This is a genomic window from Nisaea acidiphila, from assembly GCF_024662015.1.
GTDB lineage: Bacteria > Pseudomonadota > Alphaproteobacteria > Thalassobaculales > Thalassobaculaceae > Nisaea > Nisaea acidiphila.
In genome coordinates, this window is record NZ_CP102480.1 from 1,817,518 (window position 1) to 1,875,188 (window position 57,671).

A 57,671-nucleotide genomic window follows, 5' to 3' on the forward strand; every position below is an offset into this window, starting at 1 on the left:
GAGACCGGCAATGTCGTGACCGGCCGCAAGGGCGCGTCCTTCTTCCAGTTCGAGATCACAGGCATTGCCGCCCATTCCGGCGGTCAGCCAGAGAAAGGCGTGAGCGCGATCGAGGAGATGGCGCGCAAGATCCAGGCCCTGCATGCGCTGACCGATTTCTCGACAGGCGTCACGGTGAATGTCGGTCTGGTCTCCGGCGGCAGTTCGGTCAACACCGTCGCGCCCTATTGCCAAGCGGATGTCGATGTCCGCTTCAAGACCATGGAGCAGCGCGACCGGGTCTGGAAGGATATCCAGGCGATCCTCGACACCACTCACCTGCCGGGCACAGAGACCCGGATCACGATGGAACGGGGCTTCCTGCCGCTCACCATGTCCGATGACAGCCAGGATATCTTCCAGCTCTATGTCGACGGGGCGGCGGAACTCGGGATCGAGATCGGCGGCGAGTATTCCGGCGGCAGCGCCGACAGCGGCTTCACCGCCCAGGTCGGCACGCCGACGCTCTGCTCGACCGGTCCCGTCGGCGGCGGTGCGCACAGCATCAAGGAATATTGCCGCCTCGACACCATGGTGCCGCGGGCCAAGGCGGTCGCGCTGGCGATCTCCCGCCTCAGCGCATGATGTATTCGCGCCATCGATCTCCCTGAGACATCTGGACATTTGTCTCGGACAAACGCATCTCTGTTAACGGGTTCGTTGCAGTTGGGGGATGCTCTGTCGATGGCGCGGGTTCTGGTTCTCTTTGCACATCCGAGAACCGACAGGTCGGTGGCCAACACCGCCCTGATCGCGGCTGCGCGTACCATGCCGGGGGTCGAACTCGTCGATCTTTACGGCGAGTATCCCGACTTCGACATCGATATCGACCGGGAACAACAGCGACTGGTCGATATCGACTGCCTCGTCATGCAGCACCCGGTCTACTGGTATTCGAGCCCGGCCCTGCTCAAGGAATGGCAAGATCTCGTGCTTGAACACGGCTTCGCTTACGGGGCCGACGGCCCAGCGCTCCAGGGCAAATCCTTGCTCCAGGTCGCGACATGCGGCACAGACCGGGATGCCTACCGAAAAAAAGGCAAATACGAGAACGATCTGCGCACCCTCTTCTCGCCATTCGAGCAAACCGCCAAATTCTGTGGGATGCGCTATCTCGCACCTTTCGGCATCTTTTCAGCCGAGGATGCGGAGAAAGATGGACGGCTTGATAAAATCGTCACCGATTACTCCCGTCTCCTCGGCGCGATCCGCGACGGTTCGCTGGACCTCGAAAAAGCCGCCAGCGCGCCGCTTCTGAACGACGTGCTCGACGACGCCATCGACGAAGAGGCGGCGGCCGGCTGATGGGTTTTTTTCAGGACGCGTTCATCTACCTGCTCGCCGCGGTCGTCGCGGTCACGGTCTCCCATCGTCTCGGTCTCGGATCGGTCCTCGGCTATCTCTTCGCCGGCATCGCGATCGGTCCCGTGCTCGGCTATGTCGGCGGCAGCGAGACCGAAACGGTGAAGCATTTCGCCGAGTTCGGCGTCGTGATCATGTTGTTCCTGATCGGCCTCGAGCTCGAACCGCACATGATCTGGCGAATGCGCTGGCAGCTTCTCGGTCTCGGCGGACTCCAGGTGGCGCTGACCACCATTGCACTGACGGCCGCGGTGATGGCCGTCGGTTTCGCTTGGCAGGCGGCGCTGGTGATCGGCATGACGCTGGCCCTCTCCTCGACCGCAATCGTGCTGCAGACGCTAAACGAAAAGGGCTGGATGCGCTCCCGCGGCGGGCAATCCGCCTTTTCGGTGCTGCTCTTTCAGGACATCGCGGTCATCCCGATGCTGGCCGTCCTGCCGCTGCTCGCGGTCGGTGCGCCGGTGCCGCTGGACGGCGGCGAAGGCGGGCATCATGGCAGCATTCTCGAAGGCTATCCCGGCTGGTTCCAGACGCTGGTCATCCTTGCCACCATCGCTGCGATCATTCTGGCGGGGCGCTTCCTCGTGCGGCCTGCCTTCCGCCTGATCGCCGCCGCGCAGATGCGGGAGCTCTTCACCGCCGCGGCGCTGCTGATCGTCGTCTCCACCGCCTTGCTGATGGATCTTGTCGGGGTCTCGGCCGCGCTCGGAGCCTTCCTCGCGGGCGTGGTGCTGTCCACCAGCGAGTACCGGCACGCCCTTGAGAGCGATATCGATCCGTTCAAGGGTCTGCTGCTGGGCCTGTTCTTCATCTCCGTCGGAGCCGGCATCGATTTCGGCCTGCTATTCTCCGAGTTCTTCCTGATCATCGGCATCGCGGTCGGGGTCATTCTGGTCAAGATGCTGATCCTGCTGGCGCTCGCCGGCATCTTCCGGATGCCCTGGCAGGATACCTGGATGTTCGGCCTCGGCCTTGCCCAGGCCGGCGAATTCGCCTTCGTGCTCTTCGGCTTCGCCAGCGCCAGCGGGGCGCTCGCCGGCAGCCTCGTCGAAATCCTGATCCTCTCCGTCGCGGTCACCATGCTACTGACACCCGCCCTCTTCATCCTGTTCGAGCGCTATGTCGCGCCGCGCACCGTCAGTTCCGCCGCCCGGCCCGCGGACGAGATCCCGGAGCCGGGTACCGTGGTGATCGCCGGGGTCGGCCGCGTCGGACAGATCATCGCCCGCCTGATGATGGCGGAGAACTACAAGATCGTCGTGCTCGATCACGATCCCAACCTTGTCGAGCGGATGCGGGAGACCGGCGTGCACAGCTATTACGGCGACGCCACCCGGCCCGACCTTCTGGAAGCGGCCGGACTGGGCGAGGCAGAGGTCTTCGTCGCCGCGCTCGACGATCAGGCCCAGCAGACCGCGCTGGTCCGCCATGTCGCCGAGCACTTCCCGAAATGCCGCATCGTCGCCCGCGCCTTCGACCGGCACCATCTCTACGAGCTGGAAAAAGCCGGCGCCCACGCCATCGAGCGCGAGGCCTTCGAGGGGGCGCTTGCGCTTGGCAAGCGGACCCTGAGGGAACTCGGCCTCCATCCCTACCAGGCGGAACAGAAAGTCCGCGCCTTCCGCCGTCACGACATCCAGACGGTCAGCATCCTGCGCGAGTACTGGACAGGCGGCATGGGCAAGAAATACGTCACCGCCGTACGCGAGCGGCTCGACGAGCTGATGCAGGTCATGCGCTCCGACCGGCTGGCCGGGAAAAACATGCCGGACAAGGATTTCAGCCCGTCCAGGAAGGAGGACCCGGAACGCTGAAAATGCAATTTGGCATGAGGTTTGCTTCGTTTTGAGCTACACTCCGGTTGAACGGACCGGAGATGCCTCAACCTGGCAACGAGGGGAAATCCCCATGAAGATCCTGATGGTCATCCCGCGCTACGTGCAAAATGCCGGCGCTTTCTATCACCTCCCCCTCGGACTTGGCTATGTCGCGGCCATCGCGGAGCAGGAAGGGCATGAAATCCAGGCGATCAACCTGAATGCGCATGGCTTGGACTATCTCGATGCGCTTCGTCTGAAGCTTCTGACCTTCAAGCCGGACCTTTGCAGCACCGGCGGCCTCTCCGCTTTTGTCGCGAAAGTTCAGGAAATCCTCGGTATCTGCAAGGAAATCTGCCCCGAGACCACGACGATCATCGGCGGCGGGATGCTGAGCGGCGACCCCGAACCGGCGATGCGCATGACCGGCGCGGATATTGGCGTGATCGGTGAGGGCGAGGACAGCTTCGGCGATTTTCTCCGGACCTTTTCCACCTCGGGCGACCTCGCACAAGTGGACGGGCTGATTTTCCGGAACGACAAAGGTGCGCTGGTGCGCAACAAGCCGCGGGCCGCGATCATGGGGCTCGACGACCTGCCCTGGCCGAACTACGACCTGCTCGGCTTTGCGGATATGATCGGCAGCCAGAGCTGCAACGATGTCTATTTCTTCCAGGGCCAGCCGAACTCAAACCCGCGCAGCATCGACATGATCACCAGCCGGTCCTGCCCGTTCAGCTGCACCTTCTGTTTCCACCCGGCAGGAAAAGTCTACCGGGAGCGGGATCTTGAGAAATTCTTCGAGGAAGTGTCCTTCTACAAGCAGAAGTACGACATCAACATGGTACAGATCGTGGACGAGTTGTTCTCGCTGCGCAAAGACCGTCTGCACGAATTCTGCGAGCGCATGGAGCCTCTTGGCCTGCAATGGCTGGTCCAGCTTCACGTCAATAGCACCGACCGCGAAACACTCAGGAAGATGGAGCGCTCCGGCTGCAGCTTTATCAGCTACGGCATCGAGAGCATGGATCCCACCGTCCTCGTCAGCATGAAGAAAAAGGCCAAGGTTGAACGCGTCGACAGCGCGCTTGCGCTGACCGCCGAGGAAAAAATCGGAATCCAAGGCAATCTGATTTTCGGCGACACAGTTGAAACGGTCGAAACCGCGAATAACTCGCTCAAATGGTGGTCGAAGAATATCGAGCACGGGGTCTACCTGAACATGTTGCAGGTATATCCGGGAAGCCCGGATTATATCGAGGCCGTTCGCGACGGCCTGATCTCCGACCGCGATCATTTCGTCAACGAGTTGCCGGTCAACGTGAATATCAGCCGGATGAACGAGGCTAACCGATCGATCCTCAGCCTCCTGATAAACACCTACAGCAACTCGCTATTCAATATCGGCAATCTCACCTCCTTCGAAATCGCGAAACGCCAGATCGAAGGGCGCTCGCTCGCCTACGATCTCACGTTCGAATGCCCGAGCTGCGGGTCGGAAAACCACTACGAGTCCGCAATCTTCGACCATCGCGAAAATTCCAGCTTCCGGGTCACCTGCCGCAGCTGCCGCGTGCGGTCCCACATTCCAAATCCGCTTCAGGAGACCAGCTCATACCGTGTCCGGAACCTGCAGCTGTCCCGGCTGGAGGAAGCCAAGTCCAAACTGGCCGAACAGGATTTCGCTACCGCCAAGGAAATTCTCAATTCCATCCTCGCACTTGAGGGAATCTCTCAGACCAAGGCTGCCGCTTACTACCTTACCGGACAGATCGAGCGGGCGCAGAGCAACGCCGGCGGAGCATTGTTGGGCCTGTCAAAAGCGGTCACATATGCTCCCTTCAACGCAGGGTATCATGTCGAATTTGCCCGACTGCTCAGGGATTTGAAGATCTACGGCGGAGCGGCGATGCACTATCGTCAGGCGCTGAAACTTCGGCCGGACGATCCCCAGGCAACGCAGGAACTTTCGCAGCTCGAAAACGATCCTGCGATCGGTGATAAGGAAGTGTTCACGGTATCTGTCTCGAACGACCCGCCGCCGCAACGCCGACCGCGCGAGAAGAAAACTACCCGCGTCCGGCATGCCGACAAACTCAAGCTCGGAACCGGTCGGTTCGACACGGAACCGGAATTTGCCCATCTCGAACCGGTGGCCTAGATCGCTCGCTTTGTCCTTTTCAGGTTGAACGGATTGAAATAGAACCAATTTAGTCTCTATTCGATCAAATCAACCCAAGGACAAATCGCGTGGAAGCCATCGACCTTCTGCTCACCCGCCGCTCCGTCGTTGCCAAGGACATGGTGGGGCCGGGTCCCGACGCCGCTGAGCTGGATAAGATCCTGACGGCCGGGATCCGCGTGCCGGACCACGGAAAGATCGGGCCCTGGCGGATCCAGGTGCTTCACGAGGACGGGCAAAAAGCTCTTGGCGAAATCTTCGCCGCACGTTTCGCAGAGATCTGGGGCGAGGATGCGACCGAGAACATGCTTGCCTTCGAACGCGCGCGTCCGTCCCGCGCGCCGGTGCTTCTGGTCGTCACCGCAAACCTTCATCCCGAGCACAAGGTGCCGCTGATCGAGCAGCAGATGTCCGGCGGCGCGGTTTGCATGAACCTTCTGAACGCCGCGCATGCGCTTGGCTATGTCGCCCAGTGGCTGACCGAGTGGCCGGCTTTCGACGAAGGCGTGAAGAAAGCGCTCGGGCATGCGCCGGAGACCGAGATCATCGGTTTCATCTATATCGGGAGCGCCGCTACGCCCCCGCAGGAACGCCCGCGTCCGGACCTCGCTACCGTGGTCTCGGAATGGACCAGAGCGTGAGCGGCCCGCTCATCCGGCCGGCGACCTCGGGAGATATCCCCCGCATCGCGGAAATCTTCGGCGCGTCCCGGCTGATCGCCTACCGGGGTCTGGTGCCCGACGCGGATATTCTCGCCAGCTCGGATCCCGACCGGCCGAAATGGCGCGAGCTCCTCGAGGCGGAAAACCAGGACTTCCTCGTGGCGGAACTGGACGGAACGGTCCAGGCCATGGCCGTGTTGGAAATCCCGAAGCTGCATTCCCTGCATGTTCACCCGGACGCGCAGGGAAGCGGCATCGGGCGGGCCCTGCTTGCCTATTGCCGAGAGAAATCGAGCCCCGCCGGCATGGAGCTTTACTGCCTGCTCGGCAACGACCGGGCCGCGGCTTTCTACGAGAAAGCGGGCATGCGTCGGACCGGCACCGTCGAGCAGGATATTTACGGCAAGATCTATCCCGCCGCCCGCTACGCGTTCGACGGCTAGCTCCTCAATCGAGGCCCTTCGAAAGGGCCTCGATATGGCTGCAACCGATCCCGCAACAGCCGCCGATGATGCTCGCGCCGTGCTCCCGCCATTGCCGCGCCAGAGCAAGATAGGCCGCCGGGTCCAGATCTTTCCGCATCGGCGTGATATCGCGTTTTGCGCCGCGCTGGCCAGCCGGCCGGGCAAATCCGTTGGCATAGACGCCGATCCGGACGCTCTCCGGCAGAATGCGGCGAGCCTCATCAATGGCCCGGGACATGATCTCCGGTGTACTGCAGTTGAACAGAACCGCATCGATGTCTTGGGATAGAGCCGCGGCACAGGCTTCTCTGACGCTCTCCCCCGAACGCAGGCGCGATCCGTCATCCTCCGCTGACCCGTCCTCAAGCGTGAGGGCGACCCATAACGGCTTCGGCGCGGCGACGGTGGCCGCGACTGCGGCCTCCATCTCCGCAATGCTGCTCGTTGTTTCCACGAGCCAAAGATCGGCAACCCCGGCGAGCCCGCCGACAATCTCGGCAAGGATCTTCGGCGCCCGTACCGGATCGAACTCTTTCGGCCGATAGGATCCGAAGACCGGAGGAACGCAGCCCGCGACACGGACTCCCTTCTTCCGGTCCGCGGCCGAGCGCGCCAGTTTGCCGGAAAGCTCGATCAGCCGCCGTCCCTCGTCGGCGAACCGTTTCTCCCCGATATGGTAAGGCACGACGGCGTAATTATTCGTGGTGATAACCTCCGCACCCGCTTCGATGAACTCCACATGTGCCTTCTCGACGATCTCCGGCGTTTCCATCAGCGCGAGCGCCGACCATTCGGGTTGCCGGAACGGCGCGCCGAGCCGTTCCAGCTCGCGCGACATCCCGCCATCGAGGATCACGATACCGTTGCCCATCCGAGGGTCCTCCGCATCATCCATTGTTGGAAGCATTGGCCGCTTTCCGCGCACTCGCGCGGCACGGCACTTATCCCGATAAGCCTATTGCTCCGGCGCGGCAAGACGCTTACCACTCGAGCTAAGTCTGCTGATCCTTGGGAGGAAAAAGTGACCAAATTCGGAAAATTGCTCTGCTCCGGCCTGCTGGCGGCGGCGATCGTCGCGCCGGCCGTCTTCGCGCCGGAAGCAACGGCCGAGACCCGCGTGACCTACAAATCCGCGAAATCGACCTCGTCCTACTACCAGATGGCCGTTCAGGTCGCCGAAGCGGTCAAGAAAGCGACCGGCGGCGCCATGGTGCTGACCGTCGAGGAAAGCCAGGGTTCGGTCCAGAACGTGAAGGAAGCCGCGCGCCGTCCCGGCAACTACGTCTTCACGACGCCCCCCGCGCTGGTGAAGCTCGCCTCAGGCAACAAGAAGATGTTCGAGGGCGAGGCCGATTATTCCGGCATCCGCGCACTCTTCCCGATCCCGTCTCTGACCATGCATTTCGTCGTCCGGGCCGATAGCGGCGTGAAGACTTTCGACGATCTCGCGGGCCGCAGCTTCATCATCGGCAAGGGCAGTTTCGGTGCCCGCGAAGCCGCCAAGAATTTCACCACCTTCGGCCTCGAAGGAAAGATCAAGCTGGTCGACGCGGAGCTCAACGCCGCCGTGCCGGCGCTGAAGAACCGCCAGGTCGACGGTTTCGCGACGGCGGGCTCCTATCCGGCGCCGAACGTGATCGAGGCGGCCGCCGGCACCGAAGTGCGGGTGCTCTCCATGTCGGACGAGCAGGTCAAGGCGACCAAGCGGACAAAGCTGGTGATACCCGCCGGGACCTATCCGGGCGTCGATTACGATGTCACCACCACGTCGCTGCCAGTCGTCGCCTACACCACCACCAACATGAGCGACGACGATGCCTACGCGCTGACCAAGGCCTATTGGGAAGCCAAGGCGGACATGGGCAAGACGGCGAAATGGTGGGACGGTGTGAAACCGGCGATGCTGGCCAACATGGCCGGTAAGCTGCATCCGGGTGCGGCCCGCTATTATGCCGAGGCCGGCATCGCGGTTCCGGCCGCGCTCAAGTAAAACCGGCAACCTGATGCGGCGGGCGCACGCGATGCGCCCGCCATTCCGATTTCCCGAACGGGTCACCCGCACATGTTCTCGCCCGCAGACGACCGGACCGCGCTGACGCGCATCGGCACCGGCCTCGTCACCCTGCTCGCCTTCCTCTCCGTCGGCTTTCACGTGACCCTGATCTTCACCGGCCTGTTGCCGAATCTGGTCGTGCGCCCGCTTCACCTTGCGCTCGCCCTGCCCTGGGTGTTCGTCATCGGCGCGCGCGGCAGCGCCTTCGGGCGTGCGAGCGGCTGGCTCTGCGCCGCGGCCGGGATCGCGATCTGCCTCTATATCGCGCTCCATGCGGACGCGCTCGGCGACCAGTACGGTTATACCGAGGGCTGGCTGCAGCGGATCGGCGGCATCCTGATCATCCTGATGGTGCTGGAAATGGCGCGCCGTGCGGTGAAGCTCGCGCTCCCGGCCCTCGCCGTGATCGCCCTCTTCTACGGTCTCTTCGGCGAATATCTGCCGGGAGAATTCGGGCATCCCGGACTGCCTTTCGACAGTTTATTGGGAACACTGACTATTGCCGAAGGCGGGCTCTGGGGACCGTTGACCGGGGTCTCGGTCAATGTCGTCGCGGTCTTCATCGTGCTCGGCGCCCTGGTCGGCGCCGGCCACGGAGGCACCGGTTTCATGAATGTTGCGACCCGGCTCGCCGGACGGCTGAAAGGTGGCGCGGCCAAGGTCTCGGTGCTCGCCTCCGCGCTCTTCGGCTCGATAAGCGGTTCCGCCTCGGCCAATGTGGCCTCGACCGGCGCCTTTACCATTCCGACCATGCGCCGTCTCGGTTACCCGGCACCGCTCGCCGCCGCGGTCGAGGCCGTCGCCTCCTCCGGCGGCCAGATCATGCCGCCGCTGATGGGTGCCGGCGCCTTTGTCATGGTCGAGCTGCTCTCGACCACCTACGACACCATCGTCGCCGCCGCCTTCCTGCCGGCGATCCTCTTCTTCCTCGCGGTCTGGTTCGGCATCGACTGGTTCGCCGCGCGCGACGGGCTGAGGCCGATGGACGCCGCCGAGATCCCAGACCGCCGCGCGGTGCTCACCACGCTGCCGTTCTTCGCGATCCCGTTCGGTGCACTGCTCATCGTGCTCTTCGGCACCGGTTACACGCCGCAATATGCCGCCGGCGTGGCGATCTTCGCCGCCGCCGCGATGCTGCCGTTCGACACCGACCGGTTCGCCGGGCTCCGGGTGACCTGGGAACGTTTCTCCGGCGCCGCGATCGACGCCGCACGGCAGATTGCGATGATTGCCTCGATCATCCTTTGCGCCGGTCTCATCATCGGCGTGCTGAACATGACCGGCCTCGGCGTAAAGGTGACCTCGGCCATCCTTTCCTTCTCCGGCGGCCAGCTCTGGGCCGCCCTGCTGCTCACGGCGCTCGCCTGCCTCATCCTCGGCATGGAGGTGCCGACCACGGCGGCCTACGTGATCTGCATTTCGGTCGCGGGCCCGGCCTTGCAGGAACTCGGCCTGCCTCCGCTGACCGCGCATCTCTTCGTTTTCTGGTACGCCCTGCTCTCGACCATCACACCGCCGGTTTGCGGCACGGTCTTCATTGCCGCCGGCATGGCCGACGCGCCGTGGCTCAAGGTCGCCGGAAACGCGATGCGGCTCGGGATCGGCCTCTATATCGTGCCGCTCGGCATCGTCGCGAACCCGGCGCTGATCGCGCTGACCGAGACGCCGGTCTATGCCTTCGGCGCCTTTCTGAAGCTCGGTCTCGGTCTCGCCCTGATGAGCTGGGGCCTCGTCAACCTGTCGTCCGGCCTGCGCGCGCTGGCCGCTTTCGCAGCCGGTGTGGCGGTGGTATTCGCCTTCGGTATCTGATCTAGTCTCGGCGCAAATTCGAAATGAGGGAGCCTCGCCCATGTCCACGATCGTCGTGAAATCCGGAATCTACGGCGACATGTTCGGGACCGCCGACATGCGCGGCCTCTTCGCCGACGACACCATTCTAGGCCTCTATCTCGACGTGGAGACCGCGCTCGCCCGGGCGCAGGCGAAGCTGGGCCTGATCCCGGAAGAAGCCGCGAAGGCGATCACCGATGCCGCCGATATCGACAAGCTCGATCTGGAGAAGCTTTCCACCCGCACCCAGATCGTCGGCTACCCGATCCTGCCGCTGGTGGAACAGCTCTCGAACTGGGCGCCGGACGGGCTCGGGCAATATTGTCACTGGGGCGCGACCACCCAGGACATCATGGATACCGCCGACGTTCTGCAGGTCCGTGCCGGTCTCGATATCGTCGAGGAGTATCTTGAGCGGATCGCAGCGGCGCTGGCAAAACTCGCCGAGGCGCATGCGGAAACCCCGATGGCCGGGCGTACCCACCTGCAACACGCCCTGCCGGTCAGTTTCGGCTTCAAGGCGGCGACCTGGCTCTCCGCCATCGACCGGCACCTGCAGCGGCTGAAGGAGCTGCGCCCCCGGGTCGAGGTGGTGCAGTTCTCCGGCGCCGCCGGCACACTCGCCTCACTTTCCGGCAACGGCCTCGCGACCCAGGCGGCACTCGCAGAGGAACTTGGCCTCGGCGTCCCGGACATCACCTGGCACACGATCCGGGACGGCTTCGCCGAAGCGACCGGGTTCCTCGCGCTCGTCACCGGCACCATCGGCAAGATCGGCTACGACATCATGCTGATGATGCAGACGGAGACGGGCGAGGTACTGGAGCCCTTCGTCGCCGGTCGCGGCGCCTCCTCGACCATGCCGCAGAAGCGCAATCCGATCTCTTCCGAGATGATGCTGGCCGCCTCCAAGATCGTGCGTGAGCAGCACAGCGCCATGCTCGATGCGATGGTGCAGGACCACGAGCGCGCGACCGGCCAGTGGCATGTCGAGTGGCACGCGCTGCCCACCGCCTTCGTGGTCGCCTCCGGCGGTCTCGCGGCCGCGGCCGAGGTGCTTGAAGGCCTGGAAGTCCGACCCGATGCAATGCGGAACGTGCTCGACACGACCAAGGGACTGATCGTCGCCGAGGCGGTGATGATGGGGCTCGCGCCACATATCGGCCGCCAGGTCGCCCATGACGTCGTCTACGACTGCTGCCGTAAGGCACTCGCCGGCGAGGCGACGTTCCTCGACGCCTTGATGGAAGAGGAAGCGATCTCCGGCACGCTGGACCGCGGCACGGTCGAGGCGCTGACGAAGCCGGAAAACTATCTCGGCGAGGCGCCGGAGATGGTGCGCCGCCTGCTGCTGAAACGGCGCGGCTGAGGCTCAGGCATCCTCGAAAAGATTCCGGCCCGTTCGGTCCACGCCGCGCATCAGGAAGAGCTTCTGCTTCGACTGGTCTCGGATCTTCTGCGTCTCCGCCTTCCGCTTCGCGAGGTCCCGGTCGAAATGGCTGGTGGTCGGCATGAAGCGCATGGTCATGCCGCGCCGGGGCTTGTCCGAATGGTTCGCCTCGGAGCCGTGGAGCAGATAGACGTCGTGCAGCGAGATCTGTCCCGGCTCCAGCACAAGGTCGACCGCCTCGTCCTCGTTATAGGCGGCGGGATCGAGCTCTTGGTTCAGCGTCACATCCGTCGCGTCGGTCCGGTTATGCGCCTTCAGCCGTTGGTCCTTATGCGAGCCGCGGATGAATTTGAGGCACCCGTTCTCCGGCGTCGCCGCATCGACGGCGAGCCAGACGGTGCAGGTCGCGAGCGGACGGATCGGCCAATACTCCCCGTCCTGGTGCCAGGGCGTCCGCTTGCCGCCATGTGCCGGCTTGGCGAAGAAGCTCATGTTCCAGAGTGCGAGATCGGAGCCGATCACCTGCGAGATCATGTCGAGAATCTCCGGGTCCTCGGCGAACTCCCGGAAGGCCGGCTCGTAATCGAGCAAGGCGTTGCAGTAATCCTTGAATTCGGGATGGCGCTCCAGCAGCGCGCCGTGCAGCTGTTTGATCCGCTCCAGCTTGTCCGTCGAAAGCCGAAAGTCCGGGATGACGTAGCCATCCTCGTGATAACGGGCGACCTGATCCTTGGTCAGCACGGCATCCTCCCCTGACACCAATTCTTTCAGTCAGCTTAGCGCCAACCGCCCCACTTGTCCCCGCGCGCGGAATGGTGGAGAGTTTCCGGGCTTCGAGTGGGGGACCTATTGTAATGACGGAAGATCGTGGCGAGGCGCTACGTGTGCGACTTTCGGCCCTGAAGGTTGTGCCGGTGATCCGGACGCCGACCGCCGACCTCGCGATCCGCGCCTGCGAGTGGCTGCTCGATGCGGGCATGCAGGCGCTTGAATTGACCTTCACGACCCCCGACGCACATCGCGTCATCGAGACTTTCACCCGGACCGCTCCTGACGCTCTGATCGGCGCCGGAACGGTGCGTACGGCAACGCAGGCGAAGGCCGCCGCCGATGCCGGGGCCGCCTTCCTCGTTTCGCCGGGCGCCGCCGCGGGAGTTGCCGAGGCCGCGAAAGCGGCCGGTCTGCCCTATCTCCCTGGCGCCGCCACGCCGAGCGAGGTCGAGGCGCGCTGGGCGGAAGGCGCGGCGGTGGTGAAGATCTTCCCGGCGCGGGAATGCGGCGGGCCCGGTTTCCTCAAGGCTGTAAAATCGGTCTATCCCGAGATCCCGCTGATGCCGACCGGCGGCGTCTCGCCCGAGACCGCGAAATCCTATCTCGATGCCGGTGCGCTCTGCCTCGGCATGGGCGGCGAGCTGGTGCCGATCGACGCCCTCAAGGCAAACGATCCCGCCCCGCTCCGCGACGCCGTCGCCCGCGCCTTCGCCGCGGTGGCCTCATGATCCGCTTCCCCGACCTGCTCTGCCTCGGCGAGCCGATGCTGGAATTCAACCAGCAGCCGGACGGCCGCTATCTCGCCGGTCATGGCGGGGACACCTCGAATGCCGCCATCGCAGCCGCGCGCCAGGGTGCTTCGGTCGGCTATCTCACCCGCATCGGACGCGATCCCTTCGGCGAAAGCTTCCAGGAACTCTGGGAGCGGGAAGGCGTGGACACGCGAGGGGTCGAAACCTGCGCCGACGGCCATACCGGGATCTATTTCGTTACCCATGGCGCGGACGGCCATCAGTTCAGCTATTTCCGCGCGGGCTCCGCCGCGAGCCGGATGACGCCGGGTTTCCTGCCGCGCGGCATGATCTCCGCCGCGAAGATCCTGCATATCTCCGGCATCAGCCAGGCGATTTCCGAAAGCGCCGCCGACACGGTCTTCGCCGCCATTGCGATGGCGAAGGATGCCGGGGTGAAGGTCTCCTTCGATCCGAACCTCCGCCTCAAGCTCTGGCCGCTGGACCGCGCACGGGCGATGATCCATGCGGCAATGGCGGAAGCCGACATCGCGCTTCCCGGCCTCGACGACGCGATACTGCTGACCGGCCTTGAAGATCCCGACTCCATAGCGGATTTCTATCTCGAGCTCGGCGCCGGGATCGTCGCGCTGACGCTCGGGGCCGACGGCTGCCTCGTCGCCACTCCGGACGAACGCCGCCGGGTCCCCGGTCGGAAAGCCGCGGCTAAGGACGCGACCGGGGCGGGCGACACATACGACGGCAGCTTCCTTGCCGAATACCTTGGGACGGGAGATCCGTTGAAGGCTGCCGAGTACGCGAACTGCGCGGCCGCGATCGCGACCGAAGGATTTGGCGCCGTGGAGCCGATGCCGGACCGCGCGACGGTGGAAGCAGCGCTGGACAAACAGTGAAATTTGTCTAGACGATTAGTCCTACACGGCCGAGCGAGAGTTCCGCTAATATCTGATCCAATCGTCACCGCTTCGCGTTTACCGGTTAACACGCGTCACGGATCTTGAATATGCCGAGCGACAGCGCAGCGTCCGGAAACCAGTTCGGACGCCTGCTTTTCCCTGGCGGGCCGAAACGGCCGCCCGTATTGCCGCCAGTCCAGCTCGCGCTGGTCTCGCTCGCGCTCGCCTGCGCAGCGGCACTGCTCGGGTACGTCAACGGTACGCCCGAAGACGCGGCTCTGGCCGCCTTCGTCGCTTTGCTCGGCGCCTATATGGCGGCCAATATCGGTGCCAACGACGTGGCGAATTCCGTGGCGCCGCTGGTCGGCGCCCGCGTTCTTCCGCTCGGCGCCGCCTTGCTGCTCGCGGCCGGCGCCGAAGTCGCCGGCGCTCTCTTCGCGGGCGATCAAATCGTCGGCCGCATCGCGTTCCGCATCGTCGATCCCGATCTGGTTCGCGATCCGGCCGGTTTCGTCTATGGCATGGCAGCCGCCCTGACCGGTGCCGCCCTTTGGGTCAACGCCGCGAACCTTCTCCGCGCGCCGATCTCCACCACCCACGCGATCATCGGCGGGATCGTCGGAGTCGGACTGTTCGCACTCGGCGCCAGCGCGATCAACTGGCCGGAGATCGCCGCGATCACGCTCGGGTGGTTCGTCTCGCCGGTCGCGAGCGCGCTCGCGGCAATCGCTATCCTCGCCTTCGTCAAGCGCGAGCTGCTCGGCGTACAGGACAAGCTCCGCGCAGCCCGGACATGGATACCGATCCTGATCGCCACCATGGCCGCGCTCTTCGTCCTCTTCCTGATCAAGAAGGGACTGGCGAATGTCTGGCAGCCAGCGATGCCCGTTCTGGTGACCACGGTCCTCGCGGCCTTCGCCGCCACCATGGCGCTTGCCGGTCCCTATATCCGCCGGACCTCGATGGGCCTCGCGAACAAGGGCCAGACCGTGCGGGTCCTGTTCCGCGTGCCCCTGATCGCGGCGGGCGGCTTTATCGCCTTCGCCCACGGCGCCAACGACATCGCCAATATCGCCGGCCCGGTGACCGCCATACTCCATGTGCAGGCGACGTCCGATCTCGATCTCGCACCCGGCATTCCGTTCTGGGTGTTTCTGCTCGGCGCGCTCGGCATCGCGGCTGGCCTGCTGCTGTTCGGCGGCGGCATGGTTCGCCTTGTCGCGACAAGGATCACCAAGATCAATCCGATCCGTGCCTATGCCGTCGCCATGGCCACGGCCGCGACGGTGACGGCCGCCTCCTGGATCGGCCTGCCCGTCAGCACCACGCAGATCGCCGTCGGCGCGATCTTCGGGATCGGAATCTATCGCGAACTGCGGGCCCAAAAGGACCGGGCGGCGAAAGCGATCCAGACGCAGAAACGCCCGCGGCGCCTTTTCCGGCGCGGCGACATGCTGCGCATTCTCATCGCCTGGACGATCACCTTCCCCGCCTCCGCTCTGATTTCCGGCCTGCTGTACTGGATTATCAGTCTATCGGAATGACGAAATCGCGAGGCGGCAGCCTGCCTCGTTATTGAGCAGCGCAACAGATGCGTGCCGAAAAATGCAGCGGAACAGGTATCGGGCGAAAACCTCCTCCTGACCGTTTTCCATTAAAATCAATCAGTTAAAAATCAGAAGCACTCTGGCACGTCCCGTGCAGCGTAACTTTTGTGCAGCGCGTCTAGGGTTCCGGCCGCAATTGCGGCGCTGGTCCGAGAGACGCACTCCGGCGAAATGGGAAATGCCGGAGACACGGCGGGGCAAAATCCCGGGAGATCACTGCACAGGTTTGCCGAGCGCAAATCTCTCCCGGTTATGCGCTCGGCGGCCAAGGCGACAGTGGCTCCTAGGGGGAGCCTTGACCAATCGCTTTTGAAAGGAGCCGTCGCATGTTTCGCCAAACGCTACTGAAAATCGCATCCGCCGCGTTCGCCGTCTCGGTCCTGCTGGCCGCGCCGGGCGCCGACGCCGCGCCGAAGAAAGAGTTCAAGGTCTGCTGGTCGATCTATGTCGGCTGGATGCCCTGGGGCGAGATCCAGAATTCCGGCCTGATGAAGAAATGGGCCGACAAGTACGGCATCTCCGTCGATATCGTGCAGATCAACGACTATATCGAGTCGATCAACCAGTACACGGCGGGCGAGTTCGATGGCTGCTCCATGACCAACATGGATGCGCTCTCGATCCCGTCCGGCGGCGGCGTCGACACCACCGCGCTGATCGTCGGCGACTATTCCAACGGCAATGACGGCATCGTCCTGAAAGGCAAGAAGGAGCTTGCCGGCATCAAGGGCCAGACCGTCAACCTGGTGGAGCTTTCGGTCTCCCATTACCTGCTGGTCCGCGCGCTCGACAGCATCGGCCTCGCGGAAAAGGATATCACCGTCGTCAACACCTCCGACGCCGACATGATCGCCGCCTACGGCACCCCGGACGTTTCCGCGGTCGTCACCTGGAACCCCCTGCTCTCCGAGATCGAAGGCATGCCCGAGAGCTACAAGGTGTTCGACAGCAGCCAGACCCCCGGCGAGATCATCGACATCATGATGGTCAATACCGAGACGCTGGCGGACAACCCGGATTTCGGCAAGGCGTTGGCCGGCGCCTGGTACGAGATGATGTCCATCATGTCGAAGGACGATTCCGCCGGCATGGACATGCGGACGGCGATGGCGAAGGCTTCCGGCACGGACCTCGCCGGCTATGATTCCCAGCTCGCCTCCACCGCGATGTTCTACGAGCCGGCCGAGGCGGTTTCCTTCACCAAGGACCCGGCGCTGATCACGACGATGGACTTCGTGCGCAAGTTCCTCTTCGACAAGGGCATCCTCGGCGAGGGGGCGACAAGCGTTGACTTCGTCGGCATCGCGTTCCCCGGCGGCAAGACCCTGGGCGACACGGGCAACATCAAGCTCCGCTTCGATCCGGCCTATATGGAAATGGCGGCGGCCGGAAAGCTCTAGGCCGCCCCGGTTCCCCGTCCCATGCGCCTGATCAACCAGAAGGTCTCGCGGCCGGCCGGCCTGTTGCTGGCCGCGATCCCCTTCATTGCGATCATCATCCTCTACGTCTCGGCAAGCGAGATGCGGCTGGCGGAAAATCCGCAGGACAAGCTGCTGCCCTCACTCGCGAGAATGGGGGAGACTTTCTGGCGCATGGCGACGGTCCCGGACCGCCGTTCCGGCGAACTGCTGCTCTGGAAGGATACGGCGGCGAGCCTCTCCCGGCTCGGTGCCGGGGTCGGGATTTCGGCCCTGCTCGCGCTCCTTCTCGGCGTGCCCATCGGCCTGATCCCGAAAGTGCGCGCGGTGCTCTCCTCCTTCATCGCCACCTTTTCCCTGATCCCCCCGATCACCGTGCTGCCGATCCTCTTCATCGCGGCCGGGCTTGGAGAGGTCTCGAAAGTGGCGCTGATCATCATCGGCACCGCCCCGGTGATGATCCGCGCCATCGCCCTCGCCGTCGCGGAACTGCCGGCGGAAATCCTCGTGAAGGCCCAGACGCTCGGCGCCTCGACATGGCAGATCATCCTGCGCGTGGTGCTGCCGCAGATCTGGCCGAAACTCGTCGTGGCGATCCGCCTCGGCCTGGTGCCGGCCTGGATCTTCCTGATCTCCGCCGAAGCCATCGCCTCGACCGAGGGGCTCGGCTACCGGATCTTCCTGGTCCGCCGCTATCTCGCGATGGACGTGATCCTGCCCTATGTCGCCTGGATCACCCTGATCGCCTTCCTGCTCGACCGGACCCTGCTGCAAAGCTCGAAAAAGCTCTTCCGCTGGGCACACCTTTCCGGGGAGTCCTTCTGATGCTCAGCGTGCAGGGCCTTACCAAGAGCTACGGAGACTTGCCCGTTCTGGAGAAGATCGATCTCGAGGTGGAAGAGGGTGCCTTTTGCGCCATCGTCGGCGCGTCCGGCTGCGGCAAGTCGACCTTCCTGCGCCTGCTGCTCGGCCAGGAAGTGCCGAGCAGCGGCGAGATCGCGCTCGACGGCAAGATCCTGCCGCCGGAGCCGACGCCCGAACGCGGGATCGTCTTCCAGCGCTATTCCGTCTTCCCGCATCTGACCGCGCGCGAGAACCTTTTGCTGGCGCACGATTTCGAGGGCAGTCCCTTGCTCGCGCGGGCTTTCGGCACCAGGCGCGCGGATGCGGAAGAGATGGCCGACGCCCTGCTGGAACGCACCGGACTTGCCAATGCCCGCGACCGCTTCCCGGCGCAGCTCTCCGGCGGCATGCAGCAGCGCCTCGCCATCGCCCAGACCCTGATGAAACGGCCGCGGCTCCTGCTTCTGGACGAGCCCTTCGGTGCGCTCGATCCCGGTGTGCGCCTCGAGATGCACGAGCTACTGCTCGAACTCTGGCGCGAGCACGGCATGACGATCTTCATGGTCACCCACGATCTCTCCGAAGCCTTCAAGCTCGGTACCCGCGTGCTGACCTTCGACAAGGTCCGCCACGACCCGCAATTTCCGAATGCCTATGGCGCCACGATCACCTACGACCTGGCCGCCGACGGTTCCGCCTTTCCCGACAACCTACCGAAGGAAGACCCCGATGCTGAGTCAGAGTGACGGACGCAGATCCACACGCCATGCCGGCGCATCGTCCCCGACCCGGAACGACCGGCGCTTTCACCATCCGGATTTTAACAAGCGCGAGATGCAGGGCTGGAAGGCGCTGGAAGCTGAAGCCGAGCTTTCAGCCGACGGCTGGCGCCGGGAGCAGAAATGGGCTCTCGACATGGGTCTGCCGGGCTCGGACAGCCTCACCGACAAGTCGATCCCGACCTTCGCGCGCGGCGAGCTGCCTCATTTTGCTGGCATCAACACCTTCCTGAAGGCCCCTTACGTAGAGAATGTCCGCGACGTGGCGAAATATGACGCGGCCGTCGTCGGCATTCCCTTCGACTCGGGCACCACCTACCGTCCGGGTACGCGCTTCGGCCCGCAGGGCATCCGGCGGATCTCCGCGCTCTACACGCCCTACAATTACGAGATGGGCGTCGATCTGCGCGAACAGATGACGCTCTGCGACGCGGGCGACGTCTTTACCATCCCGGCGAACCTGGAGAAGAGCTTCGACCAGATCACTCGGGGCGTCTCGCATATCTTCTCCTCCGGCGCCCTGCCGATCATGCTCGGCGGCGACCATTCCATCGGCTTCCCTTGTGTGCGCGGCATCGCGCAATGCACTTCCAAGCGGATCGGCATCATCCATTTCGACCGCCATATCGACATCCAGGAGAAGGATCTCGACGAGCGCATGCACACCACGCCCTGGTACTGGGCGACGGAGATGGACAATGTGCCGGCGACCAACCTGGTGCAGCTCGGCATCGGCGGCTGGCAGGTGCCGCGCCCCGGCGTGAAGCAGGCCTTCAAGAAAAACACCAACGTGCTGACGATCAACGATATCGAGCAGCTCGGCATCGAGCGCACGGCCGAGATCGCACTCGAACTCGCCTGGAAGGACGCGGACGCGGTCTATCTTTCCTTCGACATCGACAGCGTGGATTGCGGCTTCGTGCCCGGCACCGGCTGGCCGGAACCGGGCGGCTTCCTGCCGCGCGAGGCCTTGAAGCTGCTCGGGCTCATCGCCGCTGAAGGGATCTGCGGACTTGAGGTCGTGGAAGTCAGCCCGCCCTACGACACCTCGGACATCACCGCCTTGCTCGGCTGCCGGGTCGCAGTCGAGGCGATGGGCTCTCTCGTCGCGCACGGCAAGATGGGCGCCCACAAGGCGATCATCGACAAGCCGGTCTCGTATTGAGGAGAGCGTCCATGCACAAGCATCCGCACGGCCCGCATCACCATCATCATCCTCACGACCACCACCACGAGCATGATCACGGCCACGGGCATAACAGCCCGCCGCCAACCGCCTCCCAATGGCAGACGCCGCACCTGCCGCACGGCGCGCACGATCACGGGCACGGCGAGGAGATCAGCGACGAGTTGAAGGATCTCGATCTGGTCGAGAAGGCCTTCGCGGAGGGCTTCGCGGCGGCGAGCGATCCGACCAGCTTCCTGCGACTTGCGAACATTCCCTTCACCGGCAAGCGCGCGGACGGCACGCGGCTGCACCTGCTTCGCGTGGAACAGCATCAGGGCACCGATATCGGGACGGTGACGCCGCATCTCGGCGGCGGCAGCTTCCGCTACGCCCCGCTCCCGGCACGCATGACCTCGCGGCGGGATAGCCTCGATTTCATCTATCTGGAAGGCGACCGGACGGTGAAACTGTCGCTCGCCGACGCAAAGGCACTGACGCCGGACGAGGAGGAGCCGTCCGGCGGACATTGACGGGGAGAGAGCAATAGCGGGTCACTCCGCCGGCTGCTCGTCCGCTTCCGCGATATCCGGAATGTCACGGGCCTCTTCGAGCTCGCTCTCCAGCTTGCCAGCGGCGTCGGCGCGGGCGGCGGAGAGGCGGGCCAGCACGACATAGAGCACCGGTGTCAGATAGAGCGTGAAGACGGCGGCGAGCCCGAGCCCGCCGAACACGACCCAGCCGATGGCGGCGCGCGCCTCGGCTCCCGGCCCCGAACTCAGGATCAGCGGCAACCCGCCGAGCACGGTCGAGATCATGGTCATCGCGATCGGCCGCAGGCGGACCAGGGCAGCGCGTTCCGCCGCCTGCCGCACGCCGAAGCCGTGATCGCGGAGCTGATCCGCGAACTCGACGACGAGAATGCCGTTTTTCGCCATCAGTCCGATCATCATGACGAGACCGATCTGGCTGTAGATATTTACCGAGGTGCCGGTCAGCATCAGGGCATAAATCGCGGCGGCAATGCCGAACGGCACGGTCAGCACAACGATGGCCGCACTGGTCACGCTCTCGAACTGAGCCACGAGCACGAGGAACACGACGACGATCGCGATCAGATAGGTGATCGCCACCTCGTGCGAGGTCTCGTCCAGGGCTTCCGCTTCGCCGAGGAGGATCAGACTGACATCGTCGGGCAGGATTTCGGCGGCCAGTTCCTCGACCTCGGCGATAGCGTCGCCGAGCGGTTTGCCTGACTTGAGATCTGCGTCGATTTCCACGGCGCGGCGCTGGCGATGGCGGTCGAGTTCTGCCGCGACCCCCTCTTCCTTCAAGGAAACAAGGCTGGAGATCGGGATCAGCTTGCCGCGGTCGGTGCGCACAAAGAGGTTGGTAAGGTCCGTCGGATCGTCGATCGCGCCGCCGATCGCCTCCAGCCGGATCGGGATCGACTCGTCCCGCACATTCAGATCGGCAATCTCCAGCCCGTCGATATTGACCTGCAGCACGTCCGCCAGGTCGTCGAGATCGACGCCGAGATCGGAGGCCCGGCGGCGGTCGATCTTGACCGAGAGCTGCGGCTGCGTCGGCTGGTAGGAGATCCGCACGTCGGAGAGATCGGGAAGCCTGTCCTCGATCGCCCGGGAGAACTGCTTGGCGACCTCGTAGAGGCGCAGATAGTCGGTGCCGGTCAGCGCCACCTCGACGCCGCCGCCGGCGGACCGCAGATTGAGGCTGTTCGGGCTGTAGACCCGGACGCGCATGCCAGGAATCTGGTTCATCTTGCGCCGGATCTCAGACATGATTTGCTGCTGCGAGCGGGAGCGCTGCTCCCAATGCGCGAGCGGCGCGGAGATATAGACCCGGTTCAGGTCCCAGCGCCCGACGATGGTGAAGATCGAGGTGATTTCCCCGCTCTCCACATAGGGCTGGAGGACCGCTTCCATGTAATCCGCCTGTTTGTTGCTGTATTCGAGGCCGACACCGTCCGGGCCGGTTCCCATGATGTAGATCCGGCCGCGATCCTCGGACGGCAGCAGTTCCTGATCCAGCAGCTTGAAGGTCAACCAGGCGCCACCCGCTACTGCGATCGACAAGGCGATGACGATGACCGGCCCGGCGAGCGCCGCCTTCAAGGTCGCGCCGTAAATCCGCGCCAGCCGATCACCGAACCGGCCCAGAAGCGTGCGCAGTCCGAGCCGATCCTTGCCGCCCTCGGCAAGCCGGGCCGAGAGCGCCGGCACGAGCGTCAACGCAACGAAGGACGAGATCAGCACCGCGATGGCCAGTACGAAGCCGAATTCGCGGAAGAGGCGACCCGCCGTGCTCGGCAGGAAGGAGATCGGCACGAAGACGGAAATCAGCGTCGCCGTCGTCGCGATGACCGCGAAGAACACCTGGCGGGTGCCGAGCACCGCCGCCGCCCGGCCTCCGAGTCCCTGCCCGCGGCGGCGCTGGATGTTCTCCAGCACGACAATGCTGTCGTCGACGATCAGGCCGGTCGCGAGCACGAGCGCCAGCAGGGTCAGAATGTTGATCGAGAAACCGAGCGCCCAGATCGCGGCGACGGAACCGATCAGCGCGACCGGGATCGAGACACAGGGCACGAGTGTCGCGCTCGGCGAGCCGAGGAAGATCCAGAGCGTCACGATGACGATCAGAACCGCGAGCAGGAGACTGAACAGCACTTCGGAGACCGAGCCCTCGATGAAGAGCGCGTCGTCGGAGGTCACGATCACCTCGATCCGCTCGGACCGCTTGTTGAGGCCGGCGACCGCCTTGTGGACCTTCTCGGAGATCTCGATGGTGTTGGACTGGGCCTGGCGGATGATGCCGAGGCCGATCACCTCCTCGCCATTGACCCGAACGAGACTCTCCGGATCCTCCGGCCCGAAGAAAACCTGCGCCACGTCGCCGATCCGCACCGCGCCGCGGATGATGATGTCCTCGACCTCCTTGGCGGATTCCACCGTGGCGTTGGCGCGTACCAGCAATTCCTGGTCAAGCGAGGCGAAGCTGCCGGCCGGAATATCGAACGGCGCCTTCTCCAGCACCGAGATGACATCGGCGACGGAGAGGGCAAAAGCGCTGAGCCGCATCGGATCGAGAACCACCCTGAGCAGGCGCTCGCGGTCGCCGTATTGCGTGACGTCCGCGACGCCGTTGATAGAGATCAGCTCCGGAATGACGTCGGTCTCGACGATGTGGGTCAGCGTGTCTTCCGTCAGCCCGTGACCGAACACGGCGAGCTGAAGAATTGGGCTCGCGTCGGCGTCCGCCTTGATCACGGTAAGCTGCTCGACATTATCGGGCAGTTCCCGTTCGACACGGCTGACCGCCTCGCGAATATCGGAAGCGGCGACGTCGAGATCGGCCGACGGGCTGAACTCCGCATGCAGGCGGAAATTGTTCTCCTCGCTGGAAGAGCGGATGCGCTGCACGCCGTTGACGCGGGCGACCGCGCCCTCGACCAGGCTGGTCACCTCGCTGTCCATGGTCTCCGGCGAAGCGCCGTTGAGGATGCCGCGCACGGAAACGATAGGCCGGTCGACATTCGGCAGCTCTCGGACTTCCACTGCGAGGATCGCGGCCACGCCCGCAAGCGCGATCAGCAAGTTGAGAACCAGCGCCAGCCAGGGGCGGCGGACGCTGAGCGACGGCAGGTCGTTCTCGGAGCCGCTGCTCATCATGACGTGGTCGCTTCCTGCTCTGCCTTGATCGGCGGCTGCGCCGGACCGTTGCCGGGCAGGATCTCGACCTTGGTCCCCTCACGCATGCGGTGCAGCCCGTGGGTCACCACCTTGTCGCCTTCCGCGAACTCCGCATCGAGCAACACGGTGGCTTCCTGGCGCTGGACGATGGAGACCGGCAGCCGGCGCGCGGTACCGCCGCTGACCGCCCACACGAAGGAGCCGTCTCCGCCCCACTGAATGGCGACTTCCGGGACGCTGGCCCGGGTCTCGCCCTCGACATCGAGCGTCACGCGGAAGCTCATACCGGGGCGCAGTCGGTCGTCCGGATTGGGGATCCGCGCCCGCACGACGAAAGTCCGCGTCGCCTCGTCGATCCGGCTGTCGATATCGTAGATCGAGCCGCCCTCGATCGGCGCAGTATCCCCGGTCCAGAGCGCCAGCTTGACCGGGCTTCCGACACCAATCCGCCCCAGCATCCCTTCCGGCACCTCGAACCGGACCAGCAGGCTCGAACGGTCGTCCAATACGGCAATCTCGGTCCCCGTATCGACCCGGTCGCCGACCTCGATATCGGTCATGCCGATCCGGCCGGAGAAGGGGGCAAGCAGGAAACGGTCTTCCAGCGCGAGCTGCGCGCGCTCCAGTTCGATCTTCGCAGCGTCGACCGCGGTCACGGCGTCGTCCAGCGCCGCCTGCGTCGAGGCGCCGCTCTTGCGGAGCTTGGTCAGCCGTTCGGCGACCCGTTGCGCCGCTTCCAGCCGGACCCTGGCGAGTTCCACCGCGAGCGTCTCGGTCTTGTGATCGAGTTCGAGCAGAACCTGACCCTGGGAGACATTGCCGTCGGTCCTGAGCGCGGTCGCAATGACGCGTCCGTCGGCCACCGGATGCAGCCGCGCGGACTGGTAAGCCCGCGCAGTACCGACGGCCTCTGTACGGAGCCGTTCCCTGACGAAGCTCACATCGGCCACGACCACCGCCGCCGGGCTTTTCTTACCGCCGCCGCTCTTGCCGCCGGCCTCCTCCCCGAACCCGAGAAGCGGCCCGAGATAGACCCAGCCTCCGGCGAGGACGATTGCGGCGAGGGCCACGACAAAAAGCTGACGCACGATACTCATCGGCAGGCCCCATACAGACTTCAGCTGATTTTAGAACGCGGGAAAAAGAGTAATCCGTCGCAATAAAAAGTCTATCAGCGGAAAAAACGATTCCTGCCAGTGAAATCTGTGCGTCCGCCCTGTTCTGACGTTTACTCCGGACGCGGCTGGATCGGCGGCTGCACGTCGTCCGGGATCGGGCATCGATATGGTGTCCTAGCAGTCCTTGCCGCGTGATCCGCCTTGGCCGCCGCCATCAACCCTTCGTCCCGGATCAGGTCGACGGCGGTGCCCGCCATCACTTTCGCCGCGTAGATCATTCCCTTGTGCGCGGCGGGGGCCATGCCCTGGGCCGTCATCTGCCAGGAATGGCCAGGCGTGCCGATCGCCTGGGTCGCGACCCGCGCCTCGATCGTCGGCACGACCCAGCTCACGTCGGACACATCGGTCGAGCCCGGCATCGAAACGCCTTTGCACTCGAGCGGCACAATGAAGTCACAGAGCGGCGTATCCTCTTTTTCCTCCACTCCGGCCTTTCGGTATTCGTTGGCGATGTCCTGATCGGTCAGGGTCGCCTGAATCTCCGACGCGTATTTCCGGTCATCCGCATCGAACGGCACAGCCCCCAACCGTTGCATGTTCTCGAACATCGTCTGCTCCAAGGGAGTGTTCGCGAGCATGTTGGAGACCGCGCTGACGATCTTCCAGGTCATCTTGGTCTCGGTCATCAGCGCCGCGCCCTCGGCGACCTTCTTCACCCGTTCGACCAATTCCTGCATCCCCGCGAGATCGCGCGCCCGCACGGCGTGCCGCACCTTGGCGAAGCCTTGCACCACGTTCGGCGCTACACCGCCGCCGTCGAGCATCGCATAATGGATTCGGGCGTCGGACGGCATGTGCTCGCGCATGTAGTTGACGCCGATATTCATCAGCTCCACCGCGTCGAGCGCGGAGCGGCCGAGATGCGGCGCGCTGGAGGCATGGCTGGAACGGCCATGGAAAGAGAAGTCGATGCGCGTGTTGGCAAGCGAGTTGGCGAGCCCGACGCGGGTGACGCCGGCCGGGTGCCAAGTCACCGCCGCGTCCACGTCGTCGAAGGCGCCGGCGCGGACCATAAAGCCTTTCGCCGCGCCGCCCTCTTCGGCCGGGCAACCGTAGTACCGCACACGTCCCGGAGTGCCGGTTTTCTCAAGCCAGTCCTTGAGGCCCGCGGCGGCAAGCAGCGCAGCGGAGCCGAGCAGGTTGTGACCGCAGCCATGTCCGTGTCCGCCGGGCTCGACTTCCTTCGGCTCCGCGATGTTGGCGACCTGGCTGAGACCGGGCAACGCGTCATACTCGCCCAGCACCGCGATCACCGGACCTCCTTCGCCCGCCTCGCCCATGATCGCGGTCGGAATGCCGCCGACATCCTCGGTGATATTGAAGCCATACTGCTCCAGCATCTTCCGGTGCTCCTCGACGGAACGGTATTCGGTGTAGGCGATCTCGGGCATGCCCCAGATCCGGTCCGCGAGCCCGATGAAATCCTCACGGTGCCCGTCGACAAGTTCCCAGATCATTTCGGCATTAGACATGGCGCTCTCTCCTGGACGCGGTATCAGGCCGGGCGCGGGAAAGGCGGGAAGTGATGTTCCGGAGGCCGCGCCGGGCCGATTAGGAAGGACGGGAACGATGCGCCGCGGCCGGAGAGGGGTCAAGCAGCCGGAGTGTCAGCAATCCGGCTGCGTTTCGGAAAGAAGCCCCCCGAGGCGGACCGGCTCGGCATGCGTCGCGAGACCGGTCGCATCGTCGCTGATGACCAGAAGTCCGGAGACCGTCGCCGGGCCGTCCGCCGCTTCGAGACGCGGCCGCGCGGTCTTGGAGAGGAAACGTTCGACCGGGGCTTCCTTGTTCATGCCGATGACGCTGTCATAGGCGCCGCACATGCCGGCATCGGTCATGTAGGCGGTGCCGCCCGGCAGCACCATGTGATCCGCCGTCGGGACGTGCGTGTGGGTGCCGACCACCGCACTCGCGCGTCCGTCCAGGAAATGACCCAGGGCGAGCTTCTCGGACGTCGCCTCGCCATGCATGTCGATGAAGATGAAGTCGGCGCCGTAACCGAGCGGGCATTCCTCGACGATCTTCTCCGCCGCCCGGAACGGGCAGTCGCTGGTATCCATGAAGAGACGGAGGATCACGTTGGCGACCAGTACATGCCGGCCGTCCCGCGTCGGGTAAAGCCCACTGCCCTTGCCGTTGGTCTCGGGCGGAAAGTTCGCCGGGCGCAGCAGGCGCGGTTCGGCATCGAAATAGGTCAGGATCTCACGCTTGTCGAAGGCGTGGTTGCCGGTTGTGATGACATCCGCTCCGGCATCGAACAGGGCTTCGGCGATGTCCGGCGTGATCCCGAAACCGCCGGCGGCGTTCTCGCCGTTCACGATGGCGAAATCGACCGAGAGCCGCTCGCGCAGCTCCGGAAGCCGGTCGTGCACGGCCTCGCGGCCCGCCCGTCCGACGACATCGCCGAGAAAGAGAACGCGCATCGGTCAGGCCTTTCCGAATTCTGTGAAACCGGCCTCGGTCAGCAGGGCATCCAGCCGCTGATCCGTCGCCTCGCGGGGGACCGCATCGACGCGCTGCGCCTCATAGGCGATGCCGATCGCCCGGACCGGCCCCCCGGCCCGCAGCTTCTCCAGAGTGCGGTCATAAAAACCGCCGCCATAGCCGAGCCGGTAGCCCGCATCGTCGAAGGCCAGCATCGGCACAAGCAGCATCGTCGGATCGAGTTCCGGCGCGCCGATATCCGGCACCAGGCCGCCGAGACCGGCTTTCACCAGCGGCGCCCCCGGTCCCCAGAGCCGGAAGCTGAGCGGCGCGGCCTTGCGCGCCACGACCGGCAGGACGATCCGGTGGCCCCGCGCGTGAAGCGCATGCATCAGCGGCCGCGGATCGATCTCCGTACGGAACGGCCAATAGGCGGCCACGACGGACGCTTCGGGCAGGCCGGCACTTTCAAAGAAGAGATTACGGATCGCATCGCCGGCAGAGACCCCGAGCACGGCGTGAGCTTCTTGGCGGCGCAACTCGATCCGCTGCCTGAGGGCAGCTTTCACGCTCTCGATGCCGTTCGGCGATGTCTCGGAAGTGGACGCGGTTTCCGGCAAGGGCCGTCTTTCGTCTGGAATAAATCAGAACGGCGCCACGACGACCGTTGGCCGTAGTAATCCTCTGTGGCCTGCAAAGCAGGTGGGCGCCGCGTACCGGAACCAGGGTCCCGGCAGAGACAGCTCCCGAAGGATCGTTTATAGCCCCAGGGATTGTGAGGCCTGACGCATCGCGCAGCTACCGTCCGCAGACATATCTAGGCGCGTTCAAGCTGGTCTGCAATGCTCTCGATCCGCCCGGCCATCGCGTCGAGGGCGGCAGCGATCTTCTCCTCGCTCTCGCCGAGTGGCGCGCCACCGCCTTCAGCCGCGACCTCCCCCTCGATTTCGCGAAGATCGACAAGCTCGTCCGCGATCAGCAGCGACGCCATGACGAGCAGGCGCGTATCGCCGATCTGGCCGATCTGCTCGACCAGATCCTTGATGTGGGAATCCACCATGGACGCGAGGCTGGCGATGCGGCTTTCCTGCCCGTCCTCGCAAGCAATTCGGTAGTTCTTGCCATTTATATTGATCTCGACCTGAGCCACCGGCTTATCCTTCCAGCACGAATTTCAGACGGCCGATGGTCTTGTCCAGCTTCTCGCTGACCTCGTCGGTCACCTTCGAGAGCTCCGCATATTCTTTTTTTGCGGCATCAAGTTCAGCCTGCAGTTCGGAAGAGCTGGAGCTCAGTTCGAGAGCTTTGTGCGCGGCAGAGTCGAGCCGTTCGATCGCGGCTTCGAGACGGGCGGCGGCAGCATCGAGTCGGGACATCCGGTCCTGTCCTTGATTATGCGTGTTCACGGGCGTCCCGCGCCCGGCCGCGCAAGCATACAAACTGCAATATCAAGGCGTCAACGCGCGGCCTTGAGAGAGTGCTTCATCCGCAGTCAACTCCGGAGTTGACTGCGCTGGGGCAGGACGGCATTTTCACCCCGCCTTTTCCGGGGCCCTGACGGCAATCCGCGCCCGCCCCGCTCATCAGATGCGGCCTCCCGTCCGGTGCGGTTCCGGGCAAGGGCGCCGCCGAACACGATTGACGCTCATGAACACGACATCTCCTGCTGCAAGCGACGGTCCGGGAAGCGCCGTTTCGCACGACATGCTCGCGAATGCGATCCGCGCACTCTCGATGGACGCGGTGGAAAAGGCCAAGTCCGGCCATCCCGGCATGCCGATGGGCATGGCCGACGTCGCGACCGTGCTGTTCTCCGAGTTCCTGAACTACGATCCGAAGGCTCCCGACTGGGCGGACCGCGACCGCTTCATCCTGTCGGCCGGCCACGGCTCGATGCTGATCTACTCGCTGCTGCATCTGACCGGCTATGACGATGTCACGCTGGAGGAGATCAAGAACTTCCGCCAGCTGAACTCGAAGACCCCGGGCCATCCGGAATACGGCCACACGGCCGGTGTCGAGACCACGACCGGCCCGCTCGGCCAGGGCTTCGCCAATGCCGTCGGCATGGCGCTCGCCGAGCGCATGACCAATGCCCGCTTCGGCGACGACCTGGTCGATCACTATACCTATGTGATCGCCGGCGATGGCTGCCTGATGGAAGGGATCAGCCACGAGGCCGCTTCCATGGCCGGCCATCTGAAGCTCGGCAAATTGGTGGTGCTGTTCGACGATAACGGCATCTCCATCGACGGCTCGACAGATCTCTCCGTTTCCGACGATCAGCTGATGCGCTTCGAGGCCTATGGCTGGCACACCAGCCGGGTCGACGGCCACGATCCGGAAGCGATCTCCGCCGCTATCGAGGCCGCCAAGTCCGACGACCGCCCCTCCCTGATCGCCTGCCGCACCAAGATCGGTTTCGGCGCGCCGACCAAGGAAGGCAAGTCCTCCTCCCACGGCGCCCCGCTCGGCACCGACGAGATCGCCGGCGCCCGCGAAAATCTCGGCTGGAGCGCCGCGCCCTTCGAGATCCCGGCGGACGTGCTGGACGCCTGGCGCGCCATCGGCGCCGAGCGGGCCGGTGCCCATGTCGCCTGGACCGCGCGCTACGATGCGACGGAGGCCGCGACCCGTGGCGCCTTCGATGCCGCCATGTCCGGCAAGCTGCCGGCCGGCGCCGAGAAAGCGATCAAGGAGCTGATCGCGAAGCACGCGGAAGAGAAGCCGAAGCTCGCCACCCGCGTCGCCTCGCAGAAGGCACTGGAAGCGCTGCAGCCGGCGATCCCGGAACTGGTCGGCGGCTCCGCCGACCTGACCGGTTCGAACAACACCAAGGTCGGCGGTCAGGACGCCGTTCAGGCCGGAAACTATGGCGGCCACTACATCTATTATGGCGTGCGCGAGCACGCGATGGCCGCGGCGATGAACGGCATGGCGCTGCATGGCGGGCTGATCCCCTATGGCGGCACCTTCCTCGTCTTCACCGACTATTGCCGTCCCTCGATCCGACTCTCGGCTCTGATGGGGCTGCGCGTGATCTACGTGATGACGCACGATTCCATCGGCCTCGGCGAGGACGGCCCGACGCACCAGCCGGTCGAACATGTCGCCGCACTGCGCGCGATCCCGAATCTCAACGTGTTCCGCCCGGCGGACGCCATCGAGACGGCGGAATGCTGGCTCGCGGCGCTTGAGGACGAGCATCGCCCGTCGATCCTCGCGCTGACCCGCCAGGGTCTGCCGACGGTGCGCGACGGCGACACGTCCGAGAACCTTTCCGCCAAGGGCGGCTACGTGCTGGCCGAGGCCTCCGGCGACCGCAAGGCGACAATCCTCGCCACCGGCTCCGAGGTCGAGATCGCGCTCGCCGCGAAGGAAGCCCTCGAGAAGGACGGCATCGCCACCGCCGTGGTCTCCATGCCCTCGATCGAGCGCTTCGCGGCCCAGGACGCCGCCTACCGCGCATCCGTGCTCGGCTCCGGCAGCGTTATGGTCGCGGTCGAGGCCGGCATCCGGCAGAGCTGGGACGGGCTGATCGGGCTCGACGGCATATTCGTCGGCATGAACTCATTCGGCGCGTCCGCGCCATACGGCGACCTCTACAAGCATTTCGGCATCACCAGCGATGCCATTGTGGCCGAGGTCAAAAAGCGTCTGGGATAATCCCACCATCGCCGCCCCCCGTCGGGGCGGCGTTTTTGTACGAGCGTGAAAGTCAGGAGGAAATCTGATGAGTGTCAATGTTGCCATCAACGGGTTCGGACGGATCGGCCGTCTGGTTCTGAGGGCACTCGCGGAGAGCGGTCGCGACGATATCAAGGTCGTCGCCATCAACGATCTGGGACCGGTCGCGACGAACGCGCATCTCTTGAAATGGGACAGCAACCACGGCCGCTTCCCGTTCGACGTGAAGGTCGATGGCGACACCATCGACTACGGCAAAGGCCCGATCAAGGTGACCGCGGAGCGCGACCCGGCGAACCTGCCGCACGCCGATCTCGGCGTGGACATCGTGCTTGAGTGCACCGGCATCTTCACCAAGAAGGAAGACGCGGCGAAGCACATCACGGCCGGCGCCAAGCGCGTCATCATCTCCGCTCCGGGCACGGGCGTGGACCTCACCGTCGTCTACGGTGTGAACCACGACCAGATCACCGCCGAGCACACCGTGATTTCGAACGCCTCCTGCACCACCAACTGCCTCGCGCCGGTTGCCTACGTGCTGAACGAGGCTATCGGTATCGAGCGCGGCTACATGACCACGATCCATGCCTACACGGGCGACCAGCCGACGCTGGACACCATGCACAAGGATCTCTACCGGGCCCGCGCCGCGGCGTCCTCGATGATCCCGACCACCACCGGCGCCGCCAAGGCCGTCGGCCTCGTGCTGCCGGAACTGGCCGGAAAGCTGGACGGCACCTCGGTGCGCGTGCCGATGGCCAATGTCAGCCTGATCGACCTGAAGTTCGTGCCGAAGCGCGAGACCACGGCCGAGGAAGTCAACGCAGCCATCGTCAAGGCCGCCAACGGCAAGCTGAAGGGCATCCTCGGCGTCAATGACGAGCCGCTGGTCTCGATCGACTTCAACCACAACCAGAACAGCTCCACCTTCGACCTGCTGCAGACCCAGGTGGTCGAGGGCAAGCTGGTCCGCGTGATGAGCTGGTACGACAACGAATGGGGCTTCTCTAACCGCATGCTGGACACCACCGCAGCGGTCGCGGCGACGCTCTAACAGACACAGGGAAGGACAACGGCGATGAAAATCACCCAGCGCGTCAAACGCATCCTCGACGGTTACGAAAGCGATTGCCCGGGTACCAAGGCGAACCTCGCCCGCATCCTGATGCAGGGCAAGCTCGGCGGCACCGGCAAGCTCGTGATCCTGCCGGTCGACCAGGGCTTCGAGCACGGTCCGGCCCGCAGCTTCGCGCCGAACCCGGACGCCTACGATCCGCACTATCACTTCAAGCTGGCGATCGATGCGGGTCTCTCGGCCTATGCCGCTCCGCTCGGCATGATCGAGGCCGGTGCCGACACCTTCGCGGGCCAGATCCCGACGATCCTGAAGGTGAACAGCTCCAACAGCCTCGCCCGCGACAAGGAAGGCCCGAGCCAGGCGCTGACCGGTTCGGTGCAGGAAGCGGTCCGTCTCGGTTGCTCCGCCATCGGTTTCACCATCTATCCGGGCTCCGACAACGCCTTCGAGATGATGGGGCAGATCCGCGAGATGACCGAGGAAGCCAAGGCCTACGGCCTCGCGGTCGTGGTCTGGTCCTACCCGCGCGGCGGCGATCTCACCAAGAAGGGCGAGACCGCGGTCGATATCTGCGCCTATGCCGCCCACATGGCCGCCCTGCTCGGCGCCCATATCATCAAGGTGAAGCCGCCGACCGAGCATCTTGAGCTCGAGGCCGCGAAGAAGTCCTACGAGGCCAACAAGATCGCCATCGGCACGCTGGCCGAGCGCATCGAACATGTCGTGAAGTCCTGCTTCAACGGCCGCCGCATCGTCGTCTTCTCGGGCGGCGAGGCGAAGGATCTCGACGGTCTCTATAACGAGATCCGCGGTCTGCGCGACGGCGGTGCCAACGGCTCGATCATCGGCCGCAACACCTTCCAGCGTCCGCGCGAGGACGCGCTGGCGATGCTCAACACGATCATCGACATCTACAAGGGCAAGGCGTAAATCTTCGTCCTGCCATTGGGTTTGAGGGGGCGCCCGCCCATATGAGCGGGCGCCCTTCGCATTTCTAGAGACGAGACCATGTCCAAGCAAAGCTGCGAGCTCTACCTCATCACACCGCCGAAGATCGATCCCGACGCCTTCGCCGAGGATCTCGCGGCAGCCCTAGATGCCGGCCCCGTGGCCTGCCTGCAGCTCCGCCTGAAAGAGGTCTCCGACGACGAGATCAAGCGCGCGGCGGAGGCCTTGCTGCCGGTCTGCCACGAACGCGGCGTGCCGCTGCTGATGAACGACCGCCCCGATCTCGCGCTGCTGACGGGCTGCGACGGGGCACATGTCGGCCAGCAGGACACGCCCTACGAGGAGGCGCGCCGCACCCTCGGCGACGAGGCGATGATCGGCGTCACCTGCCACAACTCGATCCATCTCGCGATGGAAGCGGCCGAGGCCGGCGCCGACTATGTCGCCTTCGGCGCCTTCTATCCGACCGAGACCAAGGAAATCATCCACCACGCCGAAATCGAGACCCTAGAGACCTGGGCCTCCTTCTCGACCGTGCCCTGCGTCGCCATCGGCGGGATCAACCACGATAATGCGAAGCCGCTGATCGAGGCGGGCGCGGACTTCCTTTGCGTGATCACGGCGGTTTGGAAGCATCCGGAGGGTCCGGCGGCGGCGGTGAAGGCGTTCAACGCGTTGATGGCCAGCACCTAAAGCTATCTAAGGTTTCGGATCGAAGGCGCGGTAAGTTTACTCCTATTGTCTACCCAGATCGCTGTGTTCGATCGCGCCGTGTCCCTGGCCAAGATCGTAGATGGTCTTGCTTTTTCGGACGAGTTTCCCGCGATCCTTTTTGTTCGCCTTCGCCCGTCGCTCCTCTTGCCCCCGCTTGGAATCCGCCCGAGTGATGACGTTGAGTTCAGCTGACCACGCAGGATCCCGCGTGTGATTGTCCAGATAAGCGATCATCCGTTCGAACGTGGAGCGCCGGCGCATCAGTTCGGCCTTTGGAAAAGCCGTTTCATCTCCCGGCAGTCGCTGCAGTACATTGATGGCGGCCAGCGAAGCGAATGCCTCACTGTCTCGCGGATGCTTGTGCAAGACGGCCTCCGCAGTGACGCGCGACCAGTCCGGCCGCTTATCGGCAAGGAAGGCAGCGAATTCCATCGTCATCGCAAGCGTAATCCAGGAATCTGCGAAGTCCGGACGATCGACCGTCGCAGATAGGCTCTCTACCGTCCGGTCGACCGCCGGGCCGCCCTCGTTGCGTGAGATCAGCAGCAGGATTTCATCATAGAGTCTGCGACCTCTGCCATTCATCCTCTCGATGCGCTGGCAGAGTTCCACATAGTTCCGATCCGCTTCGCGCTCAGCCGACGCAGCCTGAGCCGCGCGGGCATATTCACGAAGCAGCGTGAGCCTCTGGAACGCATCCCTCCCTAACCGATCGACCTGGACCAACATTTCGTCCGGTGAAATCTCCTCCGAGAGGAATGCAAAAGAATCCGTCACAAGATCCGCCGCTTCCCGGAAGCGCCCGGAATAATACATCGCCTGCGCGGACTTCAATGAAAGCTCAAGGCTTCTTTTGTCGTCGGCGGGCTTTGCATTGAACGCCGCCAGTTCAGCCGAATCATATCTCAGGATGTCGTGAGCGCGCTTGACGAGCGCCTCCATCATGCTGGTTGCTCCAACCTTAAATGCAACGCTGGAAAGGTCGAGGAGCAATTCCGCCGCGTAGTCTGCACGGAGCCGATTGCCGTCGATAAATGACGCCACTCGGCGAATCTCCCGCAGAGCATCGTCCAGATGTCCCTCATCGCCACTCGCGAGAAAGGCGGCGCTTTCGAGGAGGACGCGTTCTCGCGCCAGAATGACGTTATATTTCGCATAACGCCGCTCCGCTGTCGGCGCGCTGTGTTCGACGATAATACGTCGCGCCTCTCTGAAATCATCGAGACGGGTGTTGAGCCTGATCCACAATCCGAGGTCGTGGAGATGAGATTTCGCGATTTCCTCGGGCTCCAGCAGCGAAATTCCGTTCGCAAAAAGCTGTCGACTCTCCGCAAGGCGGGATGGCTGCAGAATGGGCTCCGACGGAAGCAAATACCCTTCGGCCGCCTTCTCGCTGTAAAACGGCTCGGCTAGCAAACGGGCAAGCTCTATCCGAGCCTTTGCCAGTTCATCCGATTCCCAATCGGTGCGCTCAAGCGATTCAATCGCTTCACGGTAAAGGCTCTCGGCCAGTTCCTTGTCGACATGGCGAAAATGCCACGCCTTTGCGGCTTTCATTTGCCCGACATGGAAGTCGGAGCCGGCCGCCCCGGCGATGGCAATGGCGTCATCGAGAAACTCCGGGATGATCGCTGCGTTGCCATTCAGCCTCAGCGCCGAGACCGCTTCGAGGTATCTGGACATCTGAGTGTCGAGATCCTCATGTGCCCGCGAGACCGCGACCATCTTTCGAAGCGCATCCGCCGCCTGTTCGCGGCCTTTGCCAAAGGAAAAACCTCCCAACATTTTCCAGATTTCGATCTGCTTGGCGGGGTCGGCCTCGCTGATATGCATGCGGACGGTCGGCACATCGTCAGAACCACGTCCGGCGCCGGTCGTGCGGCAGGCCGTCAGCGCAAGAACCATCAGGACTGGGAAGATTGCGACCCGCAAATTCATCGATGTCTCCTCCGTCCGGCTCAGTCGTAGCTGAATTGCTTGACCGTCACGCTCGAGTTGCTCCCGGGAGCGCCGAAACTCTTCTCCGTGGTCACCGTCGGCTTCTTACGCGCCGCATCACCGCTCTTGTCGGACGGTTTCTTCGTGACCACGCCGTCCCAGAAATTCAGGTCGTCGCGCCAGTCAAATCCCGGCAGGTTCTGCTCCATCCACGTGATCTGCGCCGTGACTCTCGGCTCAAGCTCAACGAACGGCTCGTAGAGCTCGCCCGAGCCGCCTGTCTTCAGTTTCAGTGCGGAAATCATGCGCTCCAGGCTGGAGACATCCCGGTCGGCCGGGGGAACGGACAGGTAGCGCTGCGCCGCCAGCGCTGGAAACGGCATGTTGCCCATGTGCTCATAAAGCGCGATATGTTCGAACATGGAAACGATCATCGCAATCCCTGCGTCCGAACGGAGCCGGCGTGGATGATTGATCTGCTGGGCCGAGCTGAACATGAAGCCGAGCTGCTGCGGCGTCAGACCCTCGACCATGATCCTGCTCACACCGCCTTCGAGAGGCGTGCGGGTCTTCGTGACCGCATCGATCGCTGCCGCCGCACGGTGGAAGGCTTCCCGCGCGCCCTCTTCGCGGGAAATCACGGCATCGGCGCGCGTATAGCCATAATAGAGCAGGAGCCGCATGCCGCTCGTCTTGAGCGCCACGACGTCCAGTTCGTGCAAGTCCTCAGGCCGCGGCTGGTCGGCAATGAAGTCAAGGGCACCTGAATAGATCTCCCGGGAGGCCTCCGGCATCCCGGCGAAGAACAGGAAAGACCCGATCTTCATCGCGGCTCTGGCGTGATCGTCAAAGCGCTTCCAATTCTTCGACCGGGCGCGCTTGCCCTCGGCATCCGCCTGCAGCACCACGAAGCCGCGGCGGAGGGCATCCTCTGCCGCGCGGCGCGCTCCGAGCGCGTGCGCCATCTTTCCGAGCTCGAGGTAACTGCCGGATTTTTGCAGCGCCAGCGACTTCTTTCCGTCGACCTCCACAGCGGCCAGCTTCAATTCGCTTGCGATCCCATAAAGATATGCCTCGTCGCCGGAGAGCTGGTATCTCGCGGAGCGGACCTGCAATCGCGCCCTCAGCAAGGTCATGGAGAGGTCGTTCCTCTCGTCGTCCATGGTCAGGCTCGGGTCGGTTACGCCGTCGATCATTCCGGCGATTTGCTCCGCTTCCTCCCACTTTCCGGCCGCGGCTTTTGCCCGGATGCGCAGCACCCGCCCCGCGACATTGATCCATTTCTCGCCGCTGGCGACAATGGCCGCATCGGCTTCGTCGGCAAGCCGCTCCGCCTCTTCGAGATTCTTGGAATAGAGCAGCTGCGCCAGACTGAACTGGCTGTACGCGCGCTTCACCTTCGCACGGTCGGCATCGCCGGCCCCGTCGTAAGCCTCGATGGCTTCCCTATAGAGCCGGATCGCGCGATCTGGATTCCGGTCTTTCTCGAATTGTCCCATCACCGATTTCACACGGCCTACTTCGGCCGGGGACCCGATGGCCGTGCCGGCCCTATCCTCCGCCTTCCGCAACGCCTCATTCAGGAAGACCAGAGCCTGCTCCGGGTGACCATAGACGTCGAGCGTGATAGCGATTTCGACCCGCTTCTCGATCTCGTCCGAAGGCGATTTGTAAGCGTCGATGACTTCAAGCACCTGGCGATAGTTATGGACAGCGCCAGCAATATCTTTGCGTGCCAGCGCGTTGGTCGCCTCAGATTCCCAAAAGAATATCTGCGTGTCGGGTGCTGCTTGGCTAATGTGCTTCACCGGTTTAGTGACACAACCCGTCACCATCAAAATCGCGGCAAATGCCACGATAGCACGCAAATAGATCACATCCGCCCCCAGGCCGGTCTCCAGATAATACGCAGATCTTTTGAACGGTTCGAACTTCCCAGACAACCCTTTAGGGCGAATTGCCAGATGCCGGCACGCGCGAAACCAGCGGATCTGGCCGACTGGCCAAGCAGAGTAAGGCCGTCCCCCCTGTGACCACGGCGATCTCGAAACATCCGGACGGGCCGGTGACAGGCCTCTGACCTATCCGCCGCACTTCGGGTTGTCCACGCTCCAAACCAGCCCGTGCCAGGTTCCACCGCCGGGCGCTTGCTGGACAAAATCGAGGGACGATCGGCGGACCAGTCCAAGCTTCCGCATCACGCTTTGGGAGCGCACGTTCTCGGCGCCTGTATAGGAAATGATTCCCGTAATCCCGAGGCGATTATTGGCATCGTCGAGCGCGGCGCGGGCGCTCTCGGTCGCATAGCCGTGCCCCCATGCCCGGCGAACGAGCCGCCAGCCGACCTCGTAGTGCGCTCCGAGAGGGTGACCAGGCGACAGGCGAGGCATGACACCCGCGTAGCCGATGAAACGGCCTTCGAGATCCTCGACGGCCCAGCGGGAGATTCCATGCTGCCGCAAGGCTTCCCGATAGCGCTCGAATTTGCTGTGGCTCGCTGCGAGATCGAGGGCGCCCCCAAGGTCGGCCATGACCTCTTCATCGGCATGCATCTCCGCAAAGGGAGCGAAATGCCCTTGCTCCCAAGACTTGAGGCGAAGCCGTCTCGTCTTGATTTGCTCGCTCATCTCGGCCGCTCCCGTCCCACCCCGATTCCCGGACCGGAGTATTCTGCAGATCTGCGGGTGCAGGCGACCATCGGAAAGGGCGCATGGCTGCCCTGCCATGCCAATTTCCGGAGCCGCCCCCAATAGACTCCGCCCGCGCAACCTGATAAAAGCGCGCCGCACCCGATATTGCGTACGTTCGCGCGAGTTTCGCGCGGCGTCGGCCACTTCGATCGCTCGACGGACAGAGACATGAAAATCAACGGCAACGCCATCCGCATCGGAAACGTCATCGAACACAAAGACCGCCTCTGGGTCGCCGTGAAGACCCAGGCCGTGAAACCCGGCAAGGGCGGCGCCTTCAACCAGGTCGAGCTGAAGGATATCCGCAGCGGCACCAAGCTGAACGAGCGCTTCCGGGCCGACGAGCAGGTCGAGCGCGTGCGCCTGGAACAGCGTCCGGCGCAGTTTCTCTATGCCGAGGACGAGCTGCTGACCTTCATGGATAACGAGACCTACGAGCAGACCCAGATCGCCAAGGATCTGATCGGCGAGAACGTGGTCTTCCTGCAGGACGGCATGGAAGTGCAGATCGAAAGCCACGAGGGCGAGCCGCTCTCGGTGCAGCTGCCGGAAACCGTGGTGCTGGAGATCGTCGAGGCCGATGCCGTGGTGAAAGGCCAGACCGCCTCCTCCTCCTACAAGCCGGCCGTGCTCGAGAACGGCGTGAAGATCCTCGTTCCGCCGCATATCGAGAGCGGGACCCGCGTCGTGGTGCGCACCGAGGACAGCACCTACGTCGAGCGCGCGAAAGACTGATAACGGCAGCCGCTGCGGCGGCGTCCCGAGCCCTATACGAACTGGAGAGACCATGGCGGCCCGTTCGCCCGCGATCAACGTAATGGTGAAGTCCGCAATGAAGGCAGCCCGTCAGCTGCTGCACGACTTCAACGAGGTGGAACAGCTGCAGGTCTCCAAGAAAGGCCCCGCGGATTTCGTCTCCACCGCGGATACCGCGGCCGAGAACACCATCACCGGCGAGCTGAAGCGGGCGCGGCCGGATTACGGCTTTCTGCTCGAGGAAGGCAACGCGGTCGAGAGCAAGGACCCGCAGGGCCGGCGCTGGATCATCGATCCGCTCGACGGGACCACGAACTTCCTGCACGGCATTCCCCATTTCGCGATTTCCATCGCGCTCGAAGAGGCGGGCCAAATCGTCGCCGGGGTGATCTACGAGCCGACCCGGGACGAGATGTTCTGGGCGGAAAAAGGCAAGGGCGCGTTCCTGAACGACCGGCGCCTGCGCGTTTCCGCCCGCCGCAACATGGAAGACAGCGTGTTCGCGACCGGCATCCCGACCCTGCGCGGCAAGGACCACGGGACCTATCTGAAGCATCTCGAGGCGGTCATGACGCGCTGTTCCTCCGTGCGCCGCTTCGGCGCCGCGGCGCTCGATCTCGCCTATGTCGCTGCTGGCCGCTACGACGGCTACTGGGAGCGGGGGCTCAGCCCCTGGGACATCGCCGCGGGCATGCTGCTGGTGAAGGAAGCCGGCGGATACTGCACGGACTACAAGAACCGGGACAAGTGCCTGGAAGCCGGCGAGGTGGTCGCGGCGAACGATGCCGTGCACGGCAAGCTCCTGAAGACTCTGCGCGACGCGACAAAGGCCTGAGCGCGCCTTAGGCTGTTGTCGGTAAAAGCCGTGATGGGATAAGGTCTTCCCCGAGACCTAATCTCCCATCGAGGACGTGCTGCAATGGCCGAGTCACGCAATCCGGGCCGACGCCCCGCCCTACTTCTTCTCGCAGGCCTGCTCGCCGCACCGGCGGGCGCCGCAAGCGCGCAGGAAACCGTCTATATCGGCGGCACCGGCGATCAGGTCGAAATCAATCTCGACGTTCTCGATTCTCTCGGCACGCCGCCGAACGTCGCCGGGATGCTGCGTTCCGATATCCGCCGTAGTCAGGCCGCGGCCGGGTTGCCGTTGCCGCTGCCGGGCGAGACGCGCGCACCGGTTTCACGCGCCGTTCCGATGCCACCGCCGAGCCGCCCGGCAACCAGCCGGCGCGTCGTCGCAGCGCAGCCGGCGCTGGCACCCGCCGCCCCCAAGGCTCCGGCACCGGTCCTGCCGAGCGCCCGCCGCACCACGCCTGCCCCACAGCAACCGTCCCGCATCGTGACCGCGCCGGCCGCACCGCGCGTCACCGCACCGGTTCCGAGCGCGCCGAAAGTCGCCGCGACGCCCGCGCCCAAGGTCACCGCACCGGCGAGGGTGGCGATCCCGGCGCCCGCGCCGGCCGCCCCCAAGGCAAGCGCCACCGCGACGACCAAGATTCCCGACATCGAAGTGCCGGCACCACCCTCGACCTCGACGCGGACCGCGTCGGTGACGCCGCCGCCTCCGCCACCTGCGGTCGCAAGCACGCCGGCGACGGCTCCGGCCAAGGCCCCCGCGGCAAAAGCGCCGGAGCCTGCGAAACAAATCGCCTCCGCACCGCCCGCGCCGAAAGCGGCCGCTCCGGCACCGTCCGCCTCCGGCAGCGGCGCCGTCACCAGCGTCATCTTCGAAACCGACAGTAAATCCTTGCCGGGCGATGCCGAGACCGCGCTCAAAAGCGTTGCCGAGAAGATGAAGGTGGACGAAACCATCCGGGTTCAGCTCATGGCCTATGCCAGCGCCGGCGAACGCTCCGAGGCCAAGGCACGGCGGCTCTCCCTTTCCCGCGCGCTCGAGGTCCGCTCCTACCTGATCGGCCAGGGCATCGCCAGCACCCGCATGGACGTGCGCGCCCTCGGAGACCGGGCGCCGAGCGCCCCGAGCGACCGCGTCGACCTTACCCTGGTCGCGCGCTGAGAACAGGCCGGGCGGACCGAATATCGCCGCAATTGCGGCGCATAGAACCGGTCGCAAAGCCGGAGCATAACGACCAAGCCCGCCACGCGCGGCCCGAGTTCTGGGGATCGATCAGGTGACCAAGCCCACGCGTTTTCTCGTCCGGATGGCGATTTTCCTGCTGCTAGTCAGCGCGGTCGCCGTACTGCTTTTCGCGCCGCTGTTCGATGCCTTCATGGCCAACGCGGCGCTGAACGGAATGATCCTCGCCACGCTGGTCATCGGCATCCTCTATATCGCCCGCCAGGTCGCCTCGCTCGGCCCGGAAGTTTCCTGGATCGAATCCTACCGCACCTCGCAACCGGGCCTCTCGGTCCAGCAGGCACCGACCCTGCTCGCGCCGGTCGCGACCATGCTCGGCGAGAAACGGGACGACCGGGTCAGCCTCTCGGCGATGTCCCTGCGCTCCCTGCTCGACTCGATCGACGCCCGTCTTGCGGAGAGCCGGGACATCTCGCGCTATATCATCGGCCTGCTGATCTTTCTCGGCCTGCTCGGCACCTTCTGGGGCCTGTTGCAGACCGTCGGCGCGGTCGGCAACGTGATCAACAGCCTCAGCGTCGAGAGCGGCGATCTCGGCACTGTCTTCGACGACCTCAAAACCGGTCTCGAGAGCCCGCTCGGCGGCATGGCGACCGCTTTCAGCTCCTCGCTCTTCGGGCTCGCCGGCTCGCTCATCCTCGGTTTCCTGGAACTGCAGCTCGGCCAGGCGCAGAACCGGTTCTACAACGATCTGGAGGAATGGCTCTCCGGCCTCACCCGCCTGAGCTCCGGCGGCGGCGTGCTCGCCGACGGGGAACATTCCGCGAGCGCCTACCAGACCGCTCTCTGGGAGCAGACGGCCGACAGTCTCGACAAGCTGCAGCGAGTGATCCTCCGGAGCGAGGACGACCGCCGGCAGGCCAATGCCAACCTGATGGCGCTGAACGAGAAGCTCGGCACCCTGGTCGACCAGATGCGCGCGGAGCAGGACCTGATGGTGAAGCTCGGCGAGGCCCAGCTGGAAATCCGGCCGGTGCTGGCCAAGATCGCGGAAGGGCAGGGCTCCGGCGGCCGCGACGAGCTGATGCGCAGCCATTTGCGCAATATCGAGGCCTATGTCGCCCGCCTCGTCGAGGAAGCCTCTGAAGGCCGCAGCCGCACGGTGGAGGAGATCCGCCAGGAGATTCGCCTCGTCGCGCGCACCATCGCGGCCCTCGCCGAGGAAGAGCAACGCTAGGGGAGCGCGGCCATGTCCGCCCGCAGCCGCGCCTCGACGCGCGACACCAATATCTGGCCCGGCTTCGTCGACGCGCTCGCCACCCTGCTGATGGTGATCATCTTCGTGCTGATGGTTTTCATCGTCTCCCAGTTCTACCTGACCCAGGCGCTCTCGGGGCGCGACGAGGCGCTGAAGAACCTGCAGGCCGAGATCGCCGAGCTTTCCGAACTGCTGAATCTGGAGCGCGAGACCAATACGGAGCTGCGCCTCAATGTCGCCCAGCTCTCCACCGAGCTGCAGGCCTCCATCGCGCGGCGCGATGCGCTCTCCCAGCAGGTCAGCCAGCTCATATCGCAACGCGACCAGCTCGAGGACCGGCTGGCGGAATCGGTGCGCGACCGCTCGAATATGCAGCAGCGCCTGTCGGAGCTCGAAAACAGCCGGGCCGGCACCGAGGCGCGGCTGACCGAGGTTTTGAGCGAGCGCGACGCCCTGCTCTCGAAGCTCCGCTCCGTCGAAAGCGAGATGGCGGTCGTCAAGGCGGAGCGCGACGAGATCAACGCCGGGCTGGAAGATGCCTTCAAGGTGATCGAGGCCGACCGCGAGACCATCAAGACCCAGCTGGCGGAGCTGGAGAGCCTCCGGCGCGATCTGCTCGCGCTGAAGGACCTGCGCCGGCAGCTCGAGGGAGAGGTCGCAGAACTTGCGGCGCTGAAAGAGAGCCTCGAGGAAAACCTCGGCGAGACCGAGAGCCAGCTCGACGCGGCCAAGCTCACCGCCGAGGAGCGGCAGGCCCGGATCGAGGAACTGCTCGCCGAGATGGGCGCGCTCCGCGACCGCTCCAAAGAACTGACGGCAACGCTCGCCGAGAGCGAGGAGCGCACCGTCCTGCAACAGCACGAGATCGAGGCGCGGGATATCCGGCTTGCCGAACTCACCGCCGACTTCAACCGGACCGCAGATGCGCTTGGCGCGGAAAAGAAGATCTCCTCGGAGGCGCAGCAGCAGGTCGAACTGCTCAACCGCCAGATGCGGGCGCTCCGCGAACAGCTGCTCGCGCTGCAGGAAGTGATGGACGCGCTCGAGGCGAAGAACAAGGAACAGCAGGTCGAGATCGTCGATCTCGGCGCCAAGCTGAACCGCGCGCTCGCCACCAAGGTGCAAGAGCTTGCCCGTTTCCGCTCGGAATTCTTCGGCCGCCTGCGCGAGGTCCTGAGCGGGCGCGAGGGTATCCGTATCGTCGGCGACCGCTTCGTCTTCCAGTCGGAAGTGCTGTTCGACAGCGGCTCGGACCAGATCGGCCCGCGCGGCCAGATCCAGCTCCGCCAGTTCGCCGACCAGCTGAAGGACATCGCCTCGAAGATCCCGACGGAGATCGACTGGATCCTCCAGGTCGAGGGCCATACCGACCCGGTGCCGATCTATAACGAGCGCTTCAAGAACAACTGGGACCTCTCCGCCGCCCGCGCCATTTCGGTCGTGCAGACCCTGATCTCGGAAGGCATCCCGGCGGGCAAGCTCTCCGCCACCGGCTACGGCGAGTTCCAGCCGATCGACGCGCGCAAGGACGAGATCGGCAACAGGCGGAACCGGCGGATCGAGATGAAATTGACGCAGCGGTAGAACTCTCCCCGGTCGTCATTACCGCGAAAGCGGGGCCCCAGAGATCGTAGAACGCCGCCCGTCTTCCCTGTGTCCCCACTTGCGTGGGGATGACGACTGGAAAGGCAAGAAAGCGCCGACCTACTCCGCCGAGATCGCCAGTCCCGCCGCCGCGCTGTCGGCGAATTGCAGGTCGGCGAGGTGGCGGTAAAGCGGGCTGGTTTCCAGCAGCTCGGCGTGGCGGCCCTCGGCCACCAGCCGGCCCTCTTCCAGCACCAGGATGCGGTCGGCCTTGAGCACGGTCGCGAGGCGGTGGGCGATGACCAGCGTGGTGCGGCCCGGCATGATCGCCTCCAGCGCCTTCTGTACCGCGCGCTCGCTCTCGGCGTCGAGCGCGCTGGTCGCCTCGTCGAGCAGCAGGATGGCGGGGTCGCGCAGGATGGCGCGGGCGATGGCGATGCGCTGGCGCTGGCCGCCGGAGAGGCGGACGCCTTTCTCGCCGAGATGGGTCGCGAAGCCGTCCGGCAGGGCCTCGATGAAGCCCTTCGCGTTCGCCGCCTCGGCCGCCGCGCGGACCTCCTCGTCGCTCGCGTCCGGGCGGCCGTAGCGGATATTTTCCAGCGCGTTGTCGGAGAAGATCACCGGCTCCTGCGGCACCAAGCCGATCAGCGAGCGGAAGGCGACCGGGTCGGCGTCCCTGAGGTCGACGCCGTCGATGGTCACGCGGCCGTCCTGCGGATCGTAGAAGCGCAGAAGGAGCTGAAAGATGGTCGACTTGCCGGCACCGGACGGACCGACGATCGCAACGCGCTCGCCCGGCTTTACGGAGGCGGTCATGCCGCTGAGGGACGGGACGTCGGGGCGCGCCGGATAGCGGAACCCGACATTCTCGAAGGAGACGAGCCCCTTCGCCGGACTGGGCAGCGCGACCGGATTGGCGGGCACTGAAACCTCGCTCTCGGCCTTCAGGAGGTCCATCAGCCGTTCCATCGCGCCGGCGGCCCGCTGCAGGTCGCCGATCACCTCGGAGAGCGCGCCGGTCGAGCCGGCGACGACCGCGGCATAGAAGACGAAAGCGGAAAGCTCGCCGGCGCTGATCCGCCCGGCCAGCACGTCCTTGCCGCCGATCCAGAGGATCACCGCGACGGAGCCGAAGACCAGCGTGATGACGATCGCCGTCAGCGCCGCACGGGCGCGGATGCGGCGGAGCGCGGTAAAGAGCGCGTCCTCGACCCGGTCTCCGAAATTGGCCCGGTCCACCGGCTCGTGTGCGAAGGCCTGCACCGCACGGATGCCGTAAAGCGTCTCCTCCGCATAGGAGCCGAGATCGGCCACCCGGTCCTGGGTCTCGCGGGACAGCTTCCGCACCTTGCGGCCGAAGACGATGATCGGCACCACCACAATGGGCACCACAAGGAAGACGTAGCCGGTCAGCTTGGCGCTGGTGAACAGAAGCATCACCATGGCGCCGAGGAAGAGCAGCGTATTGCGGAGCGCGATCGAGACCGAGGAGCCGACCACGGTCTGCACCAGAGTGGTGTCCGTCGCGATGCGCGAGAGCAGCTCGCCCGTCCGCATGGTCTCGAAATAGCCGGGACTGAGCGAGATCACGTGGTTGAACACCGCCTTGCGGATATCGGCCACCACCCGCTCGCCGATCCAGGAGACCAGGTAGAAGCGGGCATAGCTCGCCCCCGCCAGCAGGATCACCACGCCGAGCAGCACGATCACCGCCTGGTCCAGCAGCTCCGGATCGCCGGCCGAAAAACCGTTGTCGACCAGGTGACGCAAGCCGTTACCCATGGCGAGCACCGTCACAGCCGCGACCACCAGCGCCACCATCGCGCCTGCGATCTGCAGGCGGTAGGGGGCCACGAACGGCATCAGGGCTCTCAGCGGCCCGAGATTGCGCCGACTATTCTCTTCACTCATACCGGTTTCCCGCAAAAACAGGCGCCTTCGCACTTGCGCTCGGCACCCGTCTCCTATATATCGTCGCGCTCTTGATCAGGATTTATACCCGTGCCCATGAACGCTCGGGGGCAGGAGTACGAGAAATGAAGGCTGATATCCATCCCGATTATCACGAAATCACCGTCGTGATGACCGATGGCACCGAGTACAAGACCCAGTCGACCTGGGGCAATGCGGGTGACGTCCTGCGGCTCGAAATCGATCCGAAGACCCATCCGGCCTGGACCGGTCAGCACCGGATCGTCGACAGCGGCGGCCAGGTGGCGCGCTTCAACAAGCGCTTCGCCAACCTCGGCATCTAATTCGCATATCCTGCGGGCTCCGGCCCGCGGAGACGGAAACGGGCGTCCTTCGGGGCGCCCGTTTTGCTTTGCGCATCGCCCCTCTTGAAACCGATTTTCGGTCTCCCCAAATTTCCAGTCAGGCGCCGTTGCCACTAATCGGGACGGGGCCTTTGGAAACGCCACCCGGCCGACGATCAGGCGGGTGACAGAATTGAAGACCATGTTGCTTTGAGAGGATATGGACCCAATGCGTACGATCGATTTTTCCCCGATGTTTCGGAATTCCGTCGGCTTCGACCGCATGGCGCAGCTCGCCGACGCGGCGCTCCGCAGCACCGCGCAGAATAACGCCCCGGCCTACCCGCCCTACAATATCGAAAAGGTGAGCGAGGACGATTACCGCATCACCATGGCGGTCGCCGGTTTCGCCGAACAGGACATCGACATCACGGTGAAAGAGAACTCGCTTGTCGTCACCGGCAAGGTCGAGAAGAGCGAGGAGGGCGAAACCCGCCAGTTCCTGCATCGCGGCATTGCCGAGCGCGCCTTCGAGCGCCGTTTCGAGCTTGCCGATTTCATCAAGGTGACCGGCGCGGAACTGGAGAATGGCCTGCTCCATGTCTCCCTCGTCCGCGAGGTCCCGGAAGAGGCGAAGCCGCGCAAGATTGCGGTTCGCACCGGCGCGCCTGCCATTGAAGGCAAGAAGGCCGCGTAAAGACCCTCGACATCCCCCCTCCCGAGAGTCTTCCGGTGCGGCCCGGGCCGATCCCCCGCTCGGCCCGGGCACCCCGTTAGCAGAATGACAGATGCCCGACTCGATTGAAGCCGGGCATTTTGTTTTCTGTTGCCGTAAAACAACTGTCATTCCCGCGGCAGCGGGAACCTAGGGATCCAGATCACAGCTCTACGCTCTCTGGGTCCCCACTTGCGTGGGGATGACAACCATGGAAATGGAACGATCGGGCTAAGCCGCTTCGGCGAGGCCCAGTTCCGTCTCGCAGCGCGGGATCCAGGCGGTGAGGTTTGGGCGGCCCGAGAGCTCGAGACCGCCTTCGCCGGCAAGACGCGTATAGGCGAGCAGCGAGATGTCCGCGATGGTCAGCCGGGTGCCGACGAGAAACGGACTCTCCGCAAGCCGCCGCTCCATGTAATCCAGTGCCGCCTCGGCCTTCTCCACCCGCCAGCTCTCCCGCTCTTCGGCGCGCTTGCCCTGGTAGAGCATCTGGAAGCGGCAGACCGCGACATAGGGCTCGTGGCTGTACTGTTCCCAGAACAGCCATTCGAGCACCTTCGCCCGCTGGAACGCATCGGCGGGCAGCAGGGTGCTGCCTTCAGCCAGATAGATCAGCACGGCGTTCGACTGGGCGAGTGTCCGCCCGCCGCCGAAATCCACCGCCGGGACCTGTCCCGCCGGATTGATGGCGAGAAACTCCGGAGTCCGGCTCTCCCCCGCCATGATGTCGACATCGACGAAACGGTAATCGAGACCGAGCAGGTCGGCTGCGAAGACGATCTTCAGGCAGTTGCCCGAACGCCGGTCCCCATAGAGCGTGAAAAGCGGCGCGCTCAAGCCCGCTTTTCCCGGCTCGTATAGCTCAGCGGCTGCGGCAGTCGGGAGACCATTTCCTTCGGAACGACCTGCCAGAACTCTCCGACTTCCTGGGCCCAATTGATCAGCAGACGCTCCGCGAAGCGCGACTGGGTCTGCTCCACATGCTCCTGCACCAAACGCTTCAGGGACGCTTCCCAATAGTCGGTCTCGATCCGTTGCCAGATCACGGATTCCGGATTGACGTTCCGCTCGAAACTGCCGTCGCTGTCATAGACGAAGGCCATGCCGCCGGTCATGCCGGCACCGAAATTCTCGCCCACGCGGCCGAGCAGCACGGCGGTTCCGCCTGTCATGTACTCGCAACCGTTGGAGCCGCAGCCCTCGACCACCGCCTCGGCGCCGGAATTGCGGACGGCGAAACGTTCGCCCGCCTGACCCGCCGCGAAGAGCTGACCGGCGGTCGCGCCGTAAAGCACGGTATTGCCGACGATGGTGTTCTCGTTCGAGGCGAACTGAGCTGCCGTCATTTGGCGGATCACGATGGAGCCGCCCGAGAGCCCCTTGCCGACATAGTCGTTGGCATCGCCGAACACTTCCAGCTTCAGGCCCTGCACCGCGAAGGCGCCGAGCGACTGGCCGGCGGAGCCGCGCAGGCGGACCGTGATATGGCCCGGCTGCAATCCGCTCATCCCATATTTCCGGGTGATCCGGGAGCTGAGGCTGGTGCCGATGGCGCGCAGCGTGTTGGCGATATTGTAGGTGAGCTGCATCTTCTCGCCGCCTTCGAGCGCCGGCTGCGCATCCTTGATCATCTGCGCATCCAGCGTCTCCGGCACCTCGTTCCGGCCCTCGACCGCGTTCATCACCGGCAGCCCGCCGCTGTCGGCGCGCACCAGGATCGGGTTGAGGTCGAGATCGTCGAGCGACGGATCGCCGCGGCTGACCTGATGCAGCAAGTCGGTCCGGCCGATCACCTCTTCCAGGCTCCGCACGCCGAGTTCCGCCAGGATCTCGCGCACTTCCTCGGCGATGAAGGAGAACAGATTGACCACCTTCTCCGGCGTGCCGTCGAACTTGGCGCGCAGGCTCTGGTCCTGGGTGCAGACGCCGACCGGGCAGGTATTGCTGTGGCACTGGCGCACCATGATGCAGCCCATCGCGACCAGCGAGGCGGTGCCGATACCGAACTCCTCGCCGCCGAGAATGGCGGCGATGACCACGTCGCGGCCGGTGCGGAAACCGCCATCGACGCGCAGCGTGACCTTGTGGCGGAGCCGGTTCAGGGTCAGCACCTGATGCACCTCGGAGAGGCCCATTTCCCACGGAATACCGGCATATTTGATGCTGGTCTGCGGGCTGGCGCCGGTGCCGCCGCCATGGCCGGAGATCAGGATCGTGTCCGCCTTCGCCTTGGCGACGCCGGCGGCGATGGTGCCGATGCCGGAGGAGGCGACGAGCTTCACGCAGACCCGGGCGTCCGGGTTGATCTGCTTCAGGTCGTAGATCAGCTGGGCCAGATCCTCGATCGAGTAGATGTCGTGGTGCGGCGGCGGCGAGATCAGGGTGACGCCTTCCGTCGAATGCCGCAGCTTGGCGATCATGGAATTGACCTTGATCCCCGGAAGCTGACCGCCCTCTCCTGGCTTCGCGCCCTGGGCGACCTTGATCTCCAGCTCGCGGCAGTTGTTGAGATACTCCGCCGTCACGCCGAAGCGGCCGGAGGCGACCTGCTTGATCGCGGAGCTCGGATTGTCGCCGTTCGCCCGCGGCTTGAAGCGCGCCGGATCCTCGCCGCCCTCGCCGCTATCCGACTTGGCGCCGATCCGGTTCATGGCGATGGAGAGGGTCTCGTGTGCCTCCGGGCTGAGCGCGCCGAGGGAGATGCCCGGCGCCACCAGACGTTTGCGGATCTCGGTGATCGAGGACACGTCCTCGAGCGCGACTTCCTCGCCCGTCGGCTTGAAGCCGAGCAGGTCGCGGAGATTGATCGGCTTCTGGGCGTAAATCTCGTTCGCGTACTTGCGATAGAGGTGATAGCTGTCCGTCGCAACGGCATGCTGCAGGGTATGCATCATCGGTCCGTCGAAGGCATGCCGCTCGCCCTGGCGGCGATAGCGGTAGAGTCCGCCGACCGGCAGCGTCACCACGGTATCGTCGAACGCCTTGCGGTGCTGCTCCAGAGCCTTCTTCTGGATACCGGCAAGGCCAAGGCCGGAGATCCGCGACGACATGCCCGGGAAGAAGCGCGCGACGAGCGAGCGGGACAGCCCGACCGCCTCGAAATTGTAGCCGCCGCGATAGGACGACAGCACGGAGATGCCCATCTTGGACATCACTTTCAGGATGCCGTCCTGGATCGCCTTGCGGAAGGAGGCGACACATTCGTCCAGCGGCTTGTCGCCGAAGAGACCGCGGGCATGGCGGTCGGCGATTGCCTCCTGTGCCAGATAGCCGTTCACGGTGGTCGCGCCGACGCCGATCAGTACGCAGAAGTAATGCACGTCCAGCGCCTCGCCGGTGCGCACATTCACCGAGGTGAAGGTCCGGAGCTGCTGACGCACGAGATAGGAATGTACCGCACCGGTGGCGAGGATCATCGGGATCGCCGCGCGGGTGGCGGAGATTTCCTTATCTGAAAGAATCACATGCGTGCAGCCGCCACGAACGGCGTCCTCAGCCTCCCGCTGGATCCGGTCGATGGCTTCCGCGAGAGCGGACTCGCCGCCCTCGACATCGAAGGTGCAGTCGATCTCCTCCGCCGTATCGCCCATATAATCGCGCATCGCCTGGAATTCGGCGTTCGACAGCACGGGAGATTCGAGCAGCAGGTGCTCGCACTGCTCTTCGGCTTCGTCGAGGATGTTGCCGAGATTGCCGAGGCGGGTGCGCAGGGTCATCACCCGGCGCTCGCGCAGGCTGTCGATCGGCGGATTGGTGACCTGGCTGAAGTTCTGCCGGAAGAAATGGTGCAGGCCGCGATATTTCTCGGACAGAACAGCGAGCGGCGTGTCGTCGCCCATCGAACCGATGGCTTCCTTGCCGCCTTCCGCCATCGGCTGCAGAATCAGCTCCATCTCCTCAAGCGACCAGCCGGAGACGACCTGGCGGCGGCGCAGCTCGTCGCGCTCGAGGCTGGCCTTCTCCTCGTGATGGCTCTTGATCAGGCCGTCGATCTTGACGCTCTTCTTGATCCACTTGCCGAACGGGCGGGAGTTGGCGAGGTGCTCCTTGAGCTCCCCGTCGTGATAGAGCTTCCCTTCGAGCAGGTCGACGGCGATCATCTCGCCCGGATCGAGCCGGCCCTTCTCGATAATATTCTTGTCCTTGATCTTGACCATGCCGGTCTCGGACCCGGCAATGAGAAGACCGTTATCGGTGATGCTATAGCGCATCGGGCGCAGACCGTTCCTGTCCATGCCGCCCAGCACCCAGCGCCCGCCATAGGCGGCGATCGCCGCCGGACCGTCCCAGGGCTCCATCACCGCGTTGCAATAGGCATAGAGATCGCGCAGTTCCTGGCTGAGGCTGCCGCCGTCGGCGACCGCTTCCGGGATCAACATGGTCTTCACCATGGGAAGCTGGCGCCCGGCGCGGACCATCAGCTCGAACACCGCGTCGAGGGCGGAGCTGTCGGAGCTGCCGTCCTGAATGACCGGCTTCACATCCTCGATCGCCTCGCCGAACGAGTCCGCCGCCATGCGCGTCTCGTGGCTGCGCATCCAGTTCCAGCAGCCTTTCAGCGTGTTGATCTCGCCGTTGTGGGCCAGCACCCGGAAGGGCTGCGCCGCGCGCCAGGCCGGAAAGGTATTGGTCGAGTAACGCTGGTGATAGATCGCGAAGTTGGAGACGAAGCGCTCGTCCAGCAGATCCGGGAAGAACTCGGTGACCTGCTCGGCAAGGAACATGCCTTTATAGATGACCGAGCGGCAGGAGAGCGAACAGATGTAGAAATCGGTGATGTTCTCCGCCAGCGCGGCGCGCTCGATGCGGCGCCGGATCAGGTAGAGATCGCGCTCGAAGGACGGCTCGTCCACGCCCTCATGGCCGGAGACCATGATCTGCTCGATTTCCGGGCGGGTCGCGTTCGCCTTCTCGCCGATCACGTCGACATTCACCGGAACCTGGCGCCAACCGTAAATCTTGTAGCCCCGCGAGAGGATCTCCTCCTCGACGATGCAGCGGCAACGTTCCTGCGCGGCAAGGTCGGTGCGCGGCAGGAACACCATACCGACCGCGATCAGACCGTCGCCGACCGGCTGACCGGCACGCTCGACATGCTCGCGGAAGAAATCCTGCGGGATCTGAAGATGGATGCCCGCCCCGTCGCCCGTCTTGCCGTCGGCATCGACCGCGCCACGGTGCCAAATCGCCTGCAGCGCCTGGATCGCGGACTCGACGACATCCCTGCGCGGCGTGCCATCGATGGAGGCGACGAATCCGACGCCGCAGGATTCGTGCTCATCCGCGGGATTGTAGGCATGAGCGGCTTCCAGCCGGGCCGCGTTGGCCTTCCACTGGGCCACGAATTCGGCGCCGCCGCCGATCGGAAACTGTTCGTCCTGTCTCATGTCGGTCATCCCCGGCTCAGGAAGCGAGATCGAGCGAGGCGGAGGCCTTCTGCTCGATATAGGCATGGATCTGGTCGGCCACGTCGCGGCCGTCGCGGACGGCCCAGACGACAAGCGAGGCCCCGCGCACGATGTCGCCGGCGGCGAAGACGCCGTCGAGGCTGGTCATCATGCTCGTGAAGTCGACAGAGAGCGTCCCCCAGCGGGACACTTTCAGCTCCTTCTCGCCGAACAGCTCCGGCAGGTCCTCGGGGTCGAAGCCGAGCGCGAGGATCGCCATGTCAGCCGGAATGGTGAAGCTGCTGTCAGGCACCACCTGCGGCGCCTGACGGCCGGTGGAATCCGGCACGCCGAGATGGATGCGGTGACAACGCACGCCATCGACGGCTCCCTCGCCGGTGAAGGCCTCGGGCGCGGCGAGCCACATGAACTCGACACCCTCTTCCTCGGCGTTCTGCACCTCGCGCTGGGAGCCCGGCATGTTGGCCTTGTCCCGGCGATAGACGCATTTGACCGACTTCGCGCCCTGGCGGATCGCGGTCCGGACACAGTCCATCGCCGTATCGCCGCCGCCGATCACGACAATATCCTTGCCGTTGGCGTCGAGACTGCCGTCCTCGAAGGCCGGCACCTTGTCGCCCAAACCCGTGCGGTTGGAAGCGGTGAGGTAATCCAGCGCCTGATGAACATTGCCAAGACCGATGCCCGGGCACTTCATCTCGCGCGTCTTGTAGACGCCGGTCGCGACCAGCACCGCGTCGTGCTTCTCGCGCAATTCGGCAACGGTGATGTCCTTGCCGACATCCACACCGGTATGGAAGGTAATTCCGCTCTCCTCCAGCACCCGGGTGCGGCGCTGCACCACATCCTTCTCAAGCTTGAAGTTCGGAATACCGTAGATCATCAGGCCGCCGATACGGTCGTAGCGATCGTAAACATGGACCTGATAACCGCGTTTGCGGAGCTGTTCGGCCGCCGCGAGCCCGCCTGGGCCGCCACCGATAATGCCAACGCTTTCCTTGCGCTCGCGCACGGGCTTCGCCGGCTTCACCCAGCCCTGCTCGAAGGCCGTCTCGGTGATATATTTCTCGACAGAGCCGATGGTGACCGAGTCGAATCCCTTCTCGATCACGCAATTGCCTTCGCAGAGACGGTCCTGCGGGCAGATACGGCCGCAGATCTCCGGGAAATTGTTGGTCGCGCTCGAAATCTCGTAGGCCTCTTCCAGACGCCCTTCCGCCGTCAGCATCAGCCAATCGGGGATGTTGTTGGAAAGAGGGCAATGGACCTGGCAATAGGGCACGCCGCATTGCGAGCAGCGGCTTGCCTGCTCCTGCGCGTGGTCCTCCACGAACTCGTCATAGATCTCGCCGAAATCCCGGCGGCGCTCTTCCGCCGCGCGCTTTGCGGGCATCCGCTTCGCCGTGTGGACGAATTTCAGCATCCGATCGGTGGTCATTCCACTCTCTCCCTCGGCCTCTTCGGGACCTGTTCCGCTTCGGGTTCCGTGCCGCCCGACTTGTCGTTCGTTCCTGGCACAATACCTCATCGGGGAGCGCCTATCTACGGAAAGCGACGAGAAAGGTCAATAGATAGGACTAATTTTTTATTCCCCCGTTGATCGGATTACAGGACGCCGCCGATCAGTCGTTTCACGATGAGCAATTAGTCTCAAATCGGACCTTTAACATTTATTCTTTCCGGATCAACCGGATGCTATAGTCCGGTCGCCGTGTCGGGGAGGTCGGGGGGCCCCCACCCGGCCACTCAAGCGAGTCCCGCCGAAGCGATTGAGACCGGAGCCCGAGCGTGCCGATCCTCCATCTGGCCATTCTCGCCCTCGTTCAGGGGATCACCGAATTCCTGCCCATTTCTTCCAGCGGACATCTGGTGCTCGTTCCCTTTGTCATGGATTGGCAGGACCAGGGACCGCTCCTCGACGTCGCCGTCCATGTCGGCACACTTCTCGCCGTCATGCTCTACGCCTGGCGCGAGATCGGCCTGATGCTCGCGGGGCTTTGGCGCCTTGTACGCGGCCGGATCGATCAGGGCGCCCGGCTCATGCTTCAGGTGATCCTCGCCTCGATCCCGGTCGTGATCGCCGGTTATGCCGTCGCGAAGTATGCCGGCGGCATGTTCCGCAGCATCGAGGTTATCGGCTGGACCACGCTCGGGTTCGGAATCCTGTTGGGCCTTGCCGACCGGGCCGGCATGACGGTACGGCGGCTCGAACACATGAGCTATGGCAGCGCACTCGTCATCGGCCTTTCCCAGGCGCTCGCACTCATCCCGGGCACCAGCCGCTCCGGAATCACCATGACTTTCGCCCGGCTGCTCGGGTTCGAGCGCGCGGACGCCGCCCGCTTCTCGCTCCTGCTGGCGATCCCGGCGATCGCCGGCGCCGGCACCCTTTCCGGCATCGAGCTCTGGCAGAGCGGTGACATGACTCTTACCCGCGACGCCTTCACCGCCGCCGGTCTCGCCTTCGTCTCCGCACTTGTCGCGATCCTGCTGATGATGGCCTGGCTCCGGCGGGCGGGGTTCCTGCCATTCGTCGTCTACCGTATCCTGCTCGGCGGGATCCTGCTCTATCTGGTTTATGCCGGTTGACGTACGGCTATCGTGCCCGATCGGTGATCGACCCGCGGCCATCGGTTTCCTAAAGTCTCGGCTCGCTGAAATAGAAATGCCCCGGGGAGGCAGGGAATGCGGTTTGCATCATTCAATCTGAACGGGAAAGCGACCTGGGGGTTGGCGACGGATTCAGGTCTGCATCCCGTCGATGCCGCGACCGAGGAACGTTTCCCGACGCTGAGGTCCGCGATCGCCGCGGATGCGCTCGCCTCCGTCGGCGCGGCTCTCGCGGGGACCGCCGCGGCCGTTACGGCAGACGAAGCGGACTTCCTTCCGCTCATCCCGGATCCCGACAAGATCCTCTGCATCGGCCTTAATTACGAAGCCCATCGCATCGAGGGCGGCTGGCCGGTCGTCGAGCATCCGACGATCTTCCTCCGCCTGCCGAATTCGCAGATCGGACACAGACAGCCGATGATCCGGCCAAAGGTCTCTGAGACGCTGGATTATGAGGCCGAACTCGCGGTCGTGATCGGCAAGGGTGGACGCTACATTTCCGAGGCCGGCGCGATGGACCATGTCGCGGGATATGCCTGCTACAACGAAGGCAGCGTCCGGGAATGGCAGCGCCATACCCAGCAATTCACGCCGGGCAAGAACTTCATCGGCACCGGCGCCTTCGGCCCCTGGCTGGTGACGCCGGACGAGATCGACGATCTCGGCGAGCTGGTGATGGAAGCGCGGCTTAACGGCGAGGTCATGCAGCACACCAAGCTCGACGACCTGATTTTCCCGATCCCCCGGCTGATCGAGTACATCAGCACCTTCACCGAACTGGTCCCGGGCGACGTGATCGTCACCGGAACGCCGGGCGGTGTCGGCGGACGGCGCGAGCCGCCGGTCTGGATGAAACCGGGCGACGAGATCGTAGTGGAGATCGACAAGATCGGTCTGCTCTCCAACCCGGTCGTCGCGGAGACCTGAGCCTGTGGGCACGGCCATCCCCTTTGACCGGGATTTCGAACCGCCCTATGGCGTTGTCGAACGCCTTGCTCCGGGATTGCGCCGGATCATGGCGCGCAATCCAGGTCCCTTCACGTTCCGGGGCACGGCGACCTTCATCGTCGGCGAGGGAAATGTCGCGGTGATCGATCCGGGGCCGGACATTGCCGGCCACATACCGGCACTCCTCGACGGACTCGGAGGAGAACGGGTCAGCCATATCCTGGTAACCCACACCCATCTCGACCATTCCCCGGCGGCGGCCGAGCTGAAGGCGAAGACAGGCGCGCCGACCTACGGCTATGGCCCGCACGGCAGCGGACCCGGCGGCATGGAAGCCGGCGGCGACCCGGACTTCGAACCGGATGTCCGGATCGGCGACGGGCAGCTCATCGAAGGCGGCGACTGGAGCCTGGATGCCCTGCACACACCCGGCCATACCTCGAACCATCTCGCTTTCGCCTGGCCCGAGCGCTCCATCCTGTTTCCGGGCGACCTGGTCATGGGCTGGTCCACCAGCGTCATCTCGCCGCCGGACGGCCATATGGGCGATTATCTCGCGAGCCTGCGCAAGGTGCTGGAGCGGGACGAGGAAACCTACTGGCCGACCCATGGCGGCCCGATCCGCGATCCGAAACCGTTTGTCGAAGCCTTCATCGCCCACCGCCGGGACCGCGAGGAGGAAATCCTTGCGTGTCTGAAGGACGGAATCACCGCGATCTCCGACATGGTACCGGTCATCTATGCCGACGTGCCGCCGGCGGTGCATGGCGCGGCCGCGCGCTCCCTGCTTGCGGCCCTGATCCATCTGGTCGAGACCGGCCGGGTGCGAACCGACGGCCCGCCGGACGAGGAAAGCGACTACCGGCTGCCCTGAGGCATTGAACTAGCTGTATCGGATATAGGGAACTTCGGTCCGGTAGCTGAAGAACGGATAGGTCTCGCGCGGCGCAAGGTTTTCGCCGGCCCGTCGTTTTATCTCCAGCAACATGAACTCCGTGACATCTACCAGCGGCAGCTTCAGTGCCTCTTCCAGCGGGAAGAAATCGAGATCCGCCAACTCGCCGCTGCCGCCGAGTTCGCCTTCCATCTCTTCTTCCCAGGCGTAGAAGAAACGGGCGTTGAAGCGGAACTTGCGTTTGGACGGCGTGATGGCGTGGCCGACATAGCCGAGCTTGCCGAGCTCCGGCGCGAGCCCCTTGCCGCCAATCTCGGACCAGGATGGGTGCGCGGTCGGGCCAAGATCGCCCTGCCCGGCCAGCAGCAGCCCGGTTTCCTCGAACGCCTCGCGCACAGCGGCCATCGGGAATCCGCGGGCCCGGTTCTCGTCCTTGGAAATGCGTTTGAGATCGTGCAGTTGAAGATCGCTTGCGAAGCCGACCTTGCGGTCCGCGGCATCCACCTTCCCGCCGGGGAAAACATAGACGCCGCCGAAAACGGCTTTCTTACCGCGCCGCCCCATCAGCACGTCGAGTCCGTCGCCGCTCCGGCGCAGGACAATCAGGCTAGCGGAATCCTTGGGGCGGGCAGGTTTTTGACCCGGCTCGACAAGTCCGGGCAGGGTATTCGGCGGGGCGCGTCTCATGAACTCTCAACGACTTGGCAGACTGACTGCCGCCCAGTCTAGGACGGTTGGAAGGCTTCCTCCAACCCTGTTCGCGCCCCTGCCGGGGAGGTCTTGACCTTAGAGGTTGTTCATCGCGCC

The 57,671-nt window shown here is 64.5% G+C and carries 48 protein-coding genes, 1 other RNA gene and 1 riboswitch (1 of these 50 running past the window's edge); of the genes, 31 read left to right on the forward strand and 18 right to left on the reverse strand.

The window, feature by feature from the left end; all coding sequences use genetic code 11:
• The 6 genes from NUH88_RS08360 to NUH88_RS08385 form a co-directional block, all read left to right on the forward strand.
• Positions 1-624, forward strand: partial view of a M20 family metallopeptidase gene (locus NUH88_RS08360; protein ID WP_257771348.1) — the 3' portion only. Its footprint begins 540 nt before the window's first position; the window shows 624 of its 1,164 coding nt (coding positions 541-1,164); its start codon lies beyond the left edge, outside the window; its stop codon occupies positions 622-624.
• A gap of 99 nt (positions 625-723) precedes the next feature.
• The gene (locus tag NUH88_RS08365) at positions 724-1,344 is read left to right on the forward strand and encodes an NAD(P)H-dependent oxidoreductase (protein WP_257771350.1); all 621 of its coding nucleotides are present in this window, start codon (positions 724-726) and stop codon (positions 1,342-1,344) included.
• Positions 1,344-3,215 carry a monovalent cation:proton antiporter-2 (CPA2) family protein gene (locus NUH88_RS08370; RefSeq protein WP_257771352.1) on the forward strand — a complete coding sequence of 624 codons (1,872 nt, stop codon included), beginning with the start codon at positions 1,344-1,346 and terminating at the stop codon, positions 3,213-3,215. Before NUH88_RS08365 ends, NUH88_RS08370 begins: the two co-directional genes overlap by 1 nt.
• 94 nt (positions 3,216-3,309) lie before the next feature.
• Positions 3,310-5,379, forward strand: a complete 2,070-nt coding sequence (locus NUH88_RS08375) for a B12-binding domain-containing radical SAM protein (RefSeq protein ID WP_257771353.1) — start codon at positions 3,310-3,312, stop codon at positions 5,377-5,379.
• Positions 5,380-5,468: 89 nt separating this feature from the next.
• The gene (locus tag NUH88_RS08380) at positions 5,469-6,041 is read left to right on the forward strand and encodes a nitroreductase family protein (RefSeq protein ID WP_257771355.1); all 573 of its coding nucleotides are present in this window, start codon (positions 5,469-5,471) and stop codon (positions 6,039-6,041) included.
• Positions 6,038-6,505, forward strand: coding sequence for a GNAT family N-acetyltransferase (locus NUH88_RS08385; RefSeq protein WP_257771356.1), 468 nt, complete (start codon positions 6,038-6,040; stop codon positions 6,503-6,505). Before NUH88_RS08380 ends, NUH88_RS08385 begins: the two co-directional genes overlap by 4 nt.
• A 4-nt stretch (positions 6,506-6,509) precedes the next feature.
• On the opposite strand, the gene NUH88_RS08390 is transcribed toward NUH88_RS08385, so the two are convergent.
• On the reverse strand, positions 6,510-7,397 hold the full coding sequence (locus NUH88_RS08390; protein WP_257771358.1) for a homocysteine S-methyltransferase family protein: 888 nt from the start codon (positions 7,395-7,397) through the stop codon (positions 6,510-6,512).
• A gap of 150 nt (positions 7,398-7,547) precedes the next feature.
• On the opposite strand from NUH88_RS08390, the gene NUH88_RS08395 reads away from it, so the two are divergent.
• The 3 genes from NUH88_RS08395 to pcaB all read left to right on the forward strand — a co-directional run bounded on the left by NUH88_RS08395 (position 7,548) and on the right by pcaB (position 11,778).
• Positions 7,548-8,516 carry a TAXI family TRAP transporter solute-binding subunit gene (locus NUH88_RS08395; protein WP_257771359.1) on the forward strand — a complete coding sequence of 323 codons (969 nt, stop codon included), beginning with the start codon at positions 7,548-7,550 and terminating at the stop codon, positions 8,514-8,516.
• 72 nt (positions 8,517-8,588) lie between these two features.
• A complete protein-coding gene (locus NUH88_RS08400; protein WP_257771361.1) occupies positions 8,589-10,388 on the forward strand; it encodes a TRAP transporter permease in 1,800 nt (599 codons plus the stop codon).
• A 40-nt stretch (positions 10,389-10,428) separates the two neighbouring features.
• Positions 10,429-11,778 carry a 3-carboxy-cis,cis-muconate cycloisomerase gene (gene pcaB, locus NUH88_RS08405; protein ID WP_257771363.1) on the forward strand — a complete coding sequence of 450 codons (1,350 nt, stop codon included), beginning with the start codon at positions 10,429-10,431 and terminating at the stop codon, positions 11,776-11,778.
• A 3-nt stretch (positions 11,779-11,781) separates the two neighbouring features.
• On the opposite strand, the gene NUH88_RS08410 is transcribed toward pcaB, so the two are convergent.
• A complete protein-coding gene (locus tag NUH88_RS08410; protein WP_257771365.1) occupies positions 11,782-12,540 on the reverse strand; it encodes a phytanoyl-CoA dioxygenase family protein in 759 nt (252 codons plus the stop codon).
• A 113-nt stretch (positions 12,541-12,653) separates the two neighbouring features.
• Between NUH88_RS08410 and NUH88_RS08415 the strand changes: the two genes are divergently transcribed.
• The 8 genes from NUH88_RS08415 to NUH88_RS08450 all read left to right on the forward strand — a co-directional run bounded on the left by NUH88_RS08415 (position 12,654) and on the right by NUH88_RS08450 (position 20,563).
• Entirely contained in the window at positions 12,654-13,298 is a 645-nt protein-coding gene (locus NUH88_RS08415; protein ID WP_257771366.1) for a bifunctional 4-hydroxy-2-oxoglutarate aldolase/2-dehydro-3-deoxy-phosphogluconate aldolase, read from the forward strand.
• Positions 13,295-14,215, forward strand: a complete 921-nt coding sequence (locus NUH88_RS08420; RefSeq protein ID WP_257771367.1) for a sugar kinase — start codon at positions 13,295-13,297, stop codon at positions 14,213-14,215. Before NUH88_RS08415 ends, NUH88_RS08420 begins: the two co-directional genes overlap by 4 nt.
• Positions 14,216-14,325: 110 nt before the next feature.
• On the forward strand, positions 14,326-15,762 hold the full coding sequence (locus NUH88_RS08425) for an inorganic phosphate transporter (RefSeq protein WP_257771369.1): 1,437 nt from the start codon (positions 14,326-14,328) through the stop codon (positions 15,760-15,762).
• A 170-nt stretch (positions 15,763-15,932) separates the two neighbouring features.
• A riboswitch (guanidine-I (ykkC/yxkD leader) is annotated at positions 15,933-16,039 on the forward strand.
• A 112-nt stretch (positions 16,040-16,151) separates the two neighbouring features.
• Complete coding sequence (locus tag NUH88_RS08430) at positions 16,152-17,225, forward strand: putative urea ABC transporter substrate-binding protein (protein WP_257771371.1); 1,074 nt, start codon at positions 16,152-16,154, stop codon at positions 17,223-17,225.
• A gap of 21 nt (positions 17,226-17,246) precedes the next feature.
• Entirely contained in the window at positions 17,247-18,068 is an 822-nt protein-coding gene (locus NUH88_RS08435) for an ABC transporter permease (RefSeq protein ID WP_257771373.1), read from the forward strand.
• Positions 18,068-18,832, forward strand: coding sequence for an ATP-binding cassette domain-containing protein (locus tag NUH88_RS08440; protein WP_257771375.1), 765 nt, complete (start codon positions 18,068-18,070; stop codon positions 18,830-18,832). Before NUH88_RS08435 ends, NUH88_RS08440 begins: the two co-directional genes overlap by 1 nt.
• Positions 18,816-20,030: an agmatinase family protein gene (locus NUH88_RS08445; RefSeq protein WP_257771376.1), complete on the forward strand. Its 1,215-nt coding sequence runs from the start codon at positions 18,816-18,818 to the stop codon at positions 20,028-20,030. Before NUH88_RS08440 ends, NUH88_RS08445 begins: the two co-directional genes overlap by 17 nt.
• A gap of 11 nt (positions 20,031-20,041) precedes the next feature.
• Positions 20,042-20,563: a hypothetical protein gene (locus tag NUH88_RS08450; RefSeq protein WP_257771378.1), complete on the forward strand. Its 522-nt coding sequence runs from the start codon at positions 20,042-20,044 to the stop codon at positions 20,561-20,563.
• Positions 20,564-20,584: 21 nt separating this feature from the next.
• On the opposite strand, the gene NUH88_RS08455 is transcribed toward NUH88_RS08450, so the two are convergent.
• From NUH88_RS08455 to NUH88_RS08490, 8 genes are all read right to left on the reverse strand, one after another.
• Positions 20,585-23,719, reverse strand: a complete 3,135-nt coding sequence (locus tag NUH88_RS08455; RefSeq protein WP_257771379.1) for an efflux RND transporter permease subunit — start codon at positions 23,717-23,719, stop codon at positions 20,585-20,587.
• Complete coding sequence (locus NUH88_RS08460; RefSeq protein ID WP_257771381.1) at positions 23,716-24,837, reverse strand: efflux RND transporter periplasmic adaptor subunit; 1,122 nt, start codon at positions 24,835-24,837, stop codon at positions 23,716-23,718. The genes NUH88_RS08455 and NUH88_RS08460 overlap by 4 nt, the downstream gene beginning before the upstream one ends.
• Before the next feature lie 131 nt (positions 24,838-24,968).
• Positions 24,969-26,390 (reverse strand): M20 family metallopeptidase, encoded by a 1,422-nt coding sequence (locus tag NUH88_RS08465; RefSeq protein ID WP_257771383.1) that lies wholly within the window; start codon positions 26,388-26,390, stop codon positions 24,969-24,971.
• 135 nt (positions 26,391-26,525) lie between these two features.
• Positions 26,526-27,341, reverse strand: coding sequence for a TIGR00282 family metallophosphoesterase (locus NUH88_RS08470; protein ID WP_257771384.1), 816 nt, complete (start codon positions 27,339-27,341; stop codon positions 26,526-26,528).
• A gap of 3 nt (positions 27,342-27,344) precedes the next feature.
• The gene (locus NUH88_RS08475; protein WP_257771385.1) at positions 27,345-27,962 is read right to left on the reverse strand and encodes a 5-formyltetrahydrofolate cyclo-ligase; all 618 of its coding nucleotides are present in this window, start codon (positions 27,960-27,962) and stop codon (positions 27,345-27,347) included.
• 28 nt (positions 27,963-27,990) lie between these two features.
• Positions 27,991-28,146, reverse strand: a non-coding RNA gene (gene ssrS / locus NUH88_RS08480) — 6S RNA.
• A 13-nt stretch (positions 28,147-28,159) separates the two neighbouring features.
• Positions 28,160-28,492: a cell division protein ZapA gene (locus NUH88_RS08485; protein ID WP_257771386.1), complete on the reverse strand. Its 333-nt coding sequence runs from the start codon at positions 28,490-28,492 to the stop codon at positions 28,160-28,162.
• 4 nt (positions 28,493-28,496) lie between these two features.
• Complete coding sequence (locus NUH88_RS08490; protein WP_257771387.1) at positions 28,497-28,718, reverse strand: DUF4164 family protein; 222 nt, start codon at positions 28,716-28,718, stop codon at positions 28,497-28,499.
• Between the two features lie 271 nt (positions 28,719-28,989).
• On the opposite strand from NUH88_RS08490, the gene tkt reads away from it, so the two are divergent.
• The 4 genes from tkt (at position 28,990) to thiE (ending at position 33,748) form a co-directional block, all read left to right on the forward strand.
• Positions 28,990-31,008, forward strand: coding sequence for a transketolase (gene tkt / locus NUH88_RS08495; RefSeq protein ID WP_257771388.1), 2,019 nt, complete (start codon positions 28,990-28,992; stop codon positions 31,006-31,008).
• Between the two features lie 67 nt (positions 31,009-31,075).
• A complete protein-coding gene (gene gap, locus NUH88_RS08500; RefSeq protein WP_257771389.1) occupies positions 31,076-32,083 on the forward strand; it encodes a type I glyceraldehyde-3-phosphate dehydrogenase in 1,008 nt (335 codons plus the stop codon).
• Between the two features lie 24 nt (positions 32,084-32,107).
• Positions 32,108-33,037, forward strand: a complete 930-nt coding sequence (locus tag NUH88_RS08505) for a class I fructose-bisphosphate aldolase (protein WP_257771390.1) — start codon at positions 32,108-32,110, stop codon at positions 33,035-33,037.
• Between the two features lie 78 nt (positions 33,038-33,115).
• Positions 33,116-33,748 (forward strand): thiamine phosphate synthase, encoded by a 633-nt coding sequence (thiE, locus tag NUH88_RS08510; RefSeq protein WP_257771392.1) that lies wholly within the window; start codon positions 33,116-33,118, stop codon positions 33,746-33,748.
• A 42-nt stretch (positions 33,749-33,790) separates the two neighbouring features.
• Here thiE and NUH88_RS08515 read toward each other — a convergent pair whose 3' ends face one another.
• The 3 genes from NUH88_RS08515 to NUH88_RS08525 form a co-directional block, all read right to left on the reverse strand.
• Positions 33,791-35,707, reverse strand: a complete 1,917-nt coding sequence (locus tag NUH88_RS08515; protein ID WP_257771394.1) for a hypothetical protein — start codon at positions 35,705-35,707, stop codon at positions 33,791-33,793.
• Positions 35,708-35,727: 20 nt separating this feature from the next.
• Positions 35,728-37,401 (reverse strand): ATP-binding protein, encoded by a 1,674-nt coding sequence (locus tag NUH88_RS08520; protein WP_257771395.1) that lies wholly within the window; start codon positions 37,399-37,401, stop codon positions 35,728-35,730.
• A gap of 387 nt (positions 37,402-37,788) precedes the next feature.
• Entirely contained in the window at positions 37,789-38,334 is a 546-nt protein-coding gene (locus NUH88_RS08525; protein WP_257771396.1) for a GNAT family N-acetyltransferase, read from the reverse strand.
• Positions 38,335-38,565: 231 nt separating this feature from the next.
• Between NUH88_RS08525 and efp the strand changes: the two genes are divergently transcribed.
• From efp to NUH88_RS08550, 5 genes are all read left to right on the forward strand, one after another.
• A complete protein-coding gene (gene efp, locus NUH88_RS08530) occupies positions 38,566-39,132 on the forward strand; it encodes an elongation factor P (protein ID WP_257771397.1) in 567 nt (188 codons plus the stop codon).
• 52 nt (positions 39,133-39,184) lie between these two features.
• On the forward strand, positions 39,185-39,988 hold the full coding sequence (locus tag NUH88_RS08535; protein ID WP_257771398.1) for an inositol monophosphatase family protein: 804 nt from the start codon (positions 39,185-39,187) through the stop codon (positions 39,986-39,988).
• 84 nt (positions 39,989-40,072) lie between these two features.
• Positions 40,073-41,170: an OmpA family protein gene (locus tag NUH88_RS08540; protein WP_257771399.1), complete on the forward strand. Its 1,098-nt coding sequence runs from the start codon at positions 40,073-40,075 to the stop codon at positions 41,168-41,170.
• Positions 41,171-41,285: 115 nt separating this feature from the next.
• The gene (locus NUH88_RS08545; protein WP_257771400.1) at positions 41,286-42,428 is read left to right on the forward strand and encodes a flagellar motor protein MotA; all 1,143 of its coding nucleotides are present in this window, start codon (positions 41,286-41,288) and stop codon (positions 42,426-42,428) included.
• A gap of 12 nt (positions 42,429-42,440) precedes the next feature.
• Positions 42,441-44,033 (forward strand): peptidoglycan -binding protein, encoded by a 1,593-nt coding sequence (locus NUH88_RS08550; protein ID WP_257771401.1) that lies wholly within the window; start codon positions 42,441-42,443, stop codon positions 44,031-44,033.
• A 120-nt stretch (positions 44,034-44,153) separates the two neighbouring features.
• Here the strand turns inward: NUH88_RS08550 and NUH88_RS08555 are convergent, their stop codons facing one another.
• Positions 44,154-45,944, reverse strand: coding sequence for an ABC transporter transmembrane domain-containing protein (locus NUH88_RS08555; RefSeq protein WP_257771402.1), 1,791 nt, complete (start codon positions 45,942-45,944; stop codon positions 44,154-44,156).
• 125 nt (positions 45,945-46,069) lie between these two features.
• Between NUH88_RS08555 and rpmE the strand changes: the two genes are divergently transcribed.
• Together rpmE and NUH88_RS08565 are read left to right on the forward strand one after the other, a co-directional pair.
• Positions 46,070-46,288 carry a 50S ribosomal protein L31 gene (gene rpmE, locus NUH88_RS08560; RefSeq protein ID WP_257771404.1) on the forward strand — a complete coding sequence of 73 codons (219 nt, stop codon included), beginning with the start codon at positions 46,070-46,072 and terminating at the stop codon, positions 46,286-46,288.
• A 229-nt stretch (positions 46,289-46,517) separates the two neighbouring features.
• Entirely contained in the window at positions 46,518-46,985 is a 468-nt protein-coding gene (locus NUH88_RS08565; RefSeq protein ID WP_257771405.1) for an Hsp20 family protein, read from the forward strand.
• Positions 46,986-47,234: 249 nt separating this feature from the next.
• Here the strand turns inward: NUH88_RS08565 and NUH88_RS08570 are convergent, their stop codons facing one another.
• From NUH88_RS08570 to NUH88_RS08580, 3 genes are read right to left on the reverse strand one after another with little or no spacing between them, the layout of a single operon-like run.
• Positions 47,235-47,840 (reverse strand): glutathione S-transferase family protein, encoded by a 606-nt coding sequence (locus NUH88_RS08570; protein WP_257771406.1) that lies wholly within the window; start codon positions 47,838-47,840, stop codon positions 47,235-47,237.
• On the reverse strand, positions 47,837-52,399 hold the full coding sequence (gene gltB / locus NUH88_RS08575) for a glutamate synthase large subunit (RefSeq protein ID WP_257771407.1): 4,563 nt from the start codon (positions 52,397-52,399) through the stop codon (positions 47,837-47,839). Before gltB ends, NUH88_RS08570 begins: the two co-directional genes overlap by 4 nt.
• Before the next feature lie 7 nt (positions 52,400-52,406).
• The gene (locus tag NUH88_RS08580) at positions 52,407-53,849 is read right to left on the reverse strand and encodes an NAD(P)-dependent oxidoreductase (RefSeq protein ID WP_257771408.1); all 1,443 of its coding nucleotides are present in this window, start codon (positions 53,847-53,849) and stop codon (positions 52,407-52,409) included.
• Between the two features lie 350 nt (positions 53,850-54,199).
• On the opposite strand from NUH88_RS08580, the gene NUH88_RS08585 reads away from it, so the two are divergent.
• The 3 genes from NUH88_RS08585 to NUH88_RS08595 all read left to right on the forward strand — a co-directional run bounded on the left by NUH88_RS08585 (position 54,200) and on the right by NUH88_RS08595 (position 56,843).
• Positions 54,200-55,000: an undecaprenyl-diphosphate phosphatase gene (locus NUH88_RS08585; protein ID WP_257771410.1), complete on the forward strand. Its 801-nt coding sequence runs from the start codon at positions 54,200-54,202 to the stop codon at positions 54,998-55,000.
• Between the two features lie 96 nt (positions 55,001-55,096).
• Positions 55,097-55,948: a fumarylacetoacetate hydrolase family protein gene (locus NUH88_RS08590; RefSeq protein ID WP_257771411.1), complete on the forward strand. Its 852-nt coding sequence runs from the start codon at positions 55,097-55,099 to the stop codon at positions 55,946-55,948.
• Positions 55,949-55,952: 4 nt separating this feature from the next.
• Positions 55,953-56,843, forward strand: coding sequence for an MBL fold metallo-hydrolase (locus tag NUH88_RS08595; RefSeq protein ID WP_257771412.1), 891 nt, complete (start codon positions 55,953-55,955; stop codon positions 56,841-56,843).
• A gap of 9 nt (positions 56,844-56,852) precedes the next feature.
• On the opposite strand, the gene NUH88_RS08600 is transcribed toward NUH88_RS08595, so the two are convergent.
• Positions 56,853-57,551, reverse strand: a complete 699-nt coding sequence (locus tag NUH88_RS08600) for an NUDIX hydrolase (RefSeq protein ID WP_257771413.1) — start codon at positions 57,549-57,551, stop codon at positions 56,853-56,855.
• Positions 57,552-57,671 lie beyond the last annotated feature (120 nt).

What these genes read in the sequence shown, in the direction of transcription:
- NUH88_RS08365 (WP_257771350.1), top strand. Translation starts at nt 724, where the DNA reads ATGGCGCGGGTTCTGGTTCTCTTTGCACATCCGAGAACCGACAGGTCG.
- NUH88_RS08370 (WP_257771352.1), top strand. Translation starts at nt 1,344, where the DNA reads ATGGGTTTTTTTCAGGACGCGTTCATCTACCTGCTCGCCGCGGTCGTC.
- NUH88_RS08375 (WP_257771353.1), top strand. Translation starts at nt 3,310, where the DNA reads ATGAAGATCCTGATGGTCATCCCGCGCTACGTGCAAAATGCCGGCGCT.
- NUH88_RS08390 (WP_257771358.1), bottom strand. Translation starts at nt 7,397, where the DNA reads ATGGGCAACGGTATCGTGATCCTCGATGGCGGGATGTCGCGCGAGCTG.
- NUH88_RS08400 (WP_257771361.1), top strand. Translation starts at nt 8,589, where the DNA reads ATGTTCTCGCCCGCAGACGACCGGACCGCGCTGACGCGCATCGGCACC.
- pcaB (WP_257771363.1), top strand. Translation starts at nt 10,429, where the DNA reads ATGTCCACGATCGTCGTGAAATCCGGAATCTACGGCGACATGTTCGGG.
- NUH88_RS08415 (WP_257771366.1), top strand. Translation starts at nt 12,654, where the DNA reads ATGACGGAAGATCGTGGCGAGGCGCTACGTGTGCGACTTTCGGCCCTG.
- NUH88_RS08420 (WP_257771367.1), top strand. Translation starts at nt 13,295, where the DNA reads ATGATCCGCTTCCCCGACCTGCTCTGCCTCGGCGAGCCGATGCTGGAA.
- NUH88_RS08425 (WP_257771369.1), top strand. Translation starts at nt 14,326, where the DNA reads ATGCCGAGCGACAGCGCAGCGTCCGGAAACCAGTTCGGACGCCTGCTT.
- NUH88_RS08430 (WP_257771371.1), top strand. Translation starts at nt 16,152, where the DNA reads ATGTTTCGCCAAACGCTACTGAAAATCGCATCCGCCGCGTTCGCCGTC.
- NUH88_RS08435 (WP_257771373.1), top strand. Translation starts at nt 17,247, where the DNA reads ATGCGCCTGATCAACCAGAAGGTCTCGCGGCCGGCCGGCCTGTTGCTG.
- NUH88_RS08440 (WP_257771375.1), top strand. Translation starts at nt 18,068, where the DNA reads ATGCTCAGCGTGCAGGGCCTTACCAAGAGCTACGGAGACTTGCCCGTT.
- NUH88_RS08445 (WP_257771376.1), top strand. Translation starts at nt 18,816, where the DNA reads ATGCTGAGTCAGAGTGACGGACGCAGATCCACACGCCATGCCGGCGCA.
- NUH88_RS08450 (WP_257771378.1), top strand. Translation starts at nt 20,042, where the DNA reads ATGCACAAGCATCCGCACGGCCCGCATCACCATCATCATCCTCACGAC.
- NUH88_RS08455 (WP_257771379.1), bottom strand. Translation starts at nt 23,719, where the DNA reads ATGATGAGCAGCGGCTCCGAGAACGACCTGCCGTCGCTCAGCGTCCGC.
- NUH88_RS08460 (WP_257771381.1), bottom strand. Translation starts at nt 24,837, where the DNA reads ATGAGTATCGTGCGTCAGCTTTTTGTCGTGGCCCTCGCCGCAATCGTC.
- NUH88_RS08465 (WP_257771383.1), bottom strand. Translation starts at nt 26,390, where the DNA reads ATGTCTAATGCCGAAATGATCTGGGAACTTGTCGACGGGCACCGTGAG.
- NUH88_RS08470 (WP_257771384.1), bottom strand. Translation starts at nt 27,341, where the DNA reads ATGCGCGTTCTCTTTCTCGGCGATGTCGTCGGACGGGCGGGCCGCGAG.
- NUH88_RS08490 (WP_257771387.1), bottom strand. Translation starts at nt 28,718, where the DNA reads ATGTCCCGACTCGATGCTGCCGCCGCCCGTCTCGAAGCCGCGATCGAA.
- tkt (WP_257771388.1), top strand. Translation starts at nt 28,990, where the DNA reads ATGAACACGACATCTCCTGCTGCAAGCGACGGTCCGGGAAGCGCCGTT.
- gap (WP_257771389.1), top strand. Translation starts at nt 31,076, where the DNA reads ATGAGTGTCAATGTTGCCATCAACGGGTTCGGACGGATCGGCCGTCTG.
- NUH88_RS08505 (WP_257771390.1), top strand. Translation starts at nt 32,108, where the DNA reads ATGAAAATCACCCAGCGCGTCAAACGCATCCTCGACGGTTACGAAAGC.
- thiE (WP_257771392.1), top strand. Translation starts at nt 33,116, where the DNA reads ATGTCCAAGCAAAGCTGCGAGCTCTACCTCATCACACCGCCGAAGATC.
- NUH88_RS08515 (WP_257771394.1), bottom strand. Translation starts at nt 35,707, where the DNA reads ATGAATTTGCGGGTCGCAATCTTCCCAGTCCTGATGGTTCTTGCGCTG.
- NUH88_RS08525 (WP_257771396.1), bottom strand. Translation starts at nt 38,334, where the DNA reads ATGAGCGAGCAAATCAAGACGAGACGGCTTCGCCTCAAGTCTTGGGAG.
- efp (WP_257771397.1), top strand. Translation starts at nt 38,566, where the DNA reads ATGAAAATCAACGGCAACGCCATCCGCATCGGAAACGTCATCGAACAC.
- NUH88_RS08535 (WP_257771398.1), top strand. Translation starts at nt 39,185, where the DNA reads ATGGCGGCCCGTTCGCCCGCGATCAACGTAATGGTGAAGTCCGCAATG.
- NUH88_RS08540 (WP_257771399.1), top strand. Translation starts at nt 40,073, where the DNA reads ATGGCCGAGTCACGCAATCCGGGCCGACGCCCCGCCCTACTTCTTCTC.
- NUH88_RS08550 (WP_257771401.1), top strand. Translation starts at nt 42,441, where the DNA reads ATGTCCGCCCGCAGCCGCGCCTCGACGCGCGACACCAATATCTGGCCC.
- NUH88_RS08555 (WP_257771402.1), bottom strand. Translation starts at nt 45,944, where the DNA reads ATGAGTGAAGAGAATAGTCGGCGCAATCTCGGGCCGCTGAGAGCCCTG.
- rpmE (WP_257771404.1), top strand. Translation starts at nt 46,070, where the DNA reads ATGAAGGCTGATATCCATCCCGATTATCACGAAATCACCGTCGTGATG.
- NUH88_RS08565 (WP_257771405.1), top strand. Translation starts at nt 46,518, where the DNA reads ATGCGTACGATCGATTTTTCCCCGATGTTTCGGAATTCCGTCGGCTTC.
- gltB (WP_257771407.1), bottom strand. Translation starts at nt 52,399, where the DNA reads ATGACCGACATGAGACAGGACGAACAGTTTCCGATCGGCGGCGGCGCC.
- NUH88_RS08580 (WP_257771408.1), bottom strand. Translation starts at nt 53,849, where the DNA reads ATGACCACCGATCGGATGCTGAAATTCGTCCACACGGCGAAGCGGATG.
- NUH88_RS08590 (WP_257771411.1), top strand. Translation starts at nt 55,097, where the DNA reads ATGCGGTTTGCATCATTCAATCTGAACGGGAAAGCGACCTGGGGGTTG.
- NUH88_RS08600 (WP_257771413.1), bottom strand. Translation starts at nt 57,551, where the DNA reads ATGAGACGCGCCCCGCCGAATACCCTGCCCGGACTTGTCGAGCCGGGT.